Annotated in this window: 51 protein-coding genes, 2 tRNA genes and 1 pseudogene (1 of these 54 cut by a window edge); 31 read left to right on the top strand and 23 right to left on the bottom strand. The window is 75.5% G+C overall.

The annotated features are described in order from the left end of the window. The 5 genes in view from F8568_RS34225 to F8568_RS34205 are tightly spaced (at most 4 nt apart) and all read left to right on the top strand, a layout consistent with a single transcriptional unit that may run on beyond the window. On the top strand, positions 1-695 hold the 3' portion of the coding sequence (locus F8568_RS34225; protein ID WP_407924499.1) for an ABC transporter ATP-binding protein. 64 nt of this gene lie to the left of the window's left edge; 695 of the gene's 759 nt are visible here — the last part of the coding sequence; its start codon lies beyond the left edge, outside the window; it ends in the stop codon at positions 693-695. Beyond that, positions 688-1395, top strand: a complete 708-nt coding sequence (locus F8568_RS34220; protein WP_151597208.1) for an ABC transporter ATP-binding protein — start codon at positions 688-690, stop codon at positions 1393-1395. Before F8568_RS34225 ends, F8568_RS34220 begins: the two co-directional genes overlap by 8 nt. Further along, positions 1395-2273, top strand: a complete 879-nt coding sequence (locus tag F8568_RS34215; RefSeq protein ID WP_151597209.1) for a branched-chain amino acid ABC transporter permease — start codon at positions 1395-1397, stop codon at positions 2271-2273. The genes F8568_RS34220 and F8568_RS34215 overlap by 1 nt, the downstream gene beginning before the upstream one ends. Before the next feature lie 4 nt (positions 2274-2277). Continuing rightward, entirely contained in the window at positions 2278-3465 is a 1188-nt protein-coding gene (locus F8568_RS34210) for a branched-chain amino acid ABC transporter permease (protein ID WP_151597210.1), read from the top strand. Beyond that, positions 3353-4696 carry an ABC transporter substrate-binding protein gene (locus tag F8568_RS34205; protein ID WP_151597211.1) on the top strand — a complete coding sequence of 448 codons (1344 nt, stop codon included), beginning with the start codon at positions 3353-3355 and terminating at the stop codon, positions 4694-4696. The genes F8568_RS34210 and F8568_RS34205 overlap by 113 nt, the downstream gene beginning before the upstream one ends. Before the next feature lie 57 nt (positions 4697-4753). On the opposite strand, the gene F8568_RS34200 is transcribed toward F8568_RS34205, so the two are convergent. Together F8568_RS34200 and F8568_RS34195 are read right to left on the bottom strand one after the other, a co-directional pair. Continuing rightward, complete coding sequence (locus tag F8568_RS34200; protein ID WP_202125556.1) at positions 4754-6484, bottom strand: ankyrin repeat domain-containing protein; 1731 nt, start codon at positions 6482-6484, stop codon at positions 4754-4756. Positions 6485-6541: 57 nt separating this feature from the next. Then, positions 6542-6616, bottom strand: a tRNA-OTHER gene (locus F8568_RS34195). Between the two features lie 149 nt (positions 6617-6765). Here F8568_RS34195 and F8568_RS34190 point away from each other — a divergent pair. The 6 genes and pseudogenes from F8568_RS34190 to F8568_RS48900 form a co-directional block, all read left to right on the top strand. After that, positions 6766-7365, top strand: a complete 600-nt coding sequence (locus F8568_RS34190; protein ID WP_151597212.1) for a sulfite oxidase-like oxidoreductase — start codon at positions 6766-6768, stop codon at positions 7363-7365. Between the two features lie 17 nt (positions 7366-7382). Continuing rightward, positions 7383-8087, top strand: coding sequence for a ferredoxin reductase (locus F8568_RS34185; RefSeq protein WP_328601102.1), 705 nt, complete (start codon positions 7383-7385; stop codon positions 8085-8087). Position 8088: 1 nt separating this feature from the next. Next, positions 8089-8409 carry a DUF6510 family protein gene (locus F8568_RS34180; RefSeq protein ID WP_236009481.1) on the top strand — a complete coding sequence of 107 codons (321 nt, stop codon included), beginning with the start codon at positions 8089-8091 and terminating at the stop codon, positions 8407-8409. A gap of 173 nt (positions 8410-8582) precedes the next feature. After that, complete coding sequence (locus tag F8568_RS34175; protein ID WP_151597830.1) at positions 8583-10559, top strand: bifunctional phosphatase PAP2/O-acyltransferase family protein; 1977 nt, start codon at positions 8583-8585, stop codon at positions 10557-10559. Continuing rightward, positions 10559-11440 carry a DMT family transporter gene (locus tag F8568_RS34170; RefSeq protein WP_151597829.1) on the top strand — a complete coding sequence of 294 codons (882 nt, stop codon included), beginning with the start codon at positions 10559-10561 and terminating at the stop codon, positions 11438-11440. Before F8568_RS34175 ends, F8568_RS34170 begins: the two co-directional genes overlap by 1 nt. Positions 11441-11625: 185 nt before the next feature. Continuing rightward, a pseudogene (locus tag F8568_RS48900) lies at positions 11626-12282 on the top strand (alpha/beta hydrolase-fold protein); the annotation flags it as partial. 173 nt (positions 12283-12455) lie between these two features. On the opposite strand, the gene F8568_RS34160 reads toward F8568_RS48900, so the two are convergent. From F8568_RS34160 to F8568_RS34145, 4 genes are all read right to left on the bottom strand, one after another. Next, a complete protein-coding gene (locus F8568_RS34160; protein WP_328601153.1) occupies positions 12456-13664 on the bottom strand; it encodes a PucR family transcriptional regulator in 1209 nt (402 codons plus the stop codon). Between the two features lie 173 nt (positions 13665-13837). After that, positions 13838-15151: an acyltransferase family protein gene (locus tag F8568_RS34155; protein ID WP_151597828.1), complete on the bottom strand. Its 1314-nt coding sequence runs from the start codon at positions 15149-15151 to the stop codon at positions 13838-13840. 102 nt (positions 15152-15253) lie between these two features. Beyond that, a complete protein-coding gene (locus F8568_RS34150) occupies positions 15254-16123 on the bottom strand; it encodes an SAM-dependent methyltransferase (protein WP_151597827.1) in 870 nt (289 codons plus the stop codon). A gap of 393 nt (positions 16124-16516) precedes the next feature. Beyond that, positions 16517-17149, bottom strand: a complete 633-nt coding sequence (locus F8568_RS34145; RefSeq protein ID WP_151597826.1) for a GNAT family N-acetyltransferase — start codon at positions 17147-17149, stop codon at positions 16517-16519. 100 nt (positions 17150-17249) lie between these two features. Here F8568_RS34145 and F8568_RS34140 point away from each other — a divergent pair, with 100 nt between their 5' ends. Further along, complete coding sequence (locus tag F8568_RS34140; protein WP_328601152.1) at positions 17250-17741, top strand: flavin reductase family protein; 492 nt, start codon at positions 17250-17252, stop codon at positions 17739-17741. A gap of 35 nt (positions 17742-17776) precedes the next feature. Here the strand turns inward: F8568_RS34140 and F8568_RS34135 are convergent, their stop codons facing one another. Continuing rightward, positions 17777-18217 carry a hypothetical protein gene (locus F8568_RS34135; protein WP_151597825.1) on the bottom strand — a complete coding sequence of 147 codons (441 nt, stop codon included), beginning with the start codon at positions 18215-18217 and terminating at the stop codon, positions 17777-17779. Positions 18218-18325: 108 nt separating this feature from the next. Next, positions 18326-19030, bottom strand: a complete 705-nt coding sequence (locus tag F8568_RS34130; protein ID WP_160573866.1) for a LysR substrate-binding domain-containing protein — start codon at positions 19028-19030, stop codon at positions 18326-18328. 338 nt (positions 19031-19368) lie between these two features. Between F8568_RS34130 and F8568_RS34125 the strand changes: the two genes are divergently transcribed. From F8568_RS34125 to F8568_RS34110, 4 genes are all read left to right on the top strand, one after another. Then, positions 19369-21480 (top strand): DNA/RNA non-specific endonuclease, encoded by a 2112-nt coding sequence (locus F8568_RS34125; RefSeq protein ID WP_151597823.1) that lies wholly within the window; start codon positions 19369-19371, stop codon positions 21478-21480. A 175-nt stretch (positions 21481-21655) separates the two neighbouring features. Beyond that, the gene (locus tag F8568_RS34120; protein WP_151597822.1) at positions 21656-22756 is read left to right on the top strand and encodes a hypothetical protein; all 1101 of its coding nucleotides are present in this window, start codon (positions 21656-21658) and stop codon (positions 22754-22756) included. 236 nt (positions 22757-22992) lie between these two features. Further along, the gene (locus F8568_RS34115) at positions 22993-24174 is read left to right on the top strand and encodes a DUF2235 domain-containing protein (protein WP_151597821.1); all 1182 of its coding nucleotides are present in this window, start codon (positions 22993-22995) and stop codon (positions 24172-24174) included. A 37-nt stretch (positions 24175-24211) separates the two neighbouring features. Continuing rightward, positions 24212-25153 (top strand): phosphotransferase, encoded by a 942-nt coding sequence (locus F8568_RS34110; RefSeq protein ID WP_151597820.1) that lies wholly within the window; start codon positions 24212-24214, stop codon positions 25151-25153. Positions 25154-25175: 22 nt separating this feature from the next. Here the strand turns inward: F8568_RS34110 and F8568_RS34105 are convergent, their stop codons facing one another. The 5 genes from F8568_RS34105 to F8568_RS34085 form a co-directional block, all read right to left on the bottom strand. After that, on the bottom strand, positions 25176-26093 hold the full coding sequence (locus tag F8568_RS34105; protein ID WP_202125684.1) for a sensor histidine kinase: 918 nt from the start codon (positions 26091-26093) through the stop codon (positions 25176-25178). A 101-nt stretch (positions 26094-26194) separates the two neighbouring features. Further along, positions 26195-27289 (bottom strand): carboxylate-amine ligase, encoded by a 1095-nt coding sequence (locus F8568_RS34100; protein ID WP_151597818.1) that lies wholly within the window; start codon positions 27287-27289, stop codon positions 26195-26197. 115 nt (positions 27290-27404) lie between these two features. Beyond that, positions 27405-27587 (bottom strand): hypothetical protein, encoded by a 183-nt coding sequence (locus F8568_RS34095; RefSeq protein WP_151597817.1) that lies wholly within the window; start codon positions 27585-27587, stop codon positions 27405-27407. 2 nt (positions 27588-27589) lie between these two features. Then, positions 27590-27799: an HGxxPAAW family protein gene (locus F8568_RS34090; RefSeq protein ID WP_151597816.1), complete on the bottom strand. Its 210-nt coding sequence runs from the start codon at positions 27797-27799 to the stop codon at positions 27590-27592. Positions 27800-27956: 157 nt separating this feature from the next. Next, positions 27957-29135, bottom strand: coding sequence for an acyl-CoA dehydrogenase family protein (locus F8568_RS34085; RefSeq protein WP_151597815.1), 1179 nt, complete (start codon positions 29133-29135; stop codon positions 27957-27959). Between the two features lie 121 nt (positions 29136-29256). On the opposite strand from F8568_RS34085, the gene F8568_RS34080 reads away from it, so the two are divergent. From F8568_RS34080 to F8568_RS34045, 8 genes are all read left to right on the top strand, one after another. After that, positions 29257-31080, top strand: a complete 1824-nt coding sequence (locus F8568_RS34080) for a methylmalonyl-CoA mutase subunit beta (protein WP_151597814.1) — start codon at positions 29257-29259, stop codon at positions 31078-31080. Further along, entirely contained in the window at positions 31077-33290 is a 2214-nt protein-coding gene (gene scpA, locus F8568_RS34075; protein WP_151597813.1) for a methylmalonyl-CoA mutase, read from the top strand. The genes F8568_RS34080 and scpA overlap by 4 nt, the downstream gene beginning before the upstream one ends. Beyond that, positions 33287-34270, top strand: a complete 984-nt coding sequence (gene meaB, locus F8568_RS34070; RefSeq protein WP_151597812.1) for a methylmalonyl Co-A mutase-associated GTPase MeaB — start codon at positions 33287-33289, stop codon at positions 34268-34270. The genes scpA and meaB overlap by 4 nt, the downstream gene beginning before the upstream one ends. Positions 34271-34349: 79 nt before the next feature. Further along, entirely contained in the window at positions 34350-35342 is a 993-nt protein-coding gene (locus F8568_RS34065) for a GNAT family N-acetyltransferase (RefSeq protein ID WP_151597811.1), read from the top strand. A 156-nt stretch (positions 35343-35498) separates the two neighbouring features. After that, a complete protein-coding gene (locus tag F8568_RS34060) occupies positions 35499-36446 on the top strand; it encodes a hypothetical protein (RefSeq protein ID WP_151597810.1) in 948 nt (315 codons plus the stop codon). Between the two features lie 257 nt (positions 36447-36703). Further along, a tRNA-Asn gene (locus tag F8568_RS34055) sits at positions 36704-36774 on the top strand. Between the two features lie 24 nt (positions 36775-36798). Then, on the top strand, positions 36799-37239 hold the full coding sequence (locus F8568_RS34050) for an HNH endonuclease (RefSeq protein ID WP_151597809.1): 441 nt from the start codon (positions 36799-36801) through the stop codon (positions 37237-37239). A 220-nt stretch (positions 37240-37459) separates the two neighbouring features. After that, entirely contained in the window at positions 37460-38479 is a 1020-nt protein-coding gene (locus F8568_RS34045) for a coiled-coil domain-containing protein (RefSeq protein ID WP_202125683.1), read from the top strand. Between the two features lie 25 nt (positions 38480-38504). On the opposite strand, the gene F8568_RS34040 is transcribed toward F8568_RS34045, so the two are convergent. Next, positions 38505-39560 carry a Gfo/Idh/MocA family oxidoreductase gene (locus tag F8568_RS34040; RefSeq protein ID WP_151597808.1) on the bottom strand — a complete coding sequence of 352 codons (1056 nt, stop codon included), beginning with the start codon at positions 39558-39560 and terminating at the stop codon, positions 38505-38507. Between the two features lie 130 nt (positions 39561-39690). On the opposite strand from F8568_RS34040, the gene F8568_RS34035 reads away from it, so the two are divergent. Then, entirely contained in the window at positions 39691-41337 is a 1647-nt protein-coding gene (locus F8568_RS34035; RefSeq protein WP_236009785.1) for an FAD-dependent oxidoreductase, read from the top strand. Positions 41338-41380: 43 nt separating this feature from the next. Beyond that, positions 41381-42802 carry an ATP-binding protein gene (locus tag F8568_RS34030; RefSeq protein WP_151597806.1) on the top strand — a complete coding sequence of 474 codons (1422 nt, stop codon included), beginning with the start codon at positions 41381-41383 and terminating at the stop codon, positions 42800-42802. A gap of 209 nt (positions 42803-43011) precedes the next feature. On the opposite strand, the gene F8568_RS34025 is transcribed toward F8568_RS34030, so the two are convergent. Continuing rightward, complete coding sequence (locus tag F8568_RS34025) at positions 43012-43413, bottom strand: VOC family protein (protein ID WP_151597804.1); 402 nt, start codon at positions 43411-43413, stop codon at positions 43012-43014. 56 nt (positions 43414-43469) lie between these two features. On the opposite strand from F8568_RS34025, the gene F8568_RS34020 reads away from it, so the two are divergent. Beyond that, the gene (locus F8568_RS34020) at positions 43470-43928 is read left to right on the top strand and encodes a MarR family winged helix-turn-helix transcriptional regulator (protein ID WP_151597803.1); all 459 of its coding nucleotides are present in this window, start codon (positions 43470-43472) and stop codon (positions 43926-43928) included. Positions 43929-44007: 79 nt separating this feature from the next. On the opposite strand, the gene F8568_RS34015 is transcribed toward F8568_RS34020, so the two are convergent. Beyond that, positions 44008-44802: a class II aldolase/adducin family protein gene (locus tag F8568_RS34015; RefSeq protein ID WP_202125682.1), complete on the bottom strand. Its 795-nt coding sequence runs from the start codon at positions 44800-44802 to the stop codon at positions 44008-44010. A 145-nt stretch (positions 44803-44947) separates the two neighbouring features. Between F8568_RS34015 and F8568_RS34010 the strand changes: the two genes are divergently transcribed. The 3 genes from F8568_RS34010 (at position 44948) to F8568_RS34000 (ending at position 47416) form a co-directional block, all read left to right on the top strand. After that, a complete protein-coding gene (locus tag F8568_RS34010; RefSeq protein ID WP_151597802.1) occupies positions 44948-46081 on the top strand; it encodes a helix-turn-helix domain-containing protein in 1134 nt (377 codons plus the stop codon). Between the two features lie 75 nt (positions 46082-46156). Continuing rightward, a complete protein-coding gene (locus F8568_RS34005) occupies positions 46157-47017 on the top strand; it encodes an LLM class flavin-dependent oxidoreductase (RefSeq protein ID WP_328601151.1) in 861 nt (286 codons plus the stop codon). A 69-nt stretch (positions 47018-47086) separates the two neighbouring features. Next, entirely contained in the window at positions 47087-47416 is a 330-nt protein-coding gene (locus tag F8568_RS34000; protein WP_151597801.1) for a DMT family transporter, read from the top strand. A 33-nt stretch (positions 47417-47449) separates the two neighbouring features. Here the strand turns inward: F8568_RS34000 and F8568_RS33995 are convergent, their stop codons facing one another. From F8568_RS33995 to F8568_RS33970, 6 genes are all read right to left on the bottom strand, one after another. Beyond that, positions 47450-48313 carry a helix-turn-helix domain-containing protein gene (locus F8568_RS33995; RefSeq protein ID WP_151597800.1) on the bottom strand — a complete coding sequence of 288 codons (864 nt, stop codon included), beginning with the start codon at positions 48311-48313 and terminating at the stop codon, positions 47450-47452. An 85-nt stretch (positions 48314-48398) separates the two neighbouring features. After that, positions 48399-49148, bottom strand: a complete 750-nt coding sequence (locus F8568_RS33990) for a hypothetical protein (RefSeq protein WP_151597799.1) — start codon at positions 49146-49148, stop codon at positions 48399-48401. A 185-nt stretch (positions 49149-49333) separates the two neighbouring features. Next, positions 49334-50743, bottom strand: coding sequence for an aldehyde dehydrogenase family protein (locus F8568_RS33985; RefSeq protein ID WP_328601150.1), 1410 nt, complete (start codon positions 50741-50743; stop codon positions 49334-49336). Between the two features lie 119 nt (positions 50744-50862). Beyond that, positions 50863-51417: a hypothetical protein gene (locus F8568_RS33980; protein ID WP_151597798.1), complete on the bottom strand. Its 555-nt coding sequence runs from the start codon at positions 51415-51417 to the stop codon at positions 50863-50865. Between the two features lie 6 nt (positions 51418-51423). After that, complete coding sequence (locus F8568_RS33975) at positions 51424-51831, bottom strand: hypothetical protein (RefSeq protein WP_151597797.1); 408 nt, start codon at positions 51829-51831, stop codon at positions 51424-51426. A gap of 84 nt (positions 51832-51915) precedes the next feature. Beyond that, a complete protein-coding gene (locus F8568_RS33970) occupies positions 51916-54054 on the bottom strand; it encodes a DUF6077 domain-containing protein (protein ID WP_151597796.1) in 2139 nt (712 codons plus the stop codon). 295 nt (positions 54055-54349) lie between these two features. Between F8568_RS33970 and F8568_RS33965 the strand changes: the two genes are divergently transcribed. Next, positions 54350-54823, top strand: a complete 474-nt coding sequence (locus tag F8568_RS33965) for a hypothetical protein (protein WP_151597795.1) — start codon at positions 54350-54352, stop codon at positions 54821-54823. Between the two features lie 123 nt (positions 54824-54946). Here the strand turns inward: F8568_RS33965 and F8568_RS33960 are convergent, their stop codons facing one another. Next, positions 54947-55999: an ABC transporter substrate-binding protein gene (locus F8568_RS33960; protein WP_151597794.1), complete on the bottom strand. Its 1053-nt coding sequence runs from the start codon at positions 55997-55999 to the stop codon at positions 54947-54949. Between the last annotated feature and the right edge of the window lie 45 nt (positions 56000-56044).

The raw sequence follows: 56044 nt of genomic DNA, 5'->3' as shown, positions 1-56044 counted from the left end.
CGGCGCCGCCGGGCCGGGTCACGGGCGTGATCGGGCCGAACGGGGCGGGCAAGACGACGCTGTTCAACGTCGTGTGCGGGTTCGTCCGGCCGCGGTCGGGCGAGGTGCGCTGGCGCGGGCGCCCGCTCGTCCGGCACCGGCCGCACCGGCTGACCCGGCTCGGCATCGCCCGCACCCTGCAGGGGCTCGGGCTGTTCCCCGGCCTGACCGTGCTGGAGAACGTGATGGTCGGCGCGGACCGGCACGCGCGCGCCGGTCTGGTCTCCGGCCTGCTGGCGCTGCCGCGCGCCGACCGCGACGACGCGGCGCTGCGCGAGCGGGCCATGGCGCGGCTGGACGAGCTGGGCGTGGCGGGCGAGGCGGCCCGGCGGCCCGGCGAGCTGCCGTACGGCGCGCAGAAGCGGGTCGCGCTGGCCCGCGCGCTGGTCGCCGACCCTGACCTGCTGCTGCTCGACGAGCCGGCCGCGGGCCTGTCGGCCGCGGAGATCGAAGAGCTGGCCGCGCTGATCAGGGGCCTGCGCGGCGGCCCCGCCGTGGTCCTGGTCGAGCACCACATGGACCTGGTGATGGGCGTGTGCGACCAGGTCGTGGTGCTGGACTTCGGCCGGGTCATCGCGGCCGGACCGCCCGCCGAGGTCCGCGACGACCCGGCCGTCCTGGACGCCTACCTCGGCGAGGAGGTGCGCGATGCTTGAGGTCGCCGGCCTCACCGCCGGCTACGGCGCCGTCCGCGCGCTCGACGGGGTGGACCTCACGGTCGAGGAGGGCTCGCTCACCGCCGTGCTCGGCGCCAACGGCGCGGGCAAGACGACCCTGCTGCGCACCGTGTCCGGCCTGCTGCGGCCGCGCGCGGGCCGGATCGCGCTGGACGGCCGGGACCTCGCGCGGCTGCCCGTCGAGGAGATCGTCCGGCTCGGCGTGGCGCACGTGCCGCAGAGCGGCGGCGTCATCACCGAGCTGACCGTCGAGGAGAACCTGCGGCTCGGCGGGCTCTACCGGCGCGACCGCGGCGCGCTCGCCCGCCGGGTGGCGCAGATGTACGAGCTTTTCCCGCCGCTCGCGCCCCGCCGGTCCCGCGCCGCGGCGACGCTGTCCGGCGGCGAGCGGCAGATGCTGGCGCTGGCCCGGGCGCTCACCGGCGCGCCCCGGCTGCTGCTGGTGGACGAGCCGTCGCTCGGGCTGGCGCCGCGGGTCGTCGCCCGGCTCATGGCGGTGCTGCGCCGGCTGTGCGACGAGGACGGCCGCACGGTCCTGCTCGTCGAGCAGAACGCGCGCAGCGCCCTGTCGGTCGCCGACCGCGCGCTCGTGCTCGACCTCGGCACGGTCGTGGCGGACGAGCCCGCCGCCGTCCTCGCCGCCGACTCCCGGCTCCGCCACGCCTACCTGGGGTTCTGATGGTCCGCTTCGTCAATCTCACGCTCGCCGGGATCACCCAGGGCGCGGTGTTCGCGGCGGTCGCGCTGGCCCTCGTGCTGATCTGGCGCGCCACCCGCGTGGTGAACTTCGCGCAGGGCGGCATGCTGATGTTCACCACGTTCCTGGCCTGGACGGTCGTGCACGACGGCGGCTCGTACTGGCTGGCGCTCGGCGTCGCGCTCGCGTCCGGGCTGGTGATCGGCGCCGTCGCCGAGCGGGTGCTGGTGCGGCCGGTGGAGGGCGGCCCGCCGCTGAACGCGGTGATCGTCACGCTCGGGCTGTACGTCCTGCTGCAGGCGGCCGCGGGGATGATCTGGGGCGACACCCCGCACTCCTACCCGCCCGCGTTCACCATCAAGGGGCTCACGGCCGGCGGGACGCGGCTGCTGCTGTCGCCGTTCGACCTGTTCGTCATCGGCGCGGTCGCGCTGGTGATGGCGGCGCTGACCGTGCTGTTCGTGCGGACCGGTCTCGGGCTGAAGCTGCGGGCCGCGGCGTTCGCCCCGGAGATCGCCCGGCTGCAGGGGGTGCGGGTCGGCCGGATGCTCACCCTCGGCTGGGCGCTCGCCGCGCTCGTCGGGTCGCTCGCCGGGGTGCTGATCGCCCCGTCGGTGTTCGTCGGGCCGTCCCAGTTCGACGCGATGCTGGTGTTCGGGTTCACCGCCGCCGTCATCGGCGGGCTCGACAGCCCCGCCGGCGCCGTCGTCGGCGGGCTGCTGCTCGGCTGCGCGCTCAGCTACGTGTCCGGCTACATCAGCTCGGACCTGGTCACCTTCGGCGCGCTCGCCGCGCTGATCGCGGTGCTGATGGTCCGGCCGAACGGGCTGTTCGCCGCCCGCACCGGACGGAGGGTGTGACGCCATGGGAGCCTTCCGCCTCACGCTGGTGCGCCACCTCGCGGGCGCCGCGGCCGGCCTGGTCGCGCTGTACGTCCTGACGACGTCCGTCGGCCCGTACCGGGACCTGCAGATCGCGCAGGCCGCCTATCTCACCTGCGCGGTCGCGGGGCTGACCGTGCTGACCGGGCTCGGCGGGCAGATCTCCCTCGGGCACGGCGCGTTCATGGCGGTCGGCGCGTACACGGCCGCGCTGGTGTCCGCGCACTGGGGCTGGCCGCTGGCCGCGATGCTCGCCGCCGCGGCCGTCGTCACCGCCCTCGCCGGGGTGCTCGTCGGCGCGGTCGCCGCCCGGCTCGAGGGCCCCTACCTGGCCGGGGCCACCCTCGCGTTCGCCGTCGGGCTGCCCGGCCTGGCGAACTACTCCCACCTCACCGGCCTGCTCGGCGGCCAGAACGGGCTGACCGTCACCCCGCCCGTCCCGCCGGCCGCGCTCGGCGAGACGTTTCCGCTGGAGCGCTGGCAGGCGTGGATCGCCTGCGCCGGCGCGGTCATCACGCTGTTCCTGCTCGCCAACCTCACCGGCGGCCGGTTCGGGCGGACGCTGCGGGCCGGCCGCGACGACGAGATCGCCGCCGCGCTGTGCGGGCTGCGCGTCGCGCGGCTGCGGATCGCCGCGACGGTCGTGTCCGCGGCGTGCGCGGGCCTCGCCGGCGGGCTGCTGGCGGTCGTGGCGAGCCTCGCCGCGCCCGGCGCGTTCCCGCTCACCCTGTCGCTGCAGCTCATCGCGGCGGTCATCATCGGCGGGCTCGGCACCCTGCCGGGCGCGGTGTGGGGCGCGCTGATCCTGGTCTTCGTGCCGTCGTGGGCGTCCGACGCGGCCTCCTCGTCGGGGCTGTCGCACGACGTCGCCTCGAACCTGCCCCTCGCCATCTACGGCCTCGTCCTCATCGCGGTGACGCTGGCCTTCCCGCGCGGCCTCCAGGGCGGCCTGCGCGACATCGGCGGCGCCGCCCGGCGCCGCCTCCCGCCGTCCCTCCGGCGGTTCGCGCCGGGCGGCGGCGCACCGGGGGTCCCGGCAACGCACCGAGGAGGAGCAGATGAGCCGACCACCGACCAGGCGAGCGCCCCGGACCCGGACCCTGAGGGTGCGGGCGGTCGCGACGATGACGGCGGCGGTGCTGGCGGCCGCGGCGAGCGGCTGCGGCGGTAGCGGCGACGACAGCGGGTCGTCCGCTCCGGGCGTCACCGCCACCACCGTCACCATCGGCAGCCACCAGCCGCTCACCGGTCCCGCCGCGCCCGGCTACAGCGCGAACTCGGCGGCGTCCAAGGCGTTCTTCGACTACGTCAACGCCCACGGCGGCGTGCACGGCCGCAAGATCGTCTACAAGTACGTCGACGACGCCTACAACCCGACCCAGACCGTCAGTGTGGTGCAGAAGCTCGTCCTGCAGGACAAGGTCTTCGCCGTCTTCAACGGGCTGGGCACGCCCACGCACTCCAAGGTCGTCGACTACCTCAACGCCCAGCGCGTCCCGGACCTGTTCGTCGCGTCCGGGTGCGGCTGCTGGGACGAGCCGAAGAAGCACCCCCAGACGTTCGGCTGGCAGGTCGACTACATCCGCGAGGGCAAGATCCTCGGCGACCACATCCAGAAGACCTACCCCGGCAAGAAGGTCGCCTACTTCTACCAGAACGACGACTTCGGGCAGGACGGCGTCAAGGGCCTCGACAAGTACGTCCCGTCCGGACAGGTCGTGTCGCGGCAGAGCTACCAGCCGGGCGCGACCGACGTCAGCGCGCAGGTGCAGGCGATCGCGCAGGCGAAGGCGGACGTGGTCGTCCTGTTCAGCATCCCGACCTACACCGCGCTGTTCCGGCTCGCGGCCCTGAAGCTGGACTACAAGCCGACGTTCGTGGTCAGCAACGTCGGCTCCGACCCGATCACCCTCGACGGCCTGCTGGAGAGCTTCGCCAAGTCCGGCGGGACGAAGCTGCAGGGCAGCCCGCTGATCCAGGGCATGGTCACCGACGGGTACCTGTCGTCGCCGGGCGACGCGTCCAACAGCTGGATCCAGCTGTTCAGGAAGATCCACGACCAGTACATCCCGAAGCTGCCGTTCAACGGCAACATCGTGTACGGCATGTCCGCCGCCTACACCTTCGTCCAGGCGCTGCAGAACGCCGGGCGGAACCCGACCCGCAAGAGCCTCGTCGACGGCCTCGAGAAGACGAAGCTGACCGGCCCGGGCCTCATCCCGTTCGCGTTCAGCGCGCAGTCGCACGCCGGGTACACCGGCGCGCAGATCGGCGTGATCAAGGGCGACGTGGTCGTCCCGCAGGGGCAGCCGCTGACCACCGACGACGGCGACGGCCCCATCCAGCCGTACACCGCGCCGCAGCCGCAGGCGCCCGCGAGCGGCGTCCCGGCGGGGGGCTGACCGACCCCGCCGCCGTCTCCGCGCGGACCGCCCCCCGCGCGGGACGGCGGCGGGCCCTCACCAGTCGTCGAGGTCCGGGTGCTCGTCCCGGATCCGCTCCTCCAGGAAGCCGAGGTCGGAGCGGCGCCAGCCGATGACGCGCAGCAGGGAGATCTCGTCCTCGTCCAGCACGTCGATCCTGGCGCCGGCGTCCAGCAGGGCCCGGACGAGCGCGGGCGGGCCGTCCTCGAACACCACCACGTGCAGCGGCGTCCGCCCGCAGCCGTCGCGGGCCTCCAGGTCGAGGACGGGCAGCAGCCGGGGCAGCAGCGGCTCCCAGTCGAGCATCGGCAGCGCGTGCAGCAGCGTGCGGCCCCGCGCGTCGCGGACGCGGGGATCGACGCCGGCGTCCAGGAGGGCGAGCACGGCGGGGGTGTCGCCGTGCTGGACCCGCGCCAGCAGCTCGCGCCGCTGGGCGTCCAGCGCCTTCGGCAGGCGGCCGCCCGCCCGCCATGCCCGGTCGGCCGCCTCGCAGCCGCCGACCGCGCCGCCCAGCGCGAGCAGCGCCCGCTCGCGCCGCCGCTCGCCGTCGCCGTGCGGGACGCGCAGCTCGCCGTCGCGGAAGGCGACCTCGTGCCATTCGCCGCGGCACCGGATCCGGACCGGGCCGGGCAGGTCCGGCCCGGGCGGGCCGCCGGGGCCGGTGAACGCGCGGGCCGGCGCGAGCGCCTCGCGGACGAGCGGATGCAGCTCCTCGGCCGGGACGGCGCCGTGCCGCAGCGCCTCCACGTCCGGCGGCATCCGCCACGCCGCGTCGGCGAGCACCGGCGTCCCGTCGCCGAGGTCGGCCCGGGACGCCAGCTCCACGCCGAGCCCGCCGCCGGACAGGCGCAGGACGACGCCCACGTGCTGGTCCGCCGGGATCCAGAACGTCTCGCCGTGCCCGCGCTCCGCCAGCCGCCCGATCTCGTCCGCGAGCCGCGCGGGGGCCAGCGGCAGCCGGGCGAGCACGTCGACCGTCTCCACGACGCCGCCGCCGAGGTACTCCGCCAGCTCGACGCCCGACTCGTCGACGGCGATCCCCGCCGCGGCGCACGCGCCCGGCACGTCGCCGGCCTCGTGCAGCAGGACCGCCCACTCGGCGTGCGCGGCCGGGTCGTCCCGGCCGGGGTCGGCGGACGGCAGCAGGCCCGGCGGGCGGGGCGTTCCGTCCGGCTGCAGGAACGGCGCGCGCAGGGCGTCGCCGCCGCAGCGCTCCCGCAGCTCGCCGGCGTGCCGGACGTCCCACAGATGGCGGGCGGTGTCCCACTGGTGCCGCACGTTGTGCCACACCGACAGGTAGGGCAGGTCGGTGTTGAGGTACGGCCAGTCGTCGGTCGCGACGGCGCCGAACCGGAGGGTGAGCCGCTGCGGCCCGTGGACGAGCTGGCGCGGCGTCGTGACGTGCAGGGTGCGGCGGCGGTCGTCCGGGTCGGCGGACAGCACCAGGGCCTGGTCGGGGACCAGCGTCGTCCGGCCGCGGCCGGCCCGCGGCGCGTGCCACCGCAGCAGGTCGGGCGCCAGGTGCCGGAGGTCGTCCTCCAGGGCGGCGGCGACCTCGCCGCCGTGCTCGCGCGCGACGTCCGCGAGGTCGAAGGCGACGTCCACGTTCGCCGCCGCGCACGCCCCTCGCCAGTCGCCCGCGAGCCGCCGCTCGGTGGCCCGCTCGATCATCCAGCGGGGGACCGCGTAGCGGCGGATCCGCCGCAGCCGCGACGCCTCGTCCGGCCGGAACGCGCGCGGGGCCGCCCGCGTGCCGATCACCGTCACCGCGTCCCCCGTTCCCGCGCGCCGTGCCCCGCGGCCCGGCGCGGACCGAGGCTGGGGTGGCAAGGCCGGTCGGATTCGAACCGACGTCCTCCAGCCCGCTGTAAGGCGCGACGACCTCTGCGCTACGGCCTTGCCGCAGCGCAGCCTAGCGGCCCGGCGGGACGTCCGCCGCCGGATCAAGATCTTCCGCCGCCCTGGAACTGCGCGCCGCCCGAGGGTTGAACGCTCCTGACCGGGAAGGAAGCGGGCGAACGGGCCGTCCGGACGAACAGGGAGCGGGGATGGGCATCGTCTCGCCCGGATTCCACGGCAGGCGGCGGCAGGGGGACGTGAAACTGCCGCCCGGCCAGTACCTCACCGACGACTTCCCGGTCCTGTCCGCGGGGCCGACGCCCCGGATCGACCGGGACGAGTGGGAGTTCGTCGTCACCACCGAGACCGGCGACCGGCGCCGCTGGACCTGGCGGGAGTTCCGGGCGCTCCCGTCCGAGACGCCGACCGTCGACATCCACTGCGTGACCAAGTGGTCCAAGCTCGGCACCACCTGGACGGGCGTCTCCCTGGACACCCTCCTCGCGGACATGGACACGGCGGCCGACCACGCGCTCGCCCGGTCCTACGGCGGCTACACCACCAACCTGCCCCTGGAGGACCTGCTGGACGGGCGGGCGTGGCTGGCGTACCGCTTCGACGACGAGGACCTGCACCCCGAGCACGGCGGCCCGGTGCGGCTGCTCGTTCCGCACCTGTACTTCTGGAAGTCGGCCAAGTGGGTCCACGGCCTCGACCTGCTCACCCAGGACGAGCCCGGCTTCTGGGAGACGGCCGGCTACCACGACTACGGGGACCCATGGCTGGAACAGCGGTACCAGGGCGACTGACCCGGCTGGAGTGGCGGGTGGCGCGGCTCGCGGAGACCCGCGACGAGACGCCCACCGCGCGGACGCTCGTGCTGGACGTCCCCGGCTGGCCGGGCCACCTCGCGGGCCAGCACGTCGACGTCCGGCTCACCGCCGCCGACGGGTACAGCGCCCAGCGCAGCTACTCGCTCGCCGCCGCGGCGGACGGCGACCGCGTCGAGCTGACCGTGCAGAACGTCCCGGACGGCGAGGTCTCCCCGTACCTGACCGGGGTCTTCGCGGCGGGCGACCCGGTCGAGATCCGCGGACCGGTCGGCGGCTGGTTCGTGTGGCGGCCGGACGCCCCGGCGCCCGTCACGCTCGTCGCGGGCGGGGCCGGGGCGGCGCCGCTGATGGCGATGGTGCGGTCCCGGCGGGCGGCGGGATCGCGCGTCCCGTTCCGCCTGGTGTACTCCGTCCGCACGCCCGGCGACCGGTGGTACGCCGATGAGCTGCGGCGCCCCGACCCGGGCGTGGAGGTCTTCCCGCTGTACACGCGCGCCGCGCCGGACGGCTGGCCGAGGCCGCCGGGGCGGCTGGCGAAGGGTGACCTCGCCGCGTGGGCCTGGCCGCCGGAGTTCGACCCGGCCTGCTTCGTGTGCGGGCCCACCGGCTTCGTGGAGGCGGCGGCCGACCTGCTGGTCGCGCTGGGCCACGACCCCCGCCGGATCAAGACCGAGCGTTTCGGGCCGACGGGAGGCTGACATGGGACCGGACACGGGAGCGGGCGCGGGCACGCGAGCGGAGGCCGTCGTCTACGAGGACACCGGCGCTTACCAGGACGGCAACGCGCTCGCCGGGCCCCTGAGCGAGGTGTTCGGCGTGGACGTGACCAGGGCCGCGGTGCGGTGCACCGCGTGCGGCCTCGCGGGACCGCTGCCGCGCCTGCGCGTCTACACGCACGCGCCGGGCGCCGTCGCCCGGTGCCCGCGATGCGAGCACGTCGTCCTGCGGCTGGTCCTCGGGAACGGGACGGCCTGGCTCGACCTGCGCGGCACCGTCGGCCTCCGCGTCCCCCTCGCCTGACGCCCCGCGCGCCGGCCGCCCATCGACCTCACCGTAATGCCCAGGCGCGGGCGGTTCCCGGGTTCTTGCCGCGAAAAAGGCGGCGATCGACCACCCCCTCATGGTCGTCGTGAACGATCGTGGGGAGGATGATCGGTAGGGGGTGGTGCGATGGCAGAGGCGGGAGGAGCGGCGTGACCCGGTGCGAGGCGGCCCCGTCCGGTGCGCGCGAGGACGAGCGCGGGCGCGCGGCCGCGGCCGCGCGCGAGATCGCCGCGGGGCTGGCCGTACTGGCGGTGTACCTGGCCTTCACGCACGCGTTCGCCGGGGCGCGGGCCGTCAGCGACGCCCACGGCCGGTCGCTGCTGGCCCTGGAGCGGTGGGCGCACCTGGACGTCGGGCACCAGCTCAACGGCGTGCTCATCCGGCACGGGTGGCTCGGCGCGCTGGCCGCGTGGGAGTACGCGACGACGTACGTGCTCGCCACCTTCGGGTTCGTCGGCTACCTGTGGTGGCGGCGCAGCCCCGCCTACCCGTGGGCCCGCAACATGCTGATCTGGATCACCCTGATCGCGATCTGCTGCTTCGCGGCCTGGCCGTCGACGCCGCCGCGGCTGCTGCCCGGCGAGGGGTACACCGACATCATCGCGCTGCACCATCCGCCCGCCACCTGGGGCACCGGCGCGGTCTCGGCCGGCGCGAACCCGTACGCGGCGATGCCCAGCCTGCACATCGGCTGGGTGGCGTGGATCGGCGTCGCCGCCGTCCGCGCCCGCTGCGGCGCCGCCGTCGCCTGCCTGTGCGCCCTGCACCTGGTGGTCACCGGCCTGGTGATCGTCGCGACGGCCGCGCACTACGTGGTGGACATCCCGGGCGGGCTGCTGCTGGTCCCCGCCGCGGCGGGCGCGGAGGCGCTGCGCGCCCGGCTCGTCCGGGCCGGGGTCTTGAGGGGCCTGCTGCCGGGGCACGATCTCCGGGGGGAGGCGGTACCGGACGCGCCCTCCGCCCCGCCGCGGCGGGCCGCCGCCGGCGCGCCGCCCGCGTCCGGGGAGAGCGGGGAGGTGCCGCAGGTCGTGGGAGGCGTCGCGGAGTTCACCGGGCCGGGCCCCGCCGCCGCGCGCGTGCGGGCGCTGCTGGCCGAGCGGCTGCCCGACCTGCCCCGGCTCACCGACCTGCCCCGGCCGGCCGGCCGGCTCCGCCCGCCCGGCGGGCCGGACCGCGCGCGCCTGGACGGCGCCGCGGAGATCGACCTTGGCTGGCACGTCCGCGAGACCGCGCTGCCCGCCCCGGGCGACCGCCGCGCCCGGGACGCGCTGGTCGCGCGGCTGATCGCGGAACCGCTCGGCGCCGGCCGCCCGCCGTGGCGGCTGCACCTGATCCGCGGCGGCGGGACGGCCCCGGACGCCGTGGTCGTGCTGCTCCACCGCGCCCTCGCGGACGGCGACGGCCCTCTCGGCCCGCTGCGCGGTATCCTCGACCCGGCCGCGGACGTCCCCGGGCCCGGCCGGAGCGCCGTGCTGCCGGCGCCCGCCCCGCCCGCCATGGCGGCGCCGCCCGCGATCGGCGGCGGCGCCGCGCCCCGGTACGGCTTCGGGACCGCCACGCTGCCGCTGGACCGGGTCCGCGAGGTCGCCCGCGCCGCCGGCGTCCGGCTCACCGCCCTGCTGGCCGCCCTCACCGGCGACGCCGCCGCCGAGGCCGCCGCGGAGGAGGGCGGGGCGCCGTCCGGCGCGTGGACGCTGCGCGTCGCCGTCGTGCCGGAGGAGCGCGGCGGCGACCGCCGGCTGGACGTCCCCGTCGACGACCGCCCGCTGCGCGAACGGCTCGCCGGCCTGCGCCGGGCCGCCGGGGACCGCCCGCCCGCGGGCCCGGCCCCGTTCGCCGGCGCGGTCGTCGCGACCCTGCGCGGGCCGTCCGGCCCGCTGCTGCTGGCGGGCGCGCCGCTCGGCGGCCTGCACCCGATCCTGCCGCCCGCCGGAAGCGTCCCGATCACGGTCGGGGCGCTGAGCCGGGACGGCGCCCTGCACGTCTGCGTGGTCGCCGAGACGCGGGCGCTGCCCGCGCCGGACCGGTTCGCCGGCGGCCTGCTGCGCGCGTTCGAGAAGCTGGCGGCCGAGTTCGGCGTCGACGCCGGTCCCGGCCGCAGCGGCGCGCAGACCGGAACGCCTTGATGGCGTGGTCCGCCGCGTTCAGCGTGCTGGCGGCGCTGCTGTTCGCGGCGGCCGCCGCGCTGCAGTACCGCGCGGCGCGCCGCGCCGTGGGGGAGGGCAAGGGCCGTGTCCCGGCCGCCCGGCTGATCGGCGCGCTGCTGCGCGATCCGGTCTGGCTGGCCGGGTGGGGCTCCAACCTGGCCGGGTTCATGAGCCAGGCCGCCGCCCTGCACCTCGGCTCCACGGCGCTCGTCCAGCCGCTGCTGGTCACCCAGCTGGCGTTCACGATCCTGCTCGGCGCGGCCGTGACCGGCCGCCGCCCCGCCCGCGGCGACCTGGTCGGCGGGATCGCCGTCACCGCGGGCCTCGCGGTGCTGTTCACCGTGCCCGGCGCGATCCCCGCGCAGGGCGAGCCGTCCCGGCCGCGGCTGATCCTCGCCGGCCTGGCCGCCGTCCCGTTCGTGCTGGCGCTGTCGCGCGCCGCGAACCTGCGCCGCGGGACGGTCCGGGCGGTGCTGCTCGGCGTCTGCTCCGGGCTGATGTTCGCGGCGACCGCCGTGCTCATCAAGCTCACCACCGCCGACCTGGTCGAGCGCGGCGTCGGCGCGACGGCGCTCGACTGGCCCGGGTACGCGCTCGCCGGGTCCACGCTGCTCGGGCTCGTGCTGGAGCAGAAGGCGTTCGCCGCCGGGTCGCTGCCCGCCGCGATGACCGCGATGACGATGACCAACCCCGTCGCGTCCTACGTGCTGGCCGTCTTCGCCTTCCACACCGAGCCGCCGCATTCGCCGTCGGCGTTCGCGGCGGTCGCGCTGAGCGCCGTCCTGCTCACCGCCGGGGTGACCGTCCTGTCGCACTCCCAGTCCGCGCCCGGCCGCGCCGACGAGGCCGCGGCCACCTGAGCCCGCCGGTCCCGGCCGCGCCCGGTGCGGATCGCGCGGAACCTTCGCGGCCCTCCGGAGATCCAATCGGGTGACCACGCCCTCCGGAAGGACTCTCGTTGATCTCCAGACGCGCGCTGCTCATCGGCGGACTCGGCGCCTTCGCGGCGGCGGGCGGGACGGGCTACGCCCTCGTCGAGAACGACGTGCTGCCCGGCCGGGTCCGCCTCGACAAGGCCCTCGGCCGGTGCGGGAGCGTGCCCGCGCCGCCGACCGCGTCCACGACCGTCCGGCGGCCGGCCTGGCGGTCGGCGCACCGCCGCACGAACGTCACCGCCACCGTCGTCCTGCCCGCGCGGAACCGGTCCCTGCGCGGCCTCCCGGTCGCCGTCGCCCTGCACGGCAGCGGCGGCGACGGGGCGTCCGCCGTGCGGGCCCTCGCGCTGGACCACTACCTCCCGGACGCGGTCGCGCGCGGCGGCGTCCCCCCGTTCGCGATCGCGGCCGTCGACGGCGGGCCCGACACCTACTGGCACGCCCGGGCGGACGGCGACGACCCCATCGGCATGATCGTCGACGAGCTGCTGCCGCGGCTGGCGGCCGAGGGCGCCCGCACCGGCCGGATCGGCGTCATCGGCTGGTCGATGGGCGGCTACGGCGCCCTCGTGCTGGCGCGCAGGCTGGGCGCGCGGCGCACGGCCGCCGCCGTCGCCTCCTCGCCCGCCCTGTTCGCCTCCTACGCGGACGCGCGCGGCACCAACGCGCGGTCCTTCGACGACGCGGCCGACTTCGCCCGCAACGACGTCTTCGGCGACCTGGACGCGCTGAAGGGCATCCCGATCCGCGTCGACTGCGGCACGAGCGACCCGTTCGCGCCGATGGCCCGCAGGCTGCGCGGGCGCATCCACCCGGAGGGCTCCATGGGCCGCGGATGCCACGACGGCGGCTTCTGGCGCCCGCGCCTCCCGGCGCAGCTCGCGTTCCTCGGCCACCACCTCGCCGCGTCCCAGCCCGGCCGGCCGCCGGGAGGGCCGCGTCAGGCGGACTCCTCCGCGCGCCCGGACCGCACCAGCCAGCTCAGCATCAGCATCAGGTCGAGCCGCCCGTCGAGGTCGGTGAACCGGCCGCCGGTCAGCTCGGTGATCCGCCGCAGCCGGTACCGGACGGTCTGCTCGTGGATGTGCAGCCGCTCCGCCGCGACCACCGCGTTGTCGCCGGACTGCAGGTAGGTCAGCAGCGTCTCGGCGAGCGGCTGCCGGCGCGCCGGCGCCAGGTCGAGCAGCGGGCCGAGCACCGCCCCGGCGGTCGCGCCGACCAGCTCCTCGGCCGCGAGCGTGGCCAGCGGGGCGATGTGCTCGGCGCACCGGACCGGCCCCCCGGCGGGCAGCAGCCCGCGCTCGACCAGCGTCAGCGCGTGCCGCGCCCACCGCAGCGACACCGCGCCCTGCGTGAGCGGCACCGTCGGTCCGATCGCGGCGGTGCCGATCCGCCGCAGCGCCGGCCACAGCCGGTCCTGCCCCGGCCCCTCGGGGTCGGGGACGACCAGGTACGGGACGGGCGCGTCCCACGCGGCGAGCACCGCCGGCGGCAGGATCCGGGCGCCCGCGGGCGCCCCGGCGGGCAGCGCGACCAGCCCGACGCTGCGCGGCGGGTCCCAGCGCGCCGCGACCGCCAGCTCGGTGATCGCCTCGTGCCCGGGCGACGGCTCGGCGACGAGCGCGTCGCGCAGCCGCTCGCGGCGCTGCTCCCGCTCGGTCGCCAGCTGCCCCTGCTCGCGGGCGTACCCCTGCGCCGCCGCGTCGGCGACCCGTGCCAGCAGCATGAACAGCGAGTCGGTCAGCCGGCCCAGCGTCTCGCGCGACCAGCCGAGCCGGTAGGCGTCCTTGATGAACCGGCGGCAGGCGATCTGGCTGCTCACCCGCATCGCGTTCTGCAGCGCCTCCAGCCCGCGCCCCTGCCGGGCCTCCAGCTCGCCGAGGTGCATGTACAGCTCGGTCAGGTGCCGCGCGTCGGCGTCGGGGTGGTCGACCGAGTCGACGAAGAACGCGACCGTGTCGCTGACGGTCCGCTCGACCCGCAGGGCGTACTCGCCGCGGCCGTCGCCCGCGTACTCGGGGACCTGGTCGCGGATCTCCCGCTCCATCTCCTCGACCGCCGCCTGCAGGTGCTGGCGCAGCAGGTCGGGCAGCTCGGCGGGCATGGAGCCGTGCGCCGCGCGGCCTCCGTCCGGCAGGGGACTGACCACAGGGACCTCCCTCCGGGCGGGTGAACCGGCGGCCTCACCCTAGGCAAGAAAGTGATCGCTGTCACCATCCGGTGCACGCGCGGTGAAGGCGGATGCCCGGACGGGAGGTTTCCTCGAATCCTCCTGTCATGCGTATCACGTGCCCCGCCGGCCCCGGCCGTTCCCCCCGGTGGCTAGGAAGCGGCGGGCTCGGGCCGCGGCGCGGGCGGTTCCGCCGGCGGCTCCGGCGTGCGGCCGGGCCGCCGGGCCAGCCGGCGGCCGAGGCGTTGCGCGGGCCGCTCCACGTAGCGGTGGGCCAGTCCGGCGGCGACGAGGACGCCGGCCAGCAGCACGCCCTCCCAGGCCAGCCGCACCCACAGCGGCATCGCGTCGCGCTCCCCGGCGGCCCGCCAGACCGTCTGGACGACCATCGGGTGCAGCAGGTACACCGAGTAGCTGACGAGCCCCAGCCACATCAGTGCCCGGGGCATGCGGCGGTGCCGCAGGGCCAGGCCGCCGAGGAAGGTCAGCCAGGCGGCGGCCACGCCGATCGACCAGTCGACGCCGAGCGACTGCGGGTACCCGTGCTCGGTCCACGTCGCGGGCGGGCGCAGGCCCGCCAGCAGCGTCAGGGCCGGGACGAGGGCGACCATCGCCGCGGCGGGCCGCGCGCGCAGCCGGCCGTCCTGGATGCCGCGCACCGCCGTCCCGGCGAACATCGTGGCGATGATGCACAGGCTCTCGATCCCGCCGATCCGGCTGTCCAGCACGAGCAGCGTCAGCGCGAGCGCCGCCACGATCGCGACGCCCGCGCGGCGCACCGCCGGGCGGGCGCTGACCATGGCCGCGATGCCCGCCGCGAGCGCGAACGCGGCGACCATCGGGGTCGCGCCGGGCCACCGGGTGGCCAGCAGCCCCGACGGCAGCGAGACGCCGAGCATCGCCGCCGCCACGCCGAAGCCGAGGGAGACCCGCGCGCTCGCGCCCTTCACGCCCGCGATGAACATCGCGGTGATGAGCAGGTAGAACACCATCTCGTAGGACAGCGTCCAGAAGACGTTGACGACGTTGGGCACGCCGAGCAGGTCCTGCAGCATCGTCAGGTGCGCGACCGCGGAGATCCACGGGCGGTCGCCGAGCCCCTGCGGCAGGCCCCACGACACCCCGCTCGCGCCGAGCGCCAGCATCAGCCCGACGGACATGAACCAGGCCGGGTACAGCCGGAAGAGCCGGCCGACCCAGAACGCCCGGACGCTGCCCCGCCGCACCAGCGAGAACGGAACGACATAGCCGCTGATCAGGAAGAACAGGAAGACCCCGTACCGCCCGAAGTCGAACCACGGGCTCACGTTCCGGCGGACCTCGGGGAGCAGCACGTCCAGCGAGTGCTCGAACACCACCACCAGGGCGGCCACGCCTCGCAGGGCGTCGAGCCAGCCCATCCGGGCCGCCGGGGCCGCCGGCGCGCCGCTTGCCTTCGTTTCCGTGGTGAGAGTGTTCGTCGGCATCCGGGCCACCCTAGGGGCCCGGCCTCCATGCTCCCAACAGACCCCCTGAACATCACCTGAACGCGGCGTGTCGGGGAACCGGCACTCAAGGTCACCGCGCGGCTAGGCGCGGATGCCGACCCCCGCGTACAGGACCGCTGCCGCCCCGTCCGCCCGGGGCGGGGTCCCGGCGCGCCACCGTGCGGCCGGAACGACGCCCGGGGGCAGCGGCGTGAACGGCCCGAACAGCCCCTCGATCTCGCGGGCGCGGCGGGGCAGCAGCGGGCCCGCGCCCGCCGCCGCGTACCGCCGGGCCGCCTCGGCGACCGCCCCGGGCGCGTGGTCGGCGGTGGCGTGCGAGACGACGAGCGCGCTGCCCGGAGCCGCCGCGGCGCCGAGCGCGGCGACCGGGACGCGCGGGTCCGGCAGGAAGTGCAGGACGGAGGAGAACACCAGCGCCACCGGCTCGGCCGGGTCGATCAGCCGCCGCACCTGCGGGGCCGCCAGGATGGCGGCCGGGTCGCGCAGGTCGGCGCGGAGCGCGGCGATGTTGCCGCCCTCGACCAGCAGCGCGCGGGCGTGCGCGATGACCAGCGGGTCGGCGTCGACGTACACGACGCGGGTGCCGGCCACGTGCCGGGCCGCCATCTGGTGCAGGTTGTCGGCGGCGGGCAGGCCGCAGCCGAGGTCGAGGAACTGCCGCACGCCGCGCTCGGCGCAGGCGCGGACCGCGCGGGCGAGGAACGCGCGGCCCTCGCGCGCGGCGCCGGCCGCCTGCGGCAGGACGTCCAGGACCTGCCGGGCGAGGTCGCGGTCGGCGGCGTAGTTGTCCTTGCCGCCGAGGAGGTGGTCGTGGACGCGGGAGGAGGCGGGCCGGTGCAGGGCGAGCGGGGCGTCCGCGCCCGCGGGCGCGGGGGAGGCGTCCCCGGCCGGCTCGGCCGCCGGCGGGGGCACGGCGGCGAGAGCCCGGGTGCCCACCGCGGGGACGCTCATGTCCGCGCCGTCCTCGCCTCGGGCGCCGGCCGGCCTGGTGCGGCACGACGGCGTGCGCGGGGGAGGCGGGTGCGGGACGGCGGGCGGCACGTCGTCATGGGCGCTTCACCAATCGTGGGGTGGCTACTCCTCGACGGTAGGCCGATCGGGGCGCGGTGCGTCGGCGGCGCCCGCCGGTCCGGCCGAGATCCGCCGCCCGCGATGGCCGCATCGGGTCAACCGCGTTTGGCGGTGTTCCGCGGTTCGCGCGGCGCGGGTGACGGGCAGCAGGGAAGCGGCGGGGTGACGGGCCGTCGCCGGGCGCGCACGCTTCCGGCGGCGCCCTCCCGAAGATGGCCTCTTCCGGCCATGACAGCGGCTTAACCGGAGGTGCACCCGCGTGTCGGGAGCCGGTCAGCCGCCGCCCGGGTCCCGCCACATCAGCCACACCGGCGGGCAGCCGCGGCCCGGCAGGGCGAGCTCCCGCGTCACCCGGAACCCGAACCGCTCGTAGTACGGGACGTTGCGCTCCTTGGAACTCTCGAGGTAGGCCGGGACGCCCTCGGCGTCGCAGCGGTCCAGCCGGGACCGCAGCAGCGACCCGCCGAGCCCGTTGCCCTGCGCGGGCGGGTCGGTGCCGAGGATCGCCAGGTACCAGTGCGGCTCCGCCGGATGGTGCTTCTCGATCTCGCCGAGCGCGCGCAGCGCCGCCGGCACCCGGCGGCCGAGCGCGCGCAGCAGCGGCACGCCCTGCAGCGCCTGGGCGCGCAGCGGGACGCGCCAGAGGCCGGGCGGGTCCCACAGCGCGGCGGCCTCGACGTCCGGTCCGCGGCCGGCCGCCTCGGTGCCGCCGTGCCGCAGGTGCATCTGCCGCAGCAGGATGCCGAACACGCCGGTCAGCCGGCGGACGCGGGACGCCTCGTCGGGCAGGATCCAGCCCCAGACCGGGTCGTCGTCGAACGCGCGCCCGAGCACCGCGGCGATCCCGGCGGCGTCGGCGCCGCCGGCCGCGCGGACGAGCGGGGACGGCTGGGACTGGGACGTCATGGCGCGGCCTCCTCGGACGGGCCGATCCTCGCCCGCCGCCCGCCGTGCGTCAAGCCGGCGGCGGCCCGCCCTCCCGGTGGTGGCGGCATAGGCTGCCGGGGTGGACAGCGATGAGTTCGTCGCCGGTTCCGACTACCCGATGTTCGTGGTGACGGCGGCCGATCCGGGCACGGGGGAGCGGGACGGGTGCCTGGTCGGGTTCGCCACGCAGACCAGCATCGACCCGTTTAGGTTCCTGGTGTGCCTGTCCCGGCGCAACCGCACCTGCAGGACGGCCGAGGCGGCGGCGGTCCTCGCCGTGCACGTCCTCGGGCAGGACGAGGACCAGCGGGAACTCGCCGCCCTGTTCGGTGCGCGGACCGGCGACGACGTCGACAAGTTCGCCCGGTGCTCCTGGCGTCCCGGGCCCGAGGGCGTGCCGCTGCTCTCGGCGGCCCGCCGCCATCTGGCCGGCCGCGTCCTGGAGCGCGTCGACCTGGGAGACCACGTCGGCTTCCTGCTGGACCCGATCGAGGTGGCGGGGGACGGCGGGGCCGCCCCGCTCACCTTCCGCTCGCTGCCGGACCTGGAACCTGGCCATCAGGCCGGCTGACCCGCGCCGGAGCCGGTCCGGCCCCCGCCCGCCCGTCAGCGGCGGCGGCCGCGGCGCTCCTCGCGGGCCCGGCTCAGCTCCTCCAGCACCAGCGTGGCGCCGATTCCGAGCAGCCAGGTGTCCTTGGCGAGCACGACGCCCTGCTGGGTGGGCCGGAGCCCCTCGCGCATGCCGGGAAGCCGCAGGTAGAGGCCGGCCAGCCCGGTCGCGAACGCGGTGAGGGCCGCGCCCACCAGGAGCGTCGGTACGAGCGGGGTGACCAGCGCGGTGCCGAGCGCGACCTCGGCGGTGCCGAGGGTGCGGGTGAACGCGGCCTTGTCCTGCGACTCCAGGAACGGGTAGGCGGTCTTGGCGGTGCCGTGGATGTACTCGGCCGTCCCCTCGTCGCCCTTGAGCTTCGACAGGCCCGAGTTCAGGACGAACGCCCCCACGGCCAGCCGCACGGGCATCTGGTGCGCGCGAGCAAGAAAACGCATGGTTCCCCATAACGATCGGGAGATTCCGGGCACAGGGATCATTCCCGCCGGGTGCCCGCCGCACCTGAAGCCGCGGTCAAGTCTCGGCCACGGCCGGCCGACCGCCGCTCAGGACGCGAGGCGGTCCTCCGTGAAGTGCTCGGCGGCGGCCCGCAGCGCCTCGGCGCACGCGTCGACGGCCGGGCCCGCGGCCTCGGTCCGCCACGCCGCGTGGATCTTGCGGCGCACGACCGGGCGGGTGGCGAGCATCCGGACGCCGGCGGGGACGGGGTCGCGGCCGGGCCGCTGGATCATCGCGGCGGCCGTCCCGGCGGCGACGAGCGCCAGCCGGGTCGGGTAGTCGGCCACGTTGCAGGCGATCTCGGGGTCGACGCTGTGCTCGCGCAGCGTCTGGACGATCTGCCTCTCGCAGGTCCCGCCGGCCGTCCAGGCGGCCCACCGCAGGCCGCCCAGCTCATGCAGGTCGACGGTGCGGCGCCGGGCGAGCGGGTGCGCGGCCGGGAGCGCCAGGTCGATGACGTCGCAGGACAGCAGGACGTTCGGCACCGAGGCGGGGAACGGGGCCGGCAGCGTGTCCCAGCTCTCCACCACCGCCACGTCGAGGTCGCCGCGCGCCAGGGCGGGCAGCAGGTTCTCCGCCTCGCCCTCCCGGAGGGTGGGCGACAGCCCCGGGTGCCGCTCGCCCAGCGCGGCGAGCGCGGGCGGCAGCACCGACCGGGCGGCGGTGACGAACGCGCCGAGCCGCACCGGCCCGGTCACGTCGGCGCGCAGCCCGTCCAGCTCGGCGGCGGCCGCCGACAGCTGCGCGAGCACCCGCGCGGCGGTGCTCGGCGAGCGCCCCGGCCCCGTGCGGATCGCGGGCTGCGCGCTCGTCCTCGCGGCGGTCCGCCTGGCCGGACGCCCCCGCGCCGAGCGATCCGGCGCCCCGACTTCTGGTCGCCCCGGGGCAGACGAGCCGGCGGCTGATTGCGCGTCCGCGCCGGCCGGTCGCGCCGGACGCTGAGCCGTGCAATTCCGTCAAGTAGTGGGGATGCTTTCCGGTCGAGATGGTAATAGGCGATATTTCCGAGAGAGGGTGGTGTGTGGTTGTTTGCCGGTCCGGGTAGTCGGCCCGCAGGCAACCGTGACGTCATGAACCGTCGGGGGCGGGAATGGACCAGCGCGCATATGAACGGGAGCAGGAGCACGAGCAGGAGCGGCAGCACGCGGCCGCGGCGGGCCGGGTGGCCGAGCGGATCCAGGAGCGGCGCGCCCACGAACAAGTACTGGCCGCGCCCGGCGGGCTGGCCCGCGCCGACACGTCCGAGCGGATCGGCCTGCGCGCCGACCGGCTCGGCCGCTTCTCCCCGGACGGAGATCTGCTCGGCCCCGCCGCGGACCGGCCCGGCACCGGGCTTGAAAAGATCATCAAAACCGTGGACTACGTGGGCGTGCGCTACCTCGACGCCGGGGTGGCCGCGGCGCGGGCGGTGGGCCGGGTCGGCATCCGGGACGGGCGCGGGAACCTCGTCGGGTTCGGCACCGGCTCGATGGTGTCGCCGGACCTGCTGCTCACCAACCACCATGTGCTGCCTGACGCGGGTGTCGCCCGTACCAGCCTGATCGAGTTCAACTACCAGGACGGCGTCGACGGCAGGCCCCTTCCCGCCACCGCGTGCCCGCTCGACCCCGACCGGTTCTTCCTGGCCGACGAGGCCCTGGACGTCGCGCTGGTCGCGGTCCGCGCCCCGGCCGGGGCGCCGGCCGCCTTCGGGTTCAACCCGCTGATCGAGGCCGAGGGCAAGGCGATCATCGGGGAGTTCGTCACGATCGTGCAGCACCCGGGCGGCGGCCGGAAGCAGGTGGCGCTGCGCGAGAACCGGATCGTCGACGTCCTCGACCAGTACCTGCACTACGCGGCCGACACCGAACCCGGGTCGTCCGGGTCGCCGGTCTTCAACGACCAGTGGGAGATCGTGGCGCTGCACCACGCGAGCGTGCCCGCGCCCGAGCACGCCGACCTCGGCGGCGTCATCAACGAAGGAGTCCGGATCAGCCGGATCTGCCGCCTGGTCCGGGAGGCGGCGCTGCCCGCGCCGCAGCGCGCGCTCGCCGACCTGGCCTTCGCGCCTGAGACGGCCGCGCTCGCCGCGCCCGCCCCTGTCGGCCCGCCCGCCGCGGCAACGCCCGCCGCGGTCCCGCCGCAGGCCGGCGGCGCGAGGGCCGGGACGCCCGTCCTGCAATCGGCTTCGGCGGTTCCCGCCACCCCGCCCTCCTCGTCCGCCGCGGGGACGGCGACGCCCCGCGCGACGGCGACGCCCCTCGCAACGGCGGAGGTCCACACGGCCGCGCGGCACGGGGAGGTCGCGGTCTCGATCCCGTTGGAGATCACGGTCCGGCTCGGCACCGGAGGCGGGGACGGGGCCGCGGGCGGGGAACCGAAGACGGCCGAGGCGATCACGATCGACCCGGATTACGGCAGCCGGAAGGGCTACGATCCGCGTTTCCTCTCCGCCGAGGTGCCGATGCCGGTCCCGTCGCCGGCGATGGCGTCCGCCGTGTCCGGTGAGCTCCGGTACCACCATTTCAGCGTCGTCATGCACCGGCACCGGCGGCTGGCGCTGTTCACGGCGTGCAACATCAACGGCGTGCTCGCGCGGCCGCCCAGACGGGAGGCCGACCGCTGGATCTTCGATCCCCGGCTGGCGATCGGCGAGCAGACCGGCGAGGACGTCTACCGGGACAACCCCCTGGACCGCGGGCACCTGGTCCGGCGCGTCGATCCCGCGTGGGGGACGACCGATGGGGAGGCCAAGGCGGCCAACGACGACACCTTCCACTTCACCAACTCCACCCCGCAGCACCACGCCTTCAACGCGGGCCAGACGCTGTGGGCCGGGCTGGAGGACTACATCCTGCACAACGCCGACAACCTCGATCTGCTGGTCAACGTCTTCACCGGCCCGGTGCTGGCGCCCGACGACGAGGCCTACCGGGGCGTGCTGCTGCCGCGCCAGTTCTGGAAGGTCGTCTCGATGGTCACCGGGACGGGGCGGCTGTCGGCGACCGCCTACCTGCTCAGCCAGTCCTCGCTCATCGCCGATCTCCCCACCGTGGAGTCCTTCTCCTACGGCGCCTACCGCACCTACCAGGTGCCGGTCAGGCGCATCGCCGACCTCACCGGTCTGGGCCTGGACGCCTGCGTCCAGGCGGATCCCCTGGAACGGCTGGAGACGACGCCGGCGCCGCGCGAGGTCGTGCGCCCCGAAGACCTGGTGCTCTGAGCCCCCGAAGAGGGGTGGATATGGCAATTCCGCCAATGCCGGCTCGCCACATGCTGTCACCTCTGATTTCCGACTTTATGGGAGGTAGTCAATCCGCTGACCCGCGACCAAGAGAGGGCGCGCCGCCGATGGGCATGGAGATTCCGAGGACGACCACGCATGAAGGGAAGCCCCGATGACTCCTGTCGTGTGGAGCGGCATCGAATGCCCGGCCGTCGTGGTGTCGGTCGTGGGGACCTCGATCGGCCCCTTCTCGAACATGCTCCACGTCATCGACGAGAACGGCGAGGTGTGGAGCGGCGAGCTGTGGGCGGGCGCGCCCGGCGGCTTCGTCGTCCCGCCCGGCTCCTGGGTCCGCCAGGGCCCGCCCGCCGCCGGCGTCACCGCCGCCGTGGGCGTCGGGGTGCTGAACATGGAGGGCAGCGAGCCCCGTCCGACCTGGGTTTTCGTGGTCGGCAGCGACGGGCGCCTGTGGGCGAGGACGGCCGAGGACCGGGAGGGCGAGGTCCGGTGGACCTGGGTCGACCACGGCGCCCCCGGCGGCGGGCCGATCAGCACCGCCGCGGCGCCGGTCGCGGTCGACTTCTTCGGCGGGCCCCCGGCCGTCCACGTCCTCGGGGACGACGGGCGCCTCTGGATGCGATCCCTCGCCGGCGGCGACTGGCGCTGGACCGACCGCGGTGTGCCGCAGGGGCAGCCGATCTTCGCGATCGTCGGGGCCGCCGCACCCGGCGGAGCCGGGTTCCTGCCGGTCGCCGTCACCGTCACGGGTGACGGACATCTGTGGGCCGACGTTCCGGAGGGCGACGCCTTCCCGTGGACCGACCTCGGCACCCCGGACGCCACCGAGAGGATCGGCGCGGGGATCGGCGTCGGGGTCGAGGACGCCGGCTCCACGGCGCTGCGCATCGTCGGCGTCGGCGCTCCGAGCGGCCAGGTGTGGAGCAGCCGATGGGAGCCCGGGAGGCCTCCGCTCTGGACGCCGCACGGGCGGCCGGGGGACCAGCGCATCCGCGCCGGCCTCGGCACCGTGCCCGACGCGGACCGGACGGGCCACCTCACCGCGGTCATCGGGCACGACCGGCAGGTCTGGGTCGTCCCGTCGGCGAGCGAGGGCGGGGCGTGGACCCGCTGGGACCCCCCGACCGCCTCCACCGCGATCGCCTGCGGAAAGGCCGTGTCGCTGGGCCGCCCGTGCGCGGTGGTGCTGGACGACCAGCGGCACGTCCACATCGTGAGCCCGGCGCCCGAACCCGAGGACGGGGAGATGCGCTGATGGCGGCCGTCAACCGGACAAGGCGCGCGACGCCGCGGGGATCCGCTCGCTCTCGGCGACCGGCTTCCTCGACGGCGGCGGCCGGGCCCGGGCGTGCGCCGCCCGGCGAGGGCGGCCTGCAATGGGAGCGAAAGGGCGGTCGGACGGTGACGGTGGGGCCGATGTGTCCCGGTTTGGTGTGGACGGCGGGGGTGATGGTGCACGTATGAGCCCACTTCGCACCGGAGGAGGCCGGGATGACCAAGCGACTCGTCGTCTGCTGCGACGGCACCTGGAACTTCGCCGACCAGGCCACCGCGGGGCGGCCCGCGCCGACCAACGTCACCAAGATCGCTCTGTCCGTCGCCCCGGAGGACCCCGCGGGGGTGGAGCAGCGCGTCTACTACCACTGCGGGGTCGGGACAACCCGGTGGGAGCGCTTGCGCGGGGGCGCGTTCGGCTTCGGGCTCGCCAGGAACGTCCTCGACGCGTACCGCTTCGTCATCGACGACTATGCCGCCGGTGACGACCTGTTCCTCTTCGGCTTCAGCCGGGGCGCGTACACCGCCCGCAGCCTCGCCGGGCTGATCCGCAACTGCGGCGTCCTGCGCAGGGAGAACGCCGACCGCGTCCAGGAGGCCTGGGAACTGTACCGGAACGCGGCCGAGAAGCCGTCCGGGGTGGCTTCGGCGCTGTTCCGCCGGGCGTACTCGTACGATCCGCGCATCCGGTTCCTCGGGATGTTCGACACGGTCGGCGCCCTGGGCGTCCCGGCGATGGGCCCGCGATGGCTCAGGCCGCTGGCCGAGCGGCTCAACCGTCGCCGGGAGTTCCACGACACCAGGCTCAGTTCCCGGGTCGACGGCGCGTTCCAGGCGCTGGCGATCGACGAGCGCCGGGAGGTCTTCGAGCCCGCGCTCTGGCACCAGAAACCGGGCGCCGACGGGCAGGAGATGAAGCAGGTCTGGTTCAGCGGGGCGCACTGCGACGTCGGCGGCGGCTGCCCCGACGCGTCCCTGTCCGACATCGCCCTGCTCTGGATGGCCGACCGGGCGCGGGCCTACGGCCTCGGGTTCCGTCCGGGCGCGTTCGGTCCGGACGGCCCCGCGGACATGGCGCCGAGCGAGAGCACCCTGTTCAGGGTGGCGCCGGACATGATGGCCCGTCCACATGACTCGTTGACGAGGTTCTACCGCCTGATGCCGGCCGTGGACCGGCCGATCGGCAAGTGCGCCGACAGCCGGTCCCACCGCCTCGACGGGAACGAGTACGTCGCCTCGACGGCCAAGGAGCACTTCGAGAGGGACGTCACGTACAGCCCGCCCCAGTTGGCCGAGTACCTGAGCCTGAACGGCCGCCTCGAACCCGCGGTCGGCGCCCTGGACGGAGCCGCCCGCCGCCCGTGCAAGGCGGCCCGGGAGGCGAAAGCCCGCAGGTGACCGCTCGAGGCGCCGCGGCCGGGTACGGTTCATCGGCGTGACGACTCCGCCGGCGCCCCCGCCCGCTCCCGAATGGGAGCCCGAGCACGAGGTGACGGCGGAGGCCGCCGCCGCGCTGGTCGGCGCCCGGTTCCCCGGCCTCGCGGGCGCCCCGGTGGAGGCGCTCGCGACCGGCTGGGACAACACGGTCTTCCTGGTCGGCGGCGAGTGGGCGTTCCGCTTCCCGCGCAGGCGCATCGCCGTCCCCGGCGTCGAGCGCGAGATCGCGGTGCTCCCAGCGATCGCCCCGCGCCTGCCGCTGCCGATCCCCGTGCCGTGCTTCACCGCCGGGCCGTCGGAGGAGTTCCCGTGGCCGTTCTGGGGCGCGCGGATGATCCCCGGCCGCGAACTCGCCGAGGTCCGGCCCCCGGACGAGGACCGGACCGCCCTCGCCGCGCAGGTCGGCGCGTTCCTGCGCGCGCTGCACGACCCGGCGCTCGCCGCGGAGGCGGGGGACGGGCTGCCGCACGACCCGATGCGGCGGGCCGACCCCGCCGTCCGCGCCGCGCGCACGTACCCCCGGCTCGACGCGCTGGCCGGCCTCGGCGTCCGGGAGCGGGACGGCGCCGTCATGGACCTCCTGGCCGAGGCGCGGCACCGGGACGCCCCGGCCGGCGGACCGGTGCTCGTCCACGGGGACCTGCACGTCCGCCACCTGCTGCTCGCCCCGGACGGGCGCGCCGCCGGGGTGATCGACTGGGGCGACCTCTGCCTGGCGGACCCGGCCGCCGACCTGTCGATCGCCTACGCGGGATTCGCCGGTCCGGCCCGTGCGGCGCTGCTGGCCGCCTACGGGCCCGTCCCGCCGGGCCGGGAGGCCGCCGCGCGGGTGCTGGCGGTCAACCTCAGCGCGACCCTCGCCGAATGGGCCGCCTCCACCGGGCGCGCGGCGCTGCTCAGCGAGGCGCTCGCCGGCCTGGACCGGGCCGTCGCGGACTGAGCGGGCCGAGCGGGCCGGGGGCTCAGACCCGCATGTACACGCGGATCGCGGTCCCGCCGGGCCCGGTGTGCATGCGGACGAGGTCCGCGAGATGGTTGACCAGCAGGATGCCGCGGCCGCCGAACGGGCTCATCGCCGCGGGGCGCCGGCCGGCAAGCGGGTCGGTGATGGTGCCGGCGTCGCTGACCTCGCAGACGACCTGGCCGTCCTCGGACCAGATCCGCGCCGTCCCCGTCCCGCCGCCGTGCAGGCAGGAGTTGGCGGCCAGCTCGTGCACGGCCACCTCGAGGTCGCCCGCGGGCTCCGGCTCGAGGCCGAGGCGCAGCGCCCACCGGCAGGTGAACTCGCGGACTCGCGGGAGCGCGTCCAGGCCGAAGGTCATCCGGGCGGCGCCGGACGGCTCGGGCAGCGGCCGGTTGTAGGAGCTGATGACGCGGCCGGGCGCGTAGTCGCCGCTGGTGCGCTCGCCATCCCGGTCGATGAGCACCGGGTGGGTGGCGCGGGCGTCGGAGATCGCGACCGGGTCCAGCCCCGCCAGGTCGTAGGGGCACAGGATGGACGCCTCCCGCCCGGCGAACGCCAGGTTGATCAGCGCCTCGTGCTGGGCGCAGGCGGGGTACTCGGTGCCGGTCCGGCCCGGCCAGACCGGCTCCCCGATGATCCGCACACGCCCGGCGGGGTGCCGGTCGGCGAACTCGCGCAGCACCCCGGGGATGATGCGGCCCGGGTTGCGGCCCGCCTGCGCCATGTCCAGCCACCGGACGCCGGCCGCGGCGTCTCCGAGCGCCTCGCGCAGCATGCCGAGACGGGGCCCGGGGACGGCGACGGCCACCGGTTCGCCGGCGTCGAGACCGCCGCGCAGGAACGGGACCGTGCCGGCGAGGTACTCCGCGTCGCCGCGGTAGAAGAGGGCGGGGTGGACGAACGGATCCCCGGGCATCGCGTCCGGATCCATGCCCTCGTGGCCTCCAAGCCGTCGGTGAACGCCGTTCACTCGAACGACTACCCGCGAACCAGCAGGTGAAAACGGCGTGAATCATCTCATAGGCGGCGCGGGCGGAGGAGGGCGGCGTCCACCACGTCGGTGAGCCGGCCCCGCCGGCGGTACGCGGCGCGCTGCCGCTCCGCGCCCGTCCCGCCCGTGATCAGCCGCCGCACCCCGGCCGCGGCCCGGTCCAGGTCGCCGCTGTCGCGCAGCGCCGGCAGGACGTGCGCGAGCAGGTCCCCGGCCAGCTCGCGGAACGTCGCCGGACGGCCCGTGCACACGTCGACCCCGCGGCCCGCCAGGCCGTCGCGCGCCGCCAGCCAGTACGCCGCCCGCAGCATCTCCTGCGCCGGCTCGGGCGCCGGATCCCCGGCCTCCACCGCGCGCACCGACATCTCCACCAGCGCGCGGATCAGCGCGGCGAACACCGCCGCGTCCGCCGCGGTGGGCGCCACGTCCCCCAGCCGCACCTCGACCGTGGGCAGCCGAGCCGACGGCCGGACGTCCCAGAAGATCGTCCCGGTGTCCATCAGCGCGCCGCAGCCCAGCAGCGTGCCGACCAGCTCCTCGTAGTGCCCGTACGACTCGAAGTACGGCGGCGGCCCGGCCACCGGCCAGCGCGCCCACGCCATGACCCGCCAGCAGGCGTGCCCGGTGTCGCGGCCCGCCCAGTACGGGGAGTTGGCGGCGAGCGCCAGCAGCGTCGGCAGCCAGGGCCGCAGGTGGTTGCTGACCGCGACGGCCCGCTCCCGGTCGGGCATCTCGACGTGGACGTGGCAGGAGCAGATGCTCTGCTCGTCGTCCAGCGCCCGGTAGACCGCGAGGCTCTCGGCGTAGCGGGCGCCCGCGCCGATCGGCGCCGGCACGAGGTCGCCGAGCACGGGCGTGCCGGTCGCGGCGAGCCGCACGCCCTCGGCGGCCGCGGCGTCCGCCATCGCGGCGCGCATCGACCCGACCTGCTCCTCGAGCTTGTCCAGGTCGTCGCAGGGCGGGGTCTTCGCCTCGGCGAGGAAGTCGACCAGCTCGGTGGAGGCGCGCTCGCCGAGCGCCCGCTCCGCGCGCCGCACCACGGCGGCGGCGCGGGGGACGACCTCCCGGGAACCGGGATCGACGACGAAGTACTCCTCCTCGACTCCCATTCGCAGGGCCATCCCACCACCTCGGGGTCGGGGGCTCGCAGGCGGCCGCGTCCCTTCGACGGTACGTTCTCGCGGCCCGCTTCGCACCCGCCGGACGCGGTCGCGTCCGGGAGAGGGCCGGCAGGCGTCAGGGACCCTTGTCGACGAAGTACATCGACAGGGCGATGATGTGCGTGACCACGACGACGCCGATGCCGAAGAAGAACAGCATCTTCGCAGGGCCGTGCGGGAAGACGGTCCCGGGCTTCAGCGGCCCGCGCTCGCGCTGCCGGGCCGCGATCCGCTCCTCGATGGGCGGCCGCTTGAACACGGCTACTGCCGCGGGTCGTCGACGACGACGTCGGTCATGATGTCGACCGCGAGGGCGATGATCCCGCCGATCACGGCGACCGCGGCGCCCGCGCCGAACACGACCCAGTCGGGGCCCATGACGACCCCCACGCCGCCGATGACGAAACCGACGAAGATGATGGCCACGGCGACCCAGGACTTGGGGCGCCCGGCGTGGCTGCCAGTCGACATGCGCAGTCTTCTCTTTCCGCGTTCGGTGGGGGACGCGGACCCGTCGTGATCGGGTCCTCGACGCCGAACTCTAGCAACGCCCCGCCCGCCCGGCCGCAGCGGGGCGGCCGCCCGGCCCGCAGCCGCGCCGCCGCCGCGCCCGCCCCGGCGCGCGGCGTCACACGAACGCGCCCTGCCCCGTCGCCGCGCGGCCGACGATCAGCGTGTTGATCTCCCGGGTGCCCTCGTAGGAGTAGAGCGCCTCGGCGTCGGCGACGAAGCGCCCGATGCCGTAGTCGAGGACGATCCCGTTGCCGGCCATCAGCTCGCGCCCCCAGCCGACCGCCTCGCGCATCCGGCTGGTGCAGTACGCCTTGGCGAGCGCGGAGTGCTCGTCGCGGTAGAGCCCCTCGTCCTGCAGCTGCGCCAGCCGCACCACCATGCCGAGCGAGGCCGTCGCGTTCCCCAGCATCCGCACCAGCAGGTCCTGGACGAGCTGGAACTTGGCGATCGGCCGCCCGAACTGCTCGCGCCGCACCGCGTAGTCGCGGGCGATCTCGTAGGCGGCGAGCATCACCCCGACGGCCTGCCACGCCACGCCGCTGCGGGTGCGGCGCAGGATCGCGGCGGTGTCCTTGAAGCTCCGCGCGCCGGGCAGCCGATCGGACTCGGGGACCACGCAGTCCTCGAAGGCCAGGTCCGCGTTCTGCACGGTGCGCAGCGCGATCTTGTTCTCGATGCGGGTCGCGGTGAAGCCGGGCGAGTCCTTGCCGACGACGAACCCCTTGACCTGGTCGTCGGCCTCGTCCCTGGCCCACACGACGACGAGGTCGGCAAACGTGCCGTTGCCGATCCAGCGCTTGGCGCCGTTCAGCACCCACGAGTCGCCGTCGCGGCGCGCGGTGGTGCGCAGCCCCGCCGCGACGTCGGAGCCGCCCTCCGGCTCGGTCAGGGCGAACGCGCCGATCTTCTCCATCCGCGCCATCGCGGGCAGCCACCGCTCGCGCTGCTCCGGCGACCCGCAGCGGCCGATGCTGCCCATCGCCAGGCCGGTGTGGACCCCGAAGAACGTGGCCATGGACGGGTCGACGCGCGCCATGTCCATCGCGAGGAACCCGGTGAGCAGGCTGCTCGGCCGCTCCCCGGGGCACTCGTCGTGGGCGAGCCCGGCGATGCCCAGCTCGCCGTACCGCGGGACGAGGTCGAAGGGGAACTCGGCCCGCGCCCAGCAGTCATCGGCGATCGGCGCCACCTTCGACTCCAGGAAGTTCCGCACCCGCTCGACGATCTCCTTCTCGGAGTCGTCGAGCAGGTCTTGCATGTGGTAGAGGTCACCCGGCAGCGGATCCAGCGTCATGCGCTTGCCTCTTCCCCGGTGCCCGGACCGCTAACCGGCGGCCCGCCGGGGCCTGCGGGCCGTTGCGGTGACCGGGACCCGGTCTCGGGCGCGGTGTAGGCGTGCGCTTACCATCCAGGGCATGACGGTGCCGCCTGAAGAACTCGAACTGGCCGCCGCCTTCCCCCCGGCCGAGCGGGACCGGTGGCGGGAGATGGTGAAGGGGGTGCTGCGCAAGTCGGGCGCGGCGACCGAGGAGACCCCCCTCGGCGAGATCGAGTCCCTGCTGACCCGCGAGTCCTACGACGGAGTGCCGATCGCCGCGCTCTACACCCGCGACGACGCCCCGCCCGGACGGCCCGGGCTCGCTCCTTTCGTCCGCGAGGTGCGGCCGGACGGCGAGGGCCTCGCGGGCTGGGACGTCCGGCAGCGGCACGCGCACCCGGACCCGGCGGTGACGCGCGAGGCGGTCCTCGCCGACCTGGAGAACGGCGCCACCTCGGTCTGGCTGCGGCTCGGCGAGGGCGGCACGCCCGTCGCCGCGCTGCCGGAGGTGCTGCGCGGCGTGCTGCTCGACCTCGCGCCCGTCGTGCTCGACGCGGGGGAGCGCTCGGCGGAGGCCGCCGAGGCGTTCCTCGCGCTCGTCGCCGAGCGCGGGAACGGGCCGGACGCGTCGGGCAACCTCGGCGCCGACCCCCTCGGGCTGCGGGCCCGCACCGGCACCGCCGGGTCCCTGGAGGACGCGGCGGCGCTGGCCGTCCGGTGCGTCCGGGAGTTCCCGGGGCTGCGCGCGATCGTCGCGGACGGCACGCCGTACCACGACGCGGGCGGGAGCGACGCCGAGGAGCTGGGCGCCGCGGCCGCCGCCGGCGTCGCGTACCTGCGCGCCCTCACCGGCGCCGGCCTGAGCGTGGACGAGGCGTTCGGGCAGATCGAGTTCCGGGTCGCCGTCACCGCCGACCAGTTCTCCTCGATCGCCAAGCTCCGCGCGCTGCGCCGGCTGTGGGCCCGGATCGCCGAGGTCAGTGGCGCCGCGGAGGGGACGGCGGCGCGGATCCACGCCGTGACGTCGTCGGCGATGATGACGCGCCGCGACCCGTGGGTGAACATGCTGCGCACCACCGTCGCGGCGTTCGCCGCCGGGGTCGGTGGCGCCGACGCCGTCACCGTCGAGCCGTTCGACGCGCGCCTCGGCCTGCCCGATGGCTTCGCCCGCCGCATCGCCCGCAACACCCAGACGCTGCTGCTGGAGGAGTCGAGCCTCGCCCGCGTCGTCGACCCGGCCGGCGGCTCCTGGTACGTCGAGAGCCTCACCGAGGGCCTCGCGCAGGCCGCCTGGGCCTGGTTCACCGAGATCGAGAAGGCCGGCGGCCTCGCCGCAGCCCTCGATTCCGGCCTGGTCGCCGACCGGATCGCCGCGACCTGGGCGCGCCGCCGCACGGACCTCGCCCGCCGCAAGGCCCCGCTCACCGGCGTCAGCGAGTTCCCGAACCTCGCCGAGGAGCTGCCCGAGCGCGACGCCGCCCCGGCGCGTCCCGGCGGCGGGCTGCCCGTCGTCACCTACGCGCAGGACTTCGAGGCGCTCCGCGACCGGTCCGACGCCCACGCCGAGGCCACCGGCGCCCGCCCGAAGGTGTTCCTCGCCACGCTCGGCCCCATCGCCGTCCACACGGCGCGCGCGTCGTTCGCCGCCAACCTGTTCCAGGCCGGCGGCATCGAGACCGTCACCGGCGCCCCCGAGGAGTTCTCGGCGTCCGGCACGGCCGTCGCCTGCATCTGCTCCAGCGACAAGCTGTACGAGGAGCAGGCCGCCGAAGCGGCGCGCGTCCTGAAGGACGCCGGTGCTGTGAAGGTCTGGCTCGCGGGTAAGGGAACCTACGAGGGGGTCGACGCCCGCGTGCACGCCGGATGCGACGCGATCGAGGCGCTGCAGGCCACCCTCCGCGATCTGGGAGTGAACGAATGATCCCCGACTTCACCGAGATCGACCTCGGGACGGCGCCCCCCGCCGACGCGGCCGCCGAGCGGTGGCGCGCCGCCGTCGCCGACGCCACCGGCAAGGACCCCGAGGCCCACACCTGGGACACCCCGGAGGGCATCGGCGTCCCGCCGCTGTACACCGCCGATGACCTCGCCGGGCTCGACTTCCTCGGCACCCTGCCGGGCATCGCCCCGTACCTGCGCGGCCCCTACCCGGCGATGTACGCCACCCAGCCGTGGACGATCCGCCAGTACGCCGGGTTCTCCACCGCCGAGGAGTCCAACGCCTTCTACCGGCGCAACCTCGCCGCCGGGCAGAAGGGCCTGTCGGTCGCGTTCGACCTCGCCACCCACCGCGGCTACGACTCCGACCACCCGCGCGTGGCCGGCGACGTCGGCATGGCGGGCGTGGCGATCGACTCGATCTACGACATGCGGCAGCTCTTCGACGGCATCCCGCTGGACCGGATGAGCGTGTCGATGACCATGAACGGCGCGGTGCTGCCCGTCCTGGCGCTGTACATCGCCGCGGCCGAGGAGCAGGGGGTGGAGCCGGAGGGCCTCGCGGGGACCATCCAGAACGACATCCTCAAGGAGTTCATGGTCCGCAACACCTACATCTACCCGCCGGCGCCGTCGATGCGGATCATCTCCGACATCTTCGCGTACACCTCGCAGCGGATGCCGAAGTACAACTCCATCTCGATCTCCGGCTACCACATCCAGGAGGCCGGGGCCACCGCCGACCTGGAGCTGGCCTACACCCTCGCCGACGGCGTCGAGTACATCCGCGCGGGCCGCGAGGCCGGCCTGGACATCGACGCGTTCGCGCCGCGCCTGTCGTTCTTCTGGGCGATCGGCATGAACTTCTTCATGGAGGTCGCCAAGCTGCGCGCCGCGCGCCTGCTGTGGGCGAAGCTGGTGAAGCAGTTCGATCCGAAGAACCCGAAGTCGCTGTCGCTGCGCACGCACTCGCAGACGTCCGGCTGGTCGCTGACCGCGCAGGACGTGTTCAACAACGTCGCCCGCACCTGCGTCGAGGCGATGGCCGCCACCCAGGGCCACACCCAGTCGCTGCACACCAACGCGCTGGACGAGGCGCTCGCGCTGCCGACCGACTTCTCCGCCCGCATCGCCCGCAACACCCAGCTGCTGCTGCAGCAGGAGTCCGGGACGACCCGGACGATCGACCCGTGGGGCGGCAGCGCCTACGTCGAGCGCCTCACCTACGACCTCGCCCGCCGCGCCTGGGGGCACATCACCGAGGTCGAGAAGGCCGGCGGCATGGCCAAGGCGATCGACGAGGGCCTGCCGAAGCTGCGCATCGAGGAGGCCGCGGCCCGCACCCAGGCCCGCATCGACTCCGGCCGCCAGCCCGTCATCGGCGTCAACAAGTACCGGCCGGACGCCGAGGAGCGGATCGAGGTCCTCAAGGTCGACAACGCCGCCGTGCGCGCCCAGCAGATCGAGAAGCTGCGGCGGCTGCGCGAGGAGCGCGACGAGACCAGGACGCAGGCCGCGCTCGGCGCGATCACGGCCGCGGCGGAGGCCGCCGAGAACGGCACCCGCCCGTCCGACCTGGACCACAACCTGCTCGCCCTCGCGATCGACGCCGCCCGCGCCAAGGCGACCGTCGGCGAGATCTCCGACGCGCTGGAGAAGGCGTACGGGCGGCACGCCGCGCAGATCCGTACGATCTCCGGGGTGTACCGGGAAGAGGCCGGAGCGGTGAGCGGCATCGAGAAGGCGCGCGCCGCGACCGCCGCGTTCGAGCAGGAGGAGGGCCGCCGGCCCCGCATCCTCGTCGCGAAGATGGGCCAGGACGGCCACGACCGCGGCCAGAAGGTGATCGCGACCGGCTTCGCCGACCTCGGCTTCGACGTCGACGTGGGCCCGCTGTTCCAGACGCCGGGCGAGGTCGCCCGGCAGGCGGTCGAGGCCGACGTGCACATCGTCGGCGTCAACTCGCTCGCCGCCGGGCACCTCACGCTGGTGCCCGCGCTGCGCGAGGAGCTGGCCGCGCTCGGCCGCCCCGACATCATGATCGTCGTCGGCGGCGTCATCCCGCCGCAGGACTTCGACGAGCTGCGCGCCGCCGGCGCCGCCGCGATCTTCCCGCCCGGCACCGTGCTCGCCGACGCGGCGCTCGGCCTGCTGGACGAGCTGACCGCGAAGCTGGGGCACCCCGGGCGGTGAGACCGGAGCTCCAGGACTACGTCTCCGGGGTCCGGGACGGGTCGCGGGCGTGGATCGCGCGGGCGATCACGCTGGTCGAGTCGGCCCGTCCCGACCACCGGGAACTGGCGCAGCGGCTGCTGACCGAGCTGACCCCGCACACCGGCAACGCCCGCCGCGTCGGGATCACCGGCGTGCCGGGGGTCGGCAAGTCCACGTTCATCGACGCGCTCGGCACGAAGCTGACGGGGGAGGGGAACAAGGTCGCGGTGCTGGCCGTCGACCCCTCCTCCACCCGCACCGGCGGCAGCATCCTCGGCGACAAGACCCGCATGCAGCGCCTCGCCGCCGACCCGGACGCCTTCATCCGCCCGTCCCCGACCGCCGGGACGCTCGGCGGCGTCGCCAAGGCCACCCGCGAGGCCATGGTCGTCATGGAGGCCGCCGGATACGGCGTCGTCCTCGTCGAGACGGTCGGGGTCGGGCAGTCCGAGACGACCGTCGCCGAGATGGTCGACTCGTTCCTGTTCCTCACCCTCGCCCGCACCGGCGACCAGCTCCAGGGCATCAAGAAGGGCGTGCTGGAACTGGCCGACGTCATCGCCGTCAACAAGGCCGACGGCGACCACACGATGGAGGCCAGGCGCGCCGCCCGCGAGCTGTCGGGCGCGCTGCGGCTGCTGCGCAGCGGCGAGCGCTCCCGCGCCACCCCCGTGCTGACCTGCAGCGCGCGGGAGGGCACCGGCCTCGACGAGGTATGGGACGAGATCGTCGGGCACCAGGAGCGGCTCCGCGAGTCCGGCGAGCTGGAGGCGCGGCGCCGCCGCCAGCGGGTCGGCTGGACGTGGGCGATGGTCCGCGACCGGCTGCTCGGCGAGCTGCACGCCCATCCCGCCGTCCGCGACCTCGCGCCCGGCCTGGAGAAGAGCGTCGCGGACGGGACCCTCCCCCCGGCGCTCGCCGCCGAGCGGATCCTGGAGGCGTTCTCGCGCGATCGCTGAGGGGCCCTTCGGGCCGTCCGGAACCACAGGTTGCCCGGGCTCCCGGTCGCGGTCGGCGGGGATCAGGTACAACAGTCGGATGGACGTCATCGCGCTCGATGATCCGACGGACGCGCAGATCCGGGAGTGGCACGCGGTGCTGGCCGCCGTGCACGCCGCCGGCCCGGCGGGCGAGCCCGCGCCGGAACCGGAGCAGACGGCCGAGCGGCTCCTCGGCGGCGATCCGGGCTCGCGGCAGCGGCTGTGGGCGGCCCCCGACGCCGGCGCCGACGGCGGCGGGCTGGCCGGCGTGGCCGCGCTGCGGCTGCCCGGTGAGCCGGGCGCGGACCGTCCCGCCGAGATCGACATCCAGGTCCGGCCCGGGTACCGCCGCCGCGGCCTCGGCCGCCGGCTGCTCGCCGCCGCCGCCGAGGGCCTGCGCTCCGACGGCCGCACCAGCGTGATCGCGCAGGTCCACGCCGGCACCCCGGCGGTCCCGTTCCTGGAGTCGCACGGCTTCGAGTGCGTGCTGGTGCTGCGCGGCATGCTGCTGCGGCTGGACGAGGTCCCCCGCGAGCGCGTCGCCCGGCTCGTCGCGGAGGGGCCGGCGGGCTACCGGCTGATCCGCTGGAAGGGCGTCGTCCCCGACGAGCACGCCACCGCCCTCGCGCACGCCAAGCACGCCATGGCCGACCTCGCCGAGTACGAGGGCGCCCCCTGGGACGCGCACCGCGTCCGCGAGACGGCCGAGGTGGTCGCCAAGCGCGGCGACGACCTCTACACCGTCGCCGCCCTCGACGCCTCCGGCACGGTCGTGGCCGGCTTCACCGAGGTCGTCGTCCCGCACGACGCGGCGGGCCGCGCCGCCCAGTACGACACGGCCGTCGCGCCCGAGCACCGCGGCCGCCGCCTCGGCATCTGGGTCAAGGCCGCGATGCTCGAGTGGCTCGCGGCGGAGCGCCCGGAGGTGCGCGAGATCGAGACCGACAACCTGGGCGACAACGAGCACATGCTCGCGGTCAACGAGGAGCTGGGCTTCCGCGTCGAGCGCGAGTCCCTGGAGTACCAGGCGCCCGTCTCCGTCCTCCCCTGACCTCCTCCCCTTCAGGGCCCGCGCCGAGCGGCGGGCCGCCCCCCGACCGACCCTTTATCCACAGAATCCGGTTCTGGTTCCGCCCGACGGTGCCTGCGGCCACCCTGGATCCCGGGTGCGGCAGGGGGCCGCGCCCGAGAGCGGGGGAGGCGGCCCATGGGCGGGCGGTTCATGCTGGAGGTCCCGGCGACGGTGACCACGCGGTTCCTGGTGGCGACCCAGGCGCGGACCCTCCCCGGCCCCGGGCGCCTCCCGGACGCCATCGGCGACGGCGCCCTCGCGCGCGAGGCCGCCGCGATGCTCGCGTCCGCGCGCCTGGTCGTCGAACCCGTCGCACGCCCGTCCGGCGAGCTGAAGGCCCGGTTCCACCGGCTCGCGGCGCCGCCCGGCCGGCTCGGGACGGTCGTCGGCGCCCGCCGGCACATCGCGGTCACCGCCGCCGGCCCGCCCGCCGGGCAGCCGCGCTCCGCGCAGGCCGCCCGGCTCGCCGCCCGCGCCGTCGCCGCCGCCGTCCGCGGCACCGTCGCCGACCTGGACTCCCGCCGGATCCTGCCCGGCTCGACGCCGCCCGCCGAGCCGGAGGCGTTCGCCCTCGGCCACGTATGGGTGTCGGTCTTCGTCGCCTTGGACCCGGGCGCCGGCGCCCGGGTCCGGATCGACACGGCCGGGCTGCACCGCTTCGGCCTGCCCGAGGTCGCCGCGCGGCACGTCGCGTTCGGCGACGTGCTCACCGCCGCCCACCTCGTCCGCGGGCTGGCCTGGCAACTGGTCGCCGAGCACACCGCGTGGCTGCGCCGGGGCCACCGCGACCGCGCACGCGGCACCCGCGGGGAACGCGCCGTGTCCGCCGCCGACGTGCTGCGCTTCTGGGGCACCGGGCCGCCGGGCCGCGCCTGCGGCGACCGTGGAGCAGCCACCGTCCGCCTCGGGTGGACGGGCACCGACTGCCCCGACTGCCGGGCCGCCATCGAGCTGATCCCGGCCACCCGCCCGCCGGCCTACGCCCCGCCCGGCGCACCGACCCCGCCCGGGGACCCGGCGGAGGACCGGTGGTGGCGCGCCGCGGCCGAGGCGATGCCCCAGATCACCCGTCCCGCCCTCTGACCACCGAGCCGCGTCCTCGGCGGGCCTACGATCGCGTCGCGCGGTGCGCCTCGCCTCGGCCGGCGCGGGCAGCCGGGCCGGTGTGGCCGTGCGTCGCCGCGTCCTCCGGCGGTGCGTCCTCCGGCGGTGCGTCCGGTGGCACCGGAAGGCGGCGGTTCGAAGTGGGCGGGAAAAACCGTTGCCCTTGCGGGTCGTGCGTCGGCATTCTGATGGAGGCTTCCGGGAAATGCCCGGAAACCGGAGAATTACCGGAACATTGTCTCGTAGTTCAACGGCAGAACGCCGCACCGTTAATGCGGTTATCCAGGTTCGAATCCTGGCGGGACAGCGGCCCGGGGTGGGAGGTGACCCGGTGAACGTGCTCGTCCTGAACGCGTCGTACGAGCCATTACAAAAGGTGGACCTGCGGCACGCCATCCGCATGCTGGTCCGCGAGGTCGCCGTCGTCGAGGAGGCGGAGGAGGGCCGGATGTTCGGCGGCTTCCCGGTGCCGCGGGTGCTGAGGCTCGTCCGGTACGTCGCGATGCGGTGGCGGCACGGCCGCCGCCCGCCGTGGAGCAAGCGCGGCGTCTACCTGCGCGATCGGGGCCGGTGCGGCTACTGCGGGCAGCGCGGCAACACGATCGACCACGTCCACCCGCAGTCCCGCGGCGGCGGCAACACCTGGGAGAACACCGTCCTGGCATGCGGCCGCTGCAACAACCGCAAGGGGGACCGGACGCCCCGCGAGGCCGGGCTGCGGCTGCGCTGGGAGCCCCGCGTCCCGCGCTGGGAGGACCTCGTCGGGACCTGATGGGAAGCCGCCGGGCCCCTCCGGCGGCACGGGGGAGGGGCCGGACCGCCCGCAGGCGGTCCGGCCCTCTTCCCTGTCATCCGCGGTGTTCGGGCTGACTTCGGTTGACTTCGAGTGACTTCGGGTGACTCGCTGTAGCCCGCCGGAATGCCGGAGGGTTTGTGGTGATTGTGGTAACGTGCCCGCCAATCTCCGACCCCCTGTTATCCGGGAGTGATCTGTGGCGGCCTTCGGTCCCTTCGGCAGGACGGCGCGCCCGGCCGGCGGGCGCCGGGCGGCGCGGCGGCTCGCGGTGGCCGTCCTCGCGGTCGGGATCTCGGCGGCGCTCCCCCCGGCCTCCGGCGGCGCGGCCCGCGTGCCCGCCGAGCCGAAGAAGGACCTCAAGAAGGAGTACGCGAAGCTCAAGAAGCGCGCGGACACGCTGTCCAAGCAGTACCGCGGCGAGCTCGTCTCCCTCGAGGAGGCGAAGAAGGCCGCCGAGCGGGCGGGCGCCGACGCGTCGCGGGCCGACCGGGAGTACGGCGCGGCCCGGCTGTCCGTCGCGCGCATCGCCGCCACCACCTACATGACCGGGCGGCTGGACGTCATCCCGCTCGTCACCTCGGGAGACCCGTCCTCGGCGCTGCGCGACGCCTCCGTGGTCGAGCACATCAGCCAGGACAACGGCCGCCGCGTCCAGAGCCTCGAGCAGCTGAACGCCAGGGCCGCGCAGTCGCACCGGACGGCGCAGGCGAAGCTGGACGAGGTGCGCAAGGAGATCGACGACCTGGAGGGTCAGCGCGCCCGCGTCAAGAAGCTGCTCGCCAAGTACAGGCCCGAGGTGCCGCAGGCCCCGGCGGGCGGCGGCAGGCCCGACGGCGTCTCCGGGAGCAAGTCGCCGATCGTCGGCAACTCCATGACCGCGCGGATGCGGACGGTCCTGCTGGAGATCGACGGGAAGTTCGGGCCGTTCCCCACCATCGGGTGCTCGCGTCCCGGCGACCCGCAGGACCACGGTTCCGGCACCGCCTGCGACTTCATGGAGAGCACCGGCGGGAAGATGCCGAGCGCGTCCGCCAAGGCGCACGGCGACCGCGTCGCCCAGTACGTGATCGACAACGCGTCCCGGCTCGGCATCAAGTACGTGATCTGGCGGCAGCGCATCTACGACATGCGCGGCAGCGGCGGATGGCGCCAGATGGAGGACCGCGGCAGCGTCACCCAGAACCACTACGACCACGTGCACGTGTCCGTGCTGTGACGCGCGCCCGTCCCGTGGCGGGCGGTCACTCCGGGCGGGTGCTCACGACGGTGCCCTCGCCGGCGGAGCGGACCGCGGCCTCGATGACCTCCAGGCCCGCGATCGCGTCGGCGAGCGTGACCGGCGGGGGCGCCTCGCCGCGCAGCGTCCGCGCCACCGCCGCGTAGAACTCGTGGTAGGCGCCCGTGGCGGTCGGCTCCGGGCGGTCGTCGCCGGGCGTGCCGGTCCGCCCGTACGACTCGGGCGGCGCGATGCCGTAACCGGGGTCCTTCGGGGTGAGCCCGTTGCGCAGCGCCTCCTCCTGCCCGTCCATCCCGCTCACCGTGTAGGCGGCGCGGTCGCCGAGGACGCGGAACCGCGGCCCGAGACTCGCGGCGGTCGCGCTCATCCACAGGTGGGAGCGCGTCCCGCCGCGGTGCTCCAGCGCCACGAACACGTCGTCGGGCGCCGCCGCGCCGCGCCGCCGCGCGTCGATCTCGGCGTAGACGCGCTCGGGACGGCCGAACAGCGCGATCGCCTGGTCGATCAGGTGGGAGCCGAGGTCGTAGAGGATGCCGCCGGCGTCGCGCGGGTCCGTGCTCTCCTTCCAGCCCGCCCGCACCTCGGGCCGCCACCGCTCGAACCGGGACTCGAACCGCAGCACGTCGCCGAGCGCGCCGGAGCCGGCCAGCCGCAGCACGGTCCGGTAGTCGCCGTCCCAGCGCCGGTTGTGGAACGGGATCACCGGCAGCCCGCGCACCGCGCTCAGCGCGGCGAGGGACCGGGCGTCCGCCGCCGCCGCCGCGACCGGCTTGTCCACGACGGCGGGGAGCCCGGAGGTCAGCGCGGTGCGGGCGAGCGGGACGTGCTGCCGGTTCGGGGCGGCGACCACCACCAGGTCGTAGGCGCCGGACACCTCCCACAGCCGGTCCGCGCTGGCGAGCACCGTCGTCTCCGGGTAGCGCTCGGCGACGGCGCGCTGCCGCTCCGGGTTCCCCGTGACGACCGCGGCGAGCCGCATCCCCGGCACCGAGGAGATCAGGGGCGCGTGGAACACCGAGCCCCCGGTGCCGTATCCGATCAGCGCAACACGCAGGTCCATGCGACGATCATTACCGATGCGGTCCCGGCCCCGGGGCGCCGGGGTGGCGGCCGGCCGGTGCGGACGGGGGCGCGGCGCGGCCGGGCCACGTAGGCTTCGCCCGGGGATGTCATGGGATGAGGGGGACGCGTTGTCCAAACCAGTGCTGCTGACCGTCGACGACGATCCGGGCGTGTCCCGGGCGGTCGCGCGGGACCTGCGCCGCCGGTACGCCGAGTCGTACCGGATCGTCCGCGCCGAGTCCGGGCGGCAGGCCCTGGAGGCGCTGAGCGAGCTGCGGCTGCGCGGCGACGACACGGCGGTCCTGCTCGCCGACCACCGGATGCCCGAGATGAACGGCGTGGAGTTCCTCGAACGCGCCATGGACCTGTTCCCGTACGCGCGCCGGGTCCTGCTGACGGCCTACGCCGACACCGACGCCGCGATCCGCGCGATCAACGTCGTCGATCTGGACCACTACCTGCTGAAGCCGTGGAACCCGCCGGAGGAGAAGTTCTACCCGGTGATCGACGCGCAGCTGGACGCGTGGCGGCGCACCGACCGGTCCCGGCCCGCCGAGCTGCGGGTCGTCGGGCACCGCTGGTCGGCCCGCTGCTACGAGGTCCGCGACTTCCTCGCCCGCCACCAGGCCCCCTACACCTGGCTGATGGACACCGACCCGGAGGGCGCGGAGCTGATCGCGGCGGCCGGCTCGCCGGAGCTGCCGCTGGTGGTGACGGCCGGCGGGGACACGCTGTGCGCGCCGTCGGACGCGGAGCTGGCGTCGGTGATCGGGCTGCCGAGCACCCCGTCCACCGGGTTCTACGACCTGATCGTGGTGGGCGGCGGGCCGTCCGGGCTCGGCGCCGCGGTGTACGGGGCGTCCGAGGGACTGAAGACCGTCGTGGTGGAGCGCCGCGCGCTCGGCGGGCAGGCCGGGCAGAGCTCCCGGATCGAGAACTACCTCGGCTTCCCCGACGGGGTCACCGGCCAGCAGCTCGCCGACCGGGCGCGCCGGCAGGCCGACCGGTTCGGCGCCGAGCTGCTGCAGGCCGGGGAGGTCGTCGGGCTGGAGGCGCGCGGCACCGCCCGGGCGGCGCGGCTCGCCGACGGCACGGAGATCGCGGCGCACGCCGTCATCCTCGCCAGCGGCGTGTCGTACCGGCGGCTGAACGCCGAGGGCGTCGAGGACTTCGTGGGCCGCGGCGTGTACTACGGCGCGGCGCTCACCGAGGCGCCGTCGTGCGCGGACGAGGAGGTCGCCGTGGTCGGCGGCGCCAACTCCGCCGGCCAGGCGGCCGTGCACCTGGCCAGGTACGCCAAGAAGGTGCACATCATCGTCCGGGCGGACGGCCTGGAGAAGTCGATGTCGCACTACCTGATCGAGCAGATCCGGCAGACGCCCAACATCGAGGTGCACACCGGGAAGACCGTCTGCGCCGCGGAGGGCGCCGACCGGCTCGAGCGCCTCACGATCGCGTGGCCGGGCGGGAAGAAGACCATCGACGCGCACTGGCTGTTCGTGTTCATCGGCGCCGAACCGGGCACGGACTGGCTGGACGGCTTCGTCGAGCGCGACGAGCGCGGGTACGTCGTCACCGGCCCCGACCTGGTCGCCGGCGGGCGCCGCCCGGCCGGGTGGCCGCTCGCCCGCCAGCCGTACCACCTGGAGACCAGCGTCCCCGGCGTGTTCGCGGCGGGGGACGTCCGCGCGGAGTCGATGAAGCGGGTCGCGTCCGCCGTCGGCGACGGCGCCATGGCCGTCGCGCTCGTGCACCGCTATCTGGAACAGGCGTGAGCCGGGGGGCGTGGGGGTCGTCCCCCCCTCGAAGGAGGCACGAATGAGCACTACCGCGTCGCCGGAGGAGCTGCGGTCGCTGTTCCTCTTCGAGGACCTCGACGACCAGAAGCTGGAATGGCTGTCGGCGTGCGGCACCGTCGCCGAGGTGCCGGCCGACGGCGTGATCTGCGCGCAGGGCGATCCCGCCGAGTTCCTGTACGTGCTGCTCGACGGCGAGATGGTGATGAGCCAGCAGGTCCGCGACCACTCGGTCGAGACCAGCCGGACGTCGCGCCCCGGCACCTACGGCGGGGCCGTCCAGGCGTACCTGGACGACCAGATCGAGCAGAAGTACCAGCACACGCTGAGGGCGACGCGGCCGTCGCGGGTGTTCGTGCTGCCGGCCCGCAAGTTCAGCAAGGCCGTCCGCAAGTGGTTCCCGATGGCGACGCACCTGCTGGCCGGGATCTTCTTCGGGATGACGAACCTGCGGCGGGCCGTCGACCAGCGCGAGCGGCTCACCGCGCTCGGCACGATCACCGCGGGCCTCACCCACGAGCTGAACAACCCGGCCGCCGCGGCGGCCCGGGCCAGCGCCGAGCTCGGCGACCGGCTGGTCGCGGCGCAGAAGACGCTGGCCGACCTCGCCGCGCAGGGCGCCGACTGCACGCGGCTGGCGGCGCTGGTGGCGCTGCGGCCCACGCTGCCCGCGGCGCCGAGCGGGCGGCGCAGCCCGCTCGAGGTCAGCGACGCCGAGGACGAGCTGGGCGACTGGCTGGACGAGCACGGCGTCGCGGACGCCTGGGACCTCGCGCCCGGCCTGGTCTCCGCCGGGATCGGCGTGGAGCAGGCCGAGGAGGTCGCGCAGGCGGCCGGGGAGCACCTGCCGTCGGCGATCCGGTGGCTCGCCGAGGTGATGGAGGTCGGGCAGCTGCAGGCGGAGATCTCCGAGGCGATGGACCGGATCACGGCGCTGCTGGACTCCGCCCGCCAGTACTCGCAGCTGGACCGGGCCGCCTACCAGCGGGTCGACCTGCGTGAGCTGCTGGACAGCACGCTGACGATGCTCAAGCGCAAGTTCGGGCCGGGCGTGGCGGTCAAGACCGTCTACGACGAGTCGCTGCCGCCCGTCCCGGTGTACGCGGCGGAGCTGAACCAGGTATGGACGAACCTGATCGTGAACGCGCTGTACGCGATGGACGGCCAGGGCACGCTCACCATCCGGACGGCCCGGGTGAACGACCAGGCGATGGTGGAGATCGCCGACACCGGCTGCGGCATCCCCGAGGAGAACATCGACCGGATCTTCACGCCGTTCTTCACCACGAAGCCGGTGGGGCAGGGGACGGGCCTCGGCCTCGACATCTCCTGGCGGATCGTCGCGGACCGGCACGGCGGCGACATCAAGGTGGAGTCGCTGCCGGGCGACACCCGCTTCCAGGTGCTGCTGCCGCTGGCCGAGGCGACCCGCGACGGGGACTGAGAGCGCCGGTCCTGTCATTTCCCGGCGGGTTGGCGCGTTCCTTTTCGTCGATGGGGGACAAGCGCCCGTCTCCGGGTGCGTGATGTCCTTTGGGGCACGGGCTCACACCGGGCTCGGCCCGGCGGAACCTCCCCCCGCCGGGCCGGGCGCCCGTCCCGCGACGCCCGCGCCGGCACCCGCTCCCGCGCTGATCCCCCTCGGGGGCGGGGTCAGTACGACTGGAGTTCCAGCAGGTTGCCGCCGGGGTCGCGCAGGTGCGCGGTCCGCAGCCCGGGCCCCCATTCGGGGCGGTCCGCCGGCTCGGCGACCATGACGGCGCCGAGCGCGGCCAGCGCGGCGGCGGCCTTGCCGACGTCGCCGACCCGGAACACCAGCATCGAGCCGTCCTGCCCGGACGGCGCGGGCAGGCCGGCGGTGCCCACCGTCTCGGCCATGCGGGCGCGTCCCATCACGACCAGGACGCACTCGCCTTCGAGGTCCCAGTTGGCGTACTGCGCGTCGGGGAGCATCTTGACCGGCCGGATGCCGAGCAGCTCGTCGAGCGCCGCGGCGTAGAACCGGGCGCAGGCGTCGAAGTCGTCCACCAGCAGGCGCGGGTAGAGCGCGTCCATGCCGCCTCCAATTCGTGGGTGTGCACCAATGATGGGTGTAACCCTACAATAGGGCCATGGACGACACCGCGGGCCCGCTGCCGCCCCGCCTGCTCGGCATCACCACGTTCGTGCTGGCGCAGGTCGGGCGGGCCGGCCGCGTCCGGATGGGGCGGCTGATGGACGAGCACGGGCTCGGCCTGTGGCACTTCGCCGTGCTGTCCGCGCTGGACGACGCGTCCCCGGCCTCGCAGCGGGAGCTGGGCACGCGGCTGCGGATCGATCCGAGCGACCTGGTGGAGGTGGTCGGCCGGCTGGAGGCGGCCGGGTTCGTCCGGCGCGAACGCGACCCGTCCGACCGGCGCCGGTACGTGGTCGAGCCGACCGAAGCGGGCCGCGCGGAGCTGGACGCGATCGGCCGCCGCGCCGCCGAGCTGGACGCCGACCTGCTGGCCCCGCTGTCGGCCGCGGACCGCGCCGAGTTCGGACGCATGGCGCGCGTGCTCCTGGCGTACCACGACCCGAGGGCCCGCTGAGCCTCCGGCGGGCGCGGGGCCCCGGGCATGCCGCGGCCCCGGCGCGAACGGGGGGTGCGCCGGGGCCGCCGAGCCGGGGTCAGTCGAACAGGTCGGGCTGCTCGCGGCTGATCTGGTCGTAGAGCGGCTGGTAGTTGATCCAGCCGACGAGGTCGTTGCCGATCTGCTCGTGGGTGAGGACCGCGTTGTCGTGCTCGATCGGCACGACCTGGCCGGCGGCCTTCGCCAGCAGCTGCACCTGGCACGAGCGCTCCATCGTGATGAACCACCAGGCGGCGGCGTCGACGGTGTCGCCGACGGTGAGCAGGCCGTGGTTGCGCAGGATGACGGCCTTGTACTCGCCGAGGGCGGCGGCGATGCGCTTGCCCTCCTCCAGGTCGGTGACCACGCCGGTGTAGTCGTCGAACAGGCCGTGGTCCTGGTAGAAGGCGCACACGTCCTGCGTGATCGGCTCCAGCTTCTGGCCGAGCGCGGAGATCGCCCGGCCGTGCGTGGAGTGGCTGTGCGCGGCGGCGACCACGTCCGGACGGGCCTGGTGCACCTGGGAGTGGATCGCGAACGCGGCCTCGTTCACCGGGTAGCGGCCCTCGACGACCTGGCCCTGGTGGTTGACCAGGATGAGGTCGCTGACCTTGATGTGCTTGAACGACATCCCGAACGGGTTGACCCAGAAGTGGTCGGTGCGCTCGGGGTCGCGGGCGGTGATGTGCCCGGCGACGCCCTCCTCGAAGCCGAACTTGCCGAAGATCCGCAGCGCGGCGGCGAGCCGCTCCTTGCGGTGCCGGCGCTCGTCCTCCACGTTGTCGAAGGTCGGCGGCAGCCGGAAGATCAGGTCGGTGGGCAGCTTCTCCAGGAACTGCTCGTCGTCGGACATCGGCGAACTCCTCGGGCTCTGGGCGGGACACCGCCGGGCACTACCGCAAGCGAACACCGGGCGGCGGGCGGCCCGCTAGGGGAGGCGGCCCAAGCCCGGCCCGGCTCGTTGTCCGATGAGGACAACGGCGGGGGACAATGGCGGCATGGAGTCCAGCGAGGGCGGCCGGTTCCTGCGGCTGGTGAGCGAGCACGGCGACGACCCGGAGCTGCTGGAGGGCGCGGTCCGCGCCGCGCGCGGCCGGTCGGAGATGGTGGCGGCGCTGCCCGAGGAGGAGACGCGCCGGCACACCCGGGCGCTGCTGCGGGGCGTGCTCGCCGCGCTGGCGGACGGCGTCCCCGGCGAGGAGCTGCTCGCCGCCGCCGAACGGCTCGGCTCGGACCGGGCCCGGCAGGGCGTGCCGGTCGCGGCGTTCCTGGACGGGTTCCAGGCGGGCCGGGCGCACCTCGTCCGCACGCTCATCGCGGACGGCCGCCGCCGCGGGGTGCCGGACGCGCTGCTGCTGGACGGCGTCAGCCGCATCGACGAGATCAACACCGCGCTCGTCCACCGGATGGTGCACGCGCACCGGGTCGCCGAGCTGGAGATGGCGCGCACGACGCGGGAGGGCCGCGTCCAGATGCTGCGGCAGCTGCTGCACGGCGAGTCCGTCCCCGTCCTCGCCCCGCTCGACCCGGACGCCGAGTACCACTGCGTCGTGTCGGACGTCAGCGACCCGGCGGTGGCCGCCGGGCTGGAGGCGCGCCTGGCCGCCGCGGGCCCCGCCCTGTGCGGGCTGGTGGACGGGCGGCTCGCCGCGCTCGTGGCGCGGCTGCCGGCCCCCGTCCGGACCGGGCCGCTGCTCGTCGCGGCGCCGCCCGCGCGGCCCGGGGCCGTCGCGCCGCTCTACGACCTGGGACGCCGCGCCCTGCGCGCCGGCGCCGCGGCGGGCCTCGCCGGGCTGCGGGAGCTGGCCGGCCTCGCGCTGCTCACCGTCACCGAGGCCGAGCCCGACCTCGGCGGGCTGCTCGCGAGCGGGCTGCTCGGCGGCCTCGACCGCGACGACCCGTTCCACCGGGAGCTCGCCGCGACCGCGCTCGCCTACCTCGGCCACGGCGGCCGGATCGAGCCGACCGCCGCCGCCCTGCACGTCCACGGCAACACGGTGAAGTACCGGGTGCGGCGGTTCCAGGAGCTGACCGGCGGTGCGCTGCTCGACCCGTCCGGCGGGACGGCGGTGGAGCGGACGGCGCACTGGTGGTGGGCGCTGCGCCACTGGCTCGCCGCGCCGGGCGGGTGACCGGCCGTCGGTGCCGGGTGATGGGATGGGAGGCGGCGCCCCGGGCGGGGCGTCCGGGAGAGGGACGGGGGAGCAGTGAGCGCACCGCGGATCAGCACGGTGATGTGGCCGATGCAGTCCTGGCCGGAGGCGGGCGAGCTGTGGCGGCGCGCCGAGGAGCTGGGGTTCCACCACGCCTGGGTCTACGACCATCTGGCCTGGCGCGGGACGACGCCCTGGTACGACGCGTACACCACGATGGCCGCCGCGGCGGCCGTCACCTCGCGGATCCGGCTCGGCACGCTGGTCACCTCGCCGAACTTCCGGCACCCGGTGCCGGCGGCGCACGCGATCAGGACGATCGACCATGTCAGCGGCGGCCGGCTCACCGTCGGGATCGGCGCCGGCGGGACGAGCCGGCGGTCCGACGCGGGCGTCCTCGGCGGCGCGGACTGGACGCCGCGCGAGCGCGCGGACCGGTTCGCCGAATGGGTCGGCCTGCTCGACCGGGTGCTGCGCGACCCGGAGACCACCGCCGAGGGCGCGTTCTACACCGCGCGGGACGTGCTGTCGGGCCCCGGCTGCGTCCAGCGGCCCCGCGTCCCGTTCGTGATCGCCGGCGACGGGCCGCGCGGCATGCGGCTCGCGGCGCGGTACGGCTCCGGCTGGGTGACCAGCGCGCACGGGGACGGCGCCGAGCCGTTCGGCACCGTCCGCGAGCGGCTGGCCAGGCTCGGTGACGCGTGCGAGGCGGAGGGCGGCGCACCCGCCGAACGGATCCTGCTGACCGGGTTCAACGGCGAGCCGTGGCTGGCGTCGGCCGAGGCGTTCGCCGACCTCGCCGGCCGCTACGCCGATCTCGGCATCACCGAGATCGCCCTGCACTGGCCGCGCCCCGGTACCCCGTGGGACGCCGACATGAAGGTGTTCGAGGAGATCGCCGCGCAGGGCCGGTGAGCCCGCCGCGCCGCGCGGGGCGGCGGGCTCACCGGGCCGTGCCCGGGATGACCCGGTTAGACTCCTGCGATGCCGTACGTCCTGCTGGCCTTCGCGATCGCCTCCGAGGTCACCGCCACGTTGGCGATGCGCGCGTCGGAGGGGATGAGCAGGCTCGGGCCGTCCGTCCTGGTGGTCGCCGGCTACCTGATCTCGTTCGCGTTCATGGCGAAGGCGCTGACGTCGCTGAACGTCGGGCCCGTCTACGCGATCTGGTCCGCGCTCGGCACCATCGGGGCGTTCGCCGGCGGCGTCGTGCTGTTCGGCGAGCAGGTCCGGCCGCTGACGATCGCCGGCGCGGTGATCATCGTCGTGGGCGTGATCGTGATGAACCTCGGCGGGGGAGTGAGCCGGGGCTAGTCTAGGCCCCGGCGCCGGGGCGGGCCCGCGGCGTCAGGGCGCCGTCCGGGCCGGCTCGGCGGCGGTGGTGAGGCGCTGCTGCTCGAGCATGCCGCCGAGCAGCTGCGACGGCGTGCACCCCGCCAGCGCGCGGAACTCCCGGTTCAGGTGGGCCTGGTCGTAGTAGCCGCAGACCGCGGCGGTCTCCGCGAGGCCGACGCCGCCGCGCGACAGCAGCCCCACCGCGCGCCGGAACCGCAGGACCCGCCCCATCACCTTCGGCGGCAGCCCCGCCTGCTCGGTGAACCGCTGGGTGAGGTGCCGCCGGCTCCACCCCACGTCCGCGGCGAGCCGCGCGACCCCGACCGCGCCGCCGGTGCCGTCCAGCAGCCGCCACGCCCGCGCGACCTCTGGGTCGGGCACGGGGCCGATCTCCAGCCGGCGCAGCAGGAACGCGTCCAGCAGGTCGAACCGGGCCGCCCAGCACGGCGTCGCCGCGAGCCGCTCGACGAGCGCCGCGGCGCCCGGGCCGAGCAGGTCCGGCAGCTCGACGGCCGCGTTGGTGAGCCGGGCCATCGGCACGCCGAGCAGCGTGTACGCGCCGAGCGGGGTGACGTCGAGCTGGACGCCGTGCTGCCCGCCCGGGGTCGTGTACTCGCCGTGGCCGTCGTGCATGCCCGCGACGAACGACCCGTACTCGGTGCCGGTGTCGGACGGCGTCGCCAGCCGCATCGGCGGGCCGAGGTTGACGATGACGACGGCGGTGCGGGTCGGGAGCGTGCGCATCCGGGACGGGACCGCCACCGGCTCCCAGTACCCCTGGTAGACGCGCAGGAAGGGGCGCAGCGCGGGGTGCGGGCGGCCGCGCGCCTCAAGCCAGCCTCCCCGGTCGCGGATCTCGACCGGCCTGTCGACCATGCCCCCAGTACTACCACCCGCCGCCGACACAACGCCGCCGCCGCGTTCTCCTCGGGCGGCCCGGCCCGGACCACGGTGGGCGGGCTCACTCGTACATCTGCCCGCACACCGCGATCCGGGCCAGGTCGCCCCAGGTCATCGTGGTGATCTCGCGGACGTAGGAGCGGGCGGGCGGCTCCCCGGGCCCGGCCGGCACGGGCACCCGCGCGCCGTCGGACGCGTCCCAGCCGCCGAGGCTCCCGGCGACCGCGCACTCCAGGTACGTCGCCGGGTCGAAGTTGTACCAGCGGGCCGGGGTGGCGCGCGCCCCCGAGCCGGGCGGGCGCGGCGCGTCGACGCCGAAGCGCGCCTGCGGCCCCGGCGGGGCGGCGAGGAAGTCCTCCAGGTCGGCGACCTGGGACAGCACGACCCGCTCCCAGTCGGCGTACCCGCCCGGCTCGTCACCGGGCAGGGACAGGTCCTTGGTGCTCCACGCCGGGTCGAAGTCGGCGGGCGGCGTGGTGGACGCGGCGGCGAACATCGCCGCGACGTCGTCGGGCTCGAGGCGCTCGTTGCCGCGCAGCGGAGCCGACACCTTCCACAGCGCGCGCAGGAACGCCGACAGCGACCACGAGGCGGCGCGGGCCTCCTGGCCGAGGTGCAGGAAGATCAGGTAGAGGTCGCGGTTGGTCCGGACGGACGGGCCGGGCGGCCCCTCCACCCAGTACGTCTGCTTGTGCGGGACGCCGCTCTCCAGGGCCAGGACCTGCGCGAGGGCCGAGACCCGGGAGTCGTGCGCGGCCACCTGGAACGTGTTGCCGAGATCGTCCTGGCGGATGACGTCCCACGTCTGCATCCGGCTCCTCCACGGTCGGCGGTGCGGTCCCGGCGTCCCCTGCTCAGAGAGTGTGCCATCGCGGCAGCGGACCGCCAGTAGTGGTGATGTCACTTTCCGGACTCGAAGTCGTGACTTTCCGCACATGTCGACCGGCGTGGCGGGGCGCCGCGCGAGGGGGCCCCGGGCCCCCTCGCGCGGGCCGCTCAGCGCTTCGAGCGGTGGATCACCTGCATCTCGGTGAAGCCGTACAGGCCCCACGGGCCGTTCTCGACGCCGACGCCGCTCCACTTGAAGCCGCCGAACGGCTGGTGCGGCGCGAGCGCGAGGTGGGTGTTGACCCAGGCGGTGCCGCATTCCAGCTCCGCGGCGACCTCCGCGGCGCGGTCGGCGTCCGCGCTCCACACCGAGCCCGACAGCCCGAAGTGGGTGCCGTTGGCGCGGGCGAGCGCCTCGTCCAGGTCGGTGTACTTGATGACCGGCAGCGCGGGCCCGAACTGCTCCTCGTCCACGATGCGGGCGCCGTCGGCGATGTCGGCGAGGATCGTCGGCTCGAAGAAGTATCCGGGGCCGTCGATCGGCTTGCCGCCGGCCGCCGCGCGGGCGCCGCCGGCCAGCGCCTCGGCGACCAGCTCGCCGACCCGCTCGTACTGCGGCCTGTTGTTGATCGGCCCGTACTGGACGCCCTCGTCCATGCCGTTGCCGACCTTCGCGGCCTTCGCCTGCTCGGCGAGCGCGTCGACCACGTCGCCGTACAGCGCCTCCGGCACGTACACGCGCTTGATCGCCGAGCAGACCTGGCCGTTGTTCTGGAACGCGCCGCCGAACAGCTTCGGCGCGACGGCCGCCGGGTCGGCGTCGTCCAGCAGGATCGCCGGGTCGTTGCCGCCGAGCTCCAGCGTGACCCGCTTGAGGTCCGGTGCGGCGGCCGCGGCGACCCGCTTGCCGGTGGCGACGCTGCCGGTGAAGCTGATCTTGCGCGGGACCTCGTGCGCGGTCATCCAGGCGCCCAGCTCGTCGCCGCCGGTGACGACGTTGAGCACGCCCGGCGGCAGGACGTCGCGCAGCACCTCGCCGAGCTTCAGGCTGGACAGCGGGGTGAACGGGGACGGCTTGAGCACCATCGTGTTGCCGGCCAGCAGCGCGGGCGCGATCTTCCAGACCGCCAGCAGCAGCGGGTAGTTCCAGGGGGTGATGGCGGCGACGACGCCCATCGGGCGGCGGACGACCTCGACCACCGCGTTGTCGTCGTCCTGGATGACCTCGCGGGGCAGGTCCAGCTCGGCGAAGTACTTGAGCCACACCCCGGCGCCGACGACCTCCATGGTCCCGTCGGCGAGCGGCTTGCCCTGCTCCAGGGTCAGGATCCGGCCGATCTCCTCGGACCGGGCGAAGAGCACGTCGGCGGCGGCCAGCAGCGCCTTGCGCCGGGCCGCCTCGTCGCGGCGCCACGCGGGGAAGGCGGCCTGCGCGGCGGCCATCGCCGCGTCCAGCTGCTCGCGGGAGGCGTCGGGCGCCTGCTCGGCCACCTCGCCGGTCGCGGGGTTGATCACTCCGAAGGCGGCGGGCGCGGCCACCGCCGCGCCGTCGATGGTCATCGCGAAGTTCTCGGGCACGTTGCTCCTCCGCTCGGGGGGCGGCTAACCGAATCGCGTTCAGTATTCACCCCGAGCCGCCCTCTTGACGAGCGGCCCCGGCGCCGGATCCGGGCCGCGGCCGGGGCCGCCCGTCACCGTCAGGCGGCGAAGATCCGCTCCAGCAGGTCGCGGTACCCGCGCAGCGCCAGCCGGAGCCGCTCGGTGTCCGGGGCTCCGTGCCGGGCGGCCTCGTCGGACAGCGCCCGGCGGTGCGTCCCCGCCGAGCGGCTCAGCGCCTCGACCGCCTCGGCGGCCAGGGCGTCGGCCGCCCGGACGGACTCGGCCGGGTCGTCGACGAAGCCGGACTGCACCTCGTGCCAGCGCTGCCGGAACCGCTCGGCGTCCGCCGGGTCGAACAGCCGCTCCGGGACGCCGCCGAGCCCGGCGGGCGTCGGGTGCAGGCCGGGCCGGGCCCCGCCGGGGGCGGGACTCGGGAAGCCGGTCGCCACCTCGTCCTCGGCCAGCCCCGCGGCGGGGACCGGGTCGGGCGAGGTGTCCTCGGCGGGGTCGCACTCCGCCGGCGCCGGCGGAGGACCGGCGACGTGCACGTCCCCGGCCGCGCCCGGGTCCGCGGTCCCGGCGGCGCGGGCCCGCTCGTCCGCTGCCGCCCCGCCGGCAGGGGACGCCGCCTGCTCCGGTGACCTGTGCTGCATCGGCGCTCAGCTCCTCGTGGTGCGCTCGTCGTCGCGGCCGGTGCGCCCGTCGCCGGGCTCGCCGGCGCGCGGGCCGGGCACGCGGGCGGCCTCGCCGTCCGCGCCGCGCCGGACTCCTTCCCCGGGGGCCCCGGAAGCGGGGCCCTGAACGGCGTCATCGGGGGCGGTGCGCTGGACGGGAACCGACAGCAGGTCCTCGAACAGGGCGCGATTGTGCACCATGGCCTGCCGCAGCTCCTCGGTGGACGCCTTCCCCTCGGCGGCGCGCCCGCCGTGCCGCTGGACGGCCCGGTCGTACTCGGGGCCGAAGCGCCCGCGCAGCCGCCGCGTCCGCGCCCGCCTCCGGGCGAGGAGCACGACCGCGGCGACGGCGGCGATGATCAGGGCGATGACGACCATGACGGCGGTCGACATTGTCTGTCCTCCAACGTGCGTCGGATCGAATGGAGCGCCGATGCCCGGACAGACGCGGTCGAAACAGACCTAAAGGGAAAAGGCCTAAGGGGTGCGGGGTCCCTCGCCGGAGAAGAGGCAGACCAGCCGGCCGACCCGGCGGCGAGCGGACAGCCCGGCCTTCTCCAGCAGGGCCAGCCCGCGCAGGTCGCGCGGGTGGGCGCAGGCGACGGCGACCCCGGCGCGGCGGATCGCGCCCCGGAGCTCGACGAGCGCGGGCTTGCGGCCGCCGGGCCGGCGCACCGCCGCGGTCAGCACCTGCCGGTCGGTCGCGAACCGGGCCGGGACGGGCAGGTTCCGCAGGTAGTGCCCGTTGGGGTTGGCCGCGTGGACGCGGGCGGTCAGCAGCGGCACCGCCCGCATGTAGCCCTGCGGCATCACCACCACGCCGCCGGTACGGGCCAGGTCCACGACCCGGCGGGCCGTCCCCACCTGCCCCGGCGGGAGCTTCCACGACGGGCGCGACGCGACGAACGAGCCGTTCTCCGCCGACCAGAGCGGCGTGCCGCCGACGACCATCGTGACCGCCAGGGCGGCGGCCGGCAGAGCGGCGGCGAGTACGCCGGGCGCCCGCCGCCCGCCGGCGGGGACGGGGACCCGCACCGTGGCCAGCAGCCCGATCAGGACGGGCGCGGGCACCACCCACATCGTCCGCCACAACACCTGGCCCGCCCCCGTCGCGTCCGCCGCGAGGCGCAGGACGCCCGGCACCAGCAGCAGCGCGATCACCGCGGCCACTCCTGCGCCGATGAGCGCGGGGACGCCGCGCCGCGCCGTCCACGGCGCGAGCCACAGCGCGCACCCCGCGAGGACCCCGGGCGCGGAGTACAGCAGCACCCACCGGAAGTCGTCGGAGGCGTCGCCGACGAATCCCGTGACGGTGGTGTCGTGGTCCTGCAGTGTGACCACCGCGCCCGCCGCGATCGGGTAGGTGAGCGCGACGCAGGCCGCCAGGCCGGTCCGGACCCGTCCGGACGCGATCAGCGGGACCGCGGCGGCGCCGACGGCCAGCGGCAGCACGAACGCGGCCGAGGAGGTCAGCCCGGTCGCGGCGACGCCGCAGGCGGCGAGCATCACCAGGTCGCGCCGCCTCCGGCGCTCGGCCCAGCGCGTGAGGCGGACGTACAGCAGCGGGATGAGCGCCGACACCATCACGGCCTTGCCCTGCCACATCCGCAGCAGGTGGAACGAGCCGAGCGACGCGGGGCCGAGCCCGGACCACAGCAGGTACACGGCCGCGACCGCGAAGCACGCCGCCGCCCGGCGCGGCGCCCACGCGCGCGACAGCCGCCACGCGGCCCACACCGCGATGAACGTGACGACCGGCAGCAGCACGTAGTACACGAAGGACGCCGCCGGGACGCCGGCGATCCGCGCGAGGCTCCCGGCGAGCACCTCGATGGACGAGACCGGAGGCTCGCCGGCGACCGGGCCGGCCGTCCCGGAGGTGAAGATGGCGTCCTTGAACGGGATGCGGCCGAGCGCGGCCGTCGCGACGGACCGGGAGACGAAGTAGGCGTCGTCGCCGTCGGAGTTGACGACGAACAGGGACGCGGCCGAGAAGCCGGCGGCGGTGGCGAGCGCGAGCGGCGTCCCCCGCCGGCTCGCGGGCGCCTCCGGGGCGGAGGTCTCACCGGACCCGGTGAGTGTGCGCGCGGGGGACTCGTCCGTGGAGCGCTCGTGCGCGGCTGTGGCGTCCGGTGCGGCGTCCGGTGCGGGCGGCGCGGCGGCGGAGAAGCGGCGGCGGAGCAGCAGGCAGGCGGCGGACGCCGCCGCGGAGACCAGCCCGAACGTCCAGGCGCACCACCACGGGGCGCCGGACGTCTGCAGGCCGGCGCAGGCGCCCGCGACGATCCCCGCCACGACCGCGACCAGGGCGAGAGCGCGCGGGGGAGCGGGGGAGCGCGCGGCGGCGGGCTCCGGCCACAGCGGCCCGGCTCCCGGGCCGTCCCCCCGCCCGCGCAGCGCCCACGCGGCGGCGGCCGCGGCGGACAGGCCGAGCCAGCACGCGAGCAGCGCCCAGGTCGGCGGCCGCAGCAGCAGGCCGGCGTGGTAGACGACCGTCCACACCGCGAACAGCAGGACGGCGGCGTCGACCGCCCCGTCCACGGCGCGTCCGGTGCGGTCCGCGTCCGGCGCGGTGCGGCCGTGCCCGCCGGCGGCGGGCACCCTCAGTCCGATCATGCTTCCCCCGAAAGCGATGGCGTGCCGTCGTGCTCTGTCTTCGCCTTTCTTCGCCGCAGAGGCGGAACGCGTTCGCGGCGGCCGCGGACTTGATCTTGTTGCGTAGGACGCCCGGCCCGCCGGAGCGGTTGGCGTGGCGCGGCCGATTCCTGGAGGTCCGCTGAACGTTCGCTGCAAACCCCCCGGTCATCGCACCCGAGGGGCAATAGGGACGGATTTACTGCGCTACGCCTGGTGCGCGTGTTCTGATGGACCGGTACCGGAAGGGCGCGCGTTCGATGGGATGTGATGCGCGGTGCGCCACGCGTTCGGCTTCGTCCTCGGCCTCCTGCTGACCCCCGCGCTGGCGTACGGCGCCGCCTGGGGTTTCGTGCAGGGCGGGCAGTCCTTCGACGGGACCGGCCAGGAGATCACCGACCGCACGCGCATCTACGGGGCGTTCGCGCTGCTGGCCGCCGTCGGCCTCGTGACGGGCGTGATCATCGTGGCGCGCTGGGCGTCGCCGCTCGTCTCGCTCGTGCCCGCGCTGGCGCTGCTCGGCTTCTCGGTCGCCTTCCTCATCGATCCCGGCCGCGTCCTGGACCTGCCGTCCAAGGTGCCGCCGTCGGGCGACATGGACGACGGGCTGCGGACGCTGCTCGGCTCGGGGATGTACGCGATGATGGGCTTCGCGCTGCTGATGCCGTCGTGGGCGCCGCGCCGCTGGGGTTCCGGCCGCCGCGACGACGAGGCCGCCGACGTGGACTTCTACTCCGCCGCGGGCCGCTGACGACCCGCGCCGCGGGCGGGGACGGCGGCCGTCCCCGCGCGGGACGCGCCACCGCGAACGTGAGCGGGCCGGACCTCCGCGCAAGGTCCGGCCCGCGTCCGTCGCGCCCTGGGGCGCCGTCCGTCAGGACTGCTTCGCCTTGGTGACGAACTGGGTCGTGTAGGTCTTCGACAGGTCGACCTGGTCCTTCTTGCCCTGCACGTTGGGCGAGAACTGGGCCAGTACCTCCAGCACGTTCTTCGCCCCGTCGGCGGGCATGACGCCGTCGCCGTTGAACATGCTGATCGAGTCGGTGATCGCCTGCTCGTACAGCTTCGGGTCGCCGCCCGCGTAGTCGGCCGGCATCTTCGCCGCGATCTCCGCCGGCTTGTGCCCCCCGATCCAGCCGAGCGTCTTGACGAACGCGTTCGCGAGCTTCTGCACCGTCTCGGTGTGCGACTTCACGTACGAGCAGTCCATGTAGAGCGAGCCGGACGGGTAGAGCCCGCCGAGCGCCTTGCGGGTGCCGTCCTCGGTCCGCATCTCCACCATGACCTTCGCCTTGCCGGTGGAGACCAGCTTGGCGATCGTCGGGTCGGTGGTCATGCCGGCGTCGATCCCGCCGTTGTCGAGCGTGGAGATGAACGCCGGGCCGGCGCCCGCCTTCACCGTGGTGTAGTCCGAGGTCTTCACACCGTTGCGGACCGCGAGCGCCCGGGTGATGAAGTCGGTGGACGAGCCCGGGCTGGTCACGCCCAGCTTCTTGCCCTTGAACGCGGCGGGCGACGCGAGCGAGGCCGCCTTCTTGGACGCGACCATCTCCGCCTCGCCGGGCACGTCGGCCATCTGCACGACGCTCTGCACGCACTTGCCCTTGGTCTGCAGGTCGATGGTGTGGTCGTAGAAGCCGACGACGCCCTGCACGTCCCCGGAGATCAGCACGTTCTCGGCCTGCGCGCCGGCCGGCTCGGTGAGCAGCTGGACGTCCAGGCCCTGCTCCTTGAAGTAGCCGAGCTGCTCGGTCAGCTTGGCGGGCAGGTAGATGACCTTGTCGATGCCGCCGACCATGATCTTGACGGTGCCGCCGTCCTTCCCGCCGCCGTCCCCGCCGCCGCGCGAGTCGCGGCAGGCCGAGACGGACAGGGCGGTGACGGCGGCGACCGCCGCGGCGGTGACGCGGATCGGGGTGGTGCGCATGGTGGTTCTCCCGGTCGTGCGAGGGGGTGGGGTCGTGCGAGGGGT

Origin of the sequence: Actinomadura physcomitrii, from assembly GCF_008923205.2 — a bacterium.
Lineage (GTDB): Bacteria > Actinomycetota > Actinomycetes > Streptosporangiales > Streptosporangiaceae > Spirillospora > Spirillospora physcomitrii.
The sequence above is the reverse complement of the archived record's forward strand: the minus strand, read 5'-3'. Positions and strand labels throughout refer to the sequence as shown.

Excerpts from the sequence above, each read along its gene's own strand:
- F8568_RS34120 (WP_151597822.1), top strand. The coding sequence starts at position 21,656 with ATGACTCCTGTCGTGTGGAGCGGCATCGAATGCCCGGCCGTCGTGGTG.
- F8568_RS34105 (WP_202125684.1), bottom strand. The coding sequence starts at position 26,093 with ATGCCCGGGGATCCGTTCGTCCACCCCGCCCTCTTCTACCGCGGCGAC.
- F8568_RS34220 (WP_151597208.1), top strand. The coding sequence starts at position 688 with ATGCTTGAGGTCGCCGGCCTCACCGCCGGCTACGGCGCCGTCCGCGCG.
- F8568_RS34180 (WP_236009481.1), top strand. The coding sequence starts at position 8,089 with ATGGGACCGGACACGGGAGCGGGCGCGGGCACGCGAGCGGAGGCCGTC.
- F8568_RS34100 (WP_151597818.1), bottom strand. The coding sequence starts at position 27,289 with ATGGCCCTGCGAATGGGAGTCGAGGAGGAGTACTTCGTCGTCGATCCC.
- F8568_RS34065 (WP_151597811.1), top strand. The coding sequence starts at position 34,350 with ATGGACGTCATCGCGCTCGATGATCCGACGGACGCGCAGATCCGGGAG.
- scpA (WP_151597813.1), top strand. The coding sequence starts at position 31,077 with ATGATCCCCGACTTCACCGAGATCGACCTCGGGACGGCGCCCCCCGCC.
- F8568_RS34015 (WP_202125682.1), bottom strand. The coding sequence starts at position 44,802 with ATGTCCGACGACGAGCAGTTCCTGGAGAAGCTGCCCACCGACCTGATC.
- F8568_RS33995 (WP_151597800.1), bottom strand. The coding sequence starts at position 48,313 with ATGGTCGACAGGCCGGTCGAGATCCGCGACCGGGGAGGCTGGCTTGAG.
- F8568_RS34125 (WP_151597823.1), top strand. The coding sequence starts at position 19,369 with ATGGACCAGCGCGCATATGAACGGGAGCAGGAGCACGAGCAGGAGCGG.
- F8568_RS34215 (WP_151597209.1), top strand. The coding sequence starts at position 1,395 with ATGGTCCGCTTCGTCAATCTCACGCTCGCCGGGATCACCCAGGGCGCG.
- F8568_RS34040 (WP_151597808.1), bottom strand. The coding sequence starts at position 39,560 with ATGGACCTGCGTGTTGCGCTGATCGGATACGGCACCGGGGGCTCGGTG.
- F8568_RS34090 (WP_151597816.1), bottom strand. The coding sequence starts at position 27,799 with ATGTCGACTGGCAGCCACGCCGGGCGCCCCAAGTCCTGGGTCGCCGTG.
- F8568_RS34210 (WP_151597210.1), top strand. The coding sequence starts at position 2,278 with ATGGGAGCCTTCCGCCTCACGCTGGTGCGCCACCTCGCGGGCGCCGCG.
- F8568_RS34060 (WP_151597810.1), top strand. The coding sequence starts at position 35,499 with ATGGGCGGGCGGTTCATGCTGGAGGTCCCGGCGACGGTGACCACGCGG.
- F8568_RS34155 (WP_151597828.1), bottom strand. The coding sequence starts at position 15,151 with ATGCCGACGAACACTCTCACCACGGAAACGAAGGCAAGCGGCGCGCCG.
- F8568_RS34205 (WP_151597211.1), top strand. The coding sequence starts at position 3,353 with ATGAGCCGACCACCGACCAGGCGAGCGCCCCGGACCCGGACCCTGAGG.
- F8568_RS34010 (WP_151597802.1), top strand. The coding sequence starts at position 44,948 with ATGGAGTCCAGCGAGGGCGGCCGGTTCCTGCGGCTGGTGAGCGAGCAC.
- F8568_RS34000 (WP_151597801.1), top strand. The coding sequence starts at position 47,087 with ATGCCGTACGTCCTGCTGGCCTTCGCGATCGCCTCCGAGGTCACCGCC.
- F8568_RS34080 (WP_151597814.1), top strand. The coding sequence starts at position 29,257 with ATGACGGTGCCGCCTGAAGAACTCGAACTGGCCGCCGCCTTCCCCCCG.
- F8568_RS34135 (WP_151597825.1), bottom strand. The coding sequence starts at position 18,217 with ATGCGTTTTCTTGCTCGCGCGCACCAGATGCCCGTGCGGCTGGCCGTG.
- F8568_RS33970 (WP_151597796.1), bottom strand. The coding sequence starts at position 54,054 with ATGATCGGACTGAGGGTGCCCGCCGCCGGCGGGCACGGCCGCACCGCG.
- F8568_RS33960 (WP_151597794.1), bottom strand. The coding sequence starts at position 55,999 with ATGCGCACCACCCCGATCCGCGTCACCGCCGCGGCGGTCGCCGCCGTC.
- F8568_RS34025 (WP_151597804.1), bottom strand. The coding sequence starts at position 43,413 with ATGGACGCGCTCTACCCGCGCCTGCTGGTGGACGACTTCGACGCCTGC.
- F8568_RS34150 (WP_151597827.1), bottom strand. The coding sequence starts at position 16,123 with ATGAGCGTCCCCGCGGTGGGCACCCGGGCTCTCGCCGCCGTGCCCCCG.
- F8568_RS33975 (WP_151597797.1), bottom strand. The coding sequence starts at position 51,831 with ATGTCGACCGCCGTCATGGTCGTCATCGCCCTGATCATCGCCGCCGTC.
- F8568_RS34030 (WP_151597806.1), top strand. The coding sequence starts at position 41,381 with ATGAGCACTACCGCGTCGCCGGAGGAGCTGCGGTCGCTGTTCCTCTTC.
- F8568_RS34085 (WP_151597815.1), bottom strand. The coding sequence starts at position 29,135 with ATGACGCTGGATCCGCTGCCGGGTGACCTCTACCACATGCAAGACCTG.
- F8568_RS34115 (WP_151597821.1), top strand. The coding sequence starts at position 22,993 with ATGACCAAGCGACTCGTCGTCTGCTGCGACGGCACCTGGAACTTCGCC.
- F8568_RS34170 (WP_151597829.1), top strand. The coding sequence starts at position 10,559 with ATGGCGTGGTCCGCCGCGTTCAGCGTGCTGGCGGCGCTGCTGTTCGCG.
- F8568_RS34190 (WP_151597212.1), top strand. The coding sequence starts at position 6,766 with ATGGGCATCGTCTCGCCCGGATTCCACGGCAGGCGGCGGCAGGGGGAC.
- F8568_RS33990 (WP_151597799.1), bottom strand. The coding sequence starts at position 49,148 with ATGCAGACGTGGGACGTCATCCGCCAGGACGATCTCGGCAACACGTTC.
- F8568_RS34145 (WP_151597826.1), bottom strand. The coding sequence starts at position 17,149 with ATGACGTCCCAGTCCCAGCCGTCCCCGCTCGTCCGCGCGGCCGGCGGC.
- F8568_RS33980 (WP_151597798.1), bottom strand. The coding sequence starts at position 51,417 with ATGCAGCACAGGTCACCGGAGCAGGCGGCGTCCCCTGCCGGCGGGGCG.
- F8568_RS34020 (WP_151597803.1), top strand. The coding sequence starts at position 43,470 with ATGGACGACACCGCGGGCCCGCTGCCGCCCCGCCTGCTCGGCATCACC.